Below are 56,575 nucleotides of genomic sequence, written 5' to 3' on the forward strand. Positions count from 1 at the left end.
ACGGGCCGGTATCCATCAGCTTCGCCGGCGCCACGATCGAAGCCTCGGCGACCGAGATCGTCCTCTCTTATGGAGCAGACAAGGGCGATGCGAAGACCCGCTCCTTCTCCTGGAGTCGGGTCAGGCGCGCGCTCGGCCTTGCCGATTTCCTCTTCGCCGCCGAGGCGGACGAGCGTTCGGAGGGCGGGCTCGCGGCGTTGCGCACGGCGCTCGACGCCGTCTTTGCACTGTCCGCCTTCGACGAGGACGGGCTGAAGCGCGCGGTTCAGGAGCCGGCACGCTTCATGCGAGCCTGGCGCCGGCGGCATCTGCCCTTGCTCGCCTTCGCCGACCTGATCCGCCAGCGCGAAGCCTTCCTCAACGCCTCCGGTCGGCGCGAGCGTCAGCGCGAGTTTGATTCGGAGGACCTCGTCTCGCTCTGGAGCTTCGCCCTGCTGCATGGCGAGACCTGGAGCTTTGCCCGCTTCGCCGAGCGTTTCAGCGCTCTTGTCCGCGAGGAGCGCTCGAGCGTCGGCCGCCGCGACTTCATGGCGCCCGCCTCGATCGACTCGCTGATGGCGCGTCAGCCCTCGGAGAATCCGGAGGAGGCATTGATCGCCTGGCTCGATCAGCAGGCGCTGATCGGTGAGCTCGAATTGGATGAGCCCGAGGAAGACGACGAGCCCGAGGACGAGGAAGATGAGGACGGCGTCGTGCGCGAGCGCGTCTACGCCGCGCTGATGCGTCTGCCGGTCGAGCCGAAATTCCTCAACAAGGAGGAGCGCGAATCGATCGGCCGGGCGCTCGCCATCTTGCCGCTCGCCCACGAGCAGCCGCTGACGCTGGTTCGCTCGCGCGCCGTCGCGCCCTGGGAGAACCGCCTCGTCGAGGCGAGCCGCCGCATCGCCGGCTCCAATCGTGGTCAGGTCGACCAGAGCCCGGAAGCGTTCGACTATGCCGGCATCGCCGCGGGGCTTGCGGCGCTGGGCAAGCGGCTCGACGAATTGCTGCTGATCGCCAATGCGCTCGAGGCGATCGAGGGGCCGCAAAGCGACGCGGCGACGGCCGAAGGCCAGAAGCTGCTGCGGCGCTGGCGCCATGATCGCGCCAGCTTCCGGATCGACGATGCGAAACTGGCGCTGACCTTCGCAAGGCATGGGGGAGCACTGAGAACGGTCGCAGCAGCCCTGCACCGGATCAACAGGCAACAGAAGCGCTTCGGTGAAACGACGGACCTGGTCGCCCAGGCCGCCAACGACGAGGCGCGGTTCACCGACGTCTTCTCGCAGCGCTATCAAGGGCGATCGAAACGGCCATGACAGACTTCCTCAACCAGGGTCCGCTAGAGGACGATCCGCGCGTCGGCCGCGCCACGGCCCGCCTGGTTCTGGCGGCGCTTGCGAGCGCCGAGCCGGAAGAGGCGGTCGCCGCGAGCATCAGCCGCGCCGACCTTTGGGCCCATGCCCGCCGCGTTCGTGGCGAGCCGGTCAACTTCGCCGCCGAGCGCGCCATCCGCACCGATCCGGAGGCGGCACGGCTCTATCGCCGCTTGCTCTCCTTCCAGGCCGTGGCGCGTAGCGAACTCGCCGCCGCGGCCTATGACAGCAGCGCGACCCACCGCCGCATCGGCTCCTTCGAGCTCGACGTGATCGAGGAGGACGATGCGCCGCCGGCCCTGGTCATCCAGTGCCTGTCGGACACCGACCCGGCCCCGACCATGATCGAGGTCGTCTCGGTCGAGGGCGTGGTCCGCCTGCCGCTTCCGGCGCCGGTCGACAAGCACATCGTCATCGACCTGCCGCGCCAGGATGCCGAGCGCGACCTGCTGCGATTGATGCTCGCCAACCCGCTCGCGGGCGTTTATCTGCTGTAACGTCAGGAGCGTTGCCACAAACCGGCGCTTTTGCCTGGCGCTGGGGACGGCAGGGCCTGCGGGAGAGATGATGGCGGGAGATCAGAACGTCAGGCGCTCCGGTGTCTTCGTCGTCGTGCCGACGACCGACCAGCCGATCATCCTGAAGAAGCTCGCCTGGTCGGCACGCGTGCCGGTCTCGCGGGTCGTGCTGGCGACCGAGAGCTCCGAGGTCTGCGAGCCCTGGAGCACACAGTACAGCAACCTGCTGCGCCCCGGCGAGCCTCTGCGCCAGATCCTCGGCCTGCCCGAGGGCGGCAGCTATCGCCTTGCCGCCTCCGGCGCGATCGACCAGGGCAAGAGCTGGATGGTGCCGACGCTTGCGGCCCATTGCGCGCTCGCCCATGGCGAGGCGGTGACGCATAAGGCCGCCGAGGCCAAGCTCGTGATCTGGGGCACCGGCGCGATCGACCTCTCAGTCGCCGATACGGCGAACGAGGCGCGCGTCACCCAGCAGGAATACCATCTCACCACCAAGATCGACCGCTGCCGCCACCTCTTCGCCGATGCCGAGCATGGCGCTACGCCGGTGCTGGCGCTGGTGCCGCGTGGCGACGAGGCCGAGCGCGCCGTCGCGATCCTCGGCAAGATTCTCGGTGGCCAGCCGCACCATATCGTGGTTGTCTCTTCCCTCGCCGACATCGCCGCGCCTATCGATCTCTTTCTGCGCAGCGGCTCCTTCGAACCGCAGGCCGCGGCGTCCGCGCCGGAGCGGCCGGCCGCACCAGGATCGTCTTCGATGGCCCTGAGACCGTTCGAGCCCAAGACCGCCGAGCAACCCGCTGAGCCGCAGCCCGGGCTGCAGCAGGGGCAGACCGTGGTGCAGCCGCGCCCCACCGGAGACGAGCCCTCGATCGCCGATGTGCTGAAGAGCCCGCAGGCGCCCCGGCCGCGTCGCTCGGTGCTCGGCGACAAGCCGGCATCGACCTCCTCCTCGTCCCGCCTGCCGCTGATCGCCGCTTCGGCGGTCGTGCTGCTCGCCGGCGCCGCCGGAGCGGGCTGGTATCTGACACGCAGCACCGCGACAGACCCCTACCAGGCTCCGCCTACATTGACCCAGCCTGGGGCCAACGAGGCGACGCAGCCTGCTGCCGGTCAACAGGGTAATCGTCAGCAGAATGCGACTGCGCCCTCGCTGGGGAACCCTGCTTCTCAGGGCGGTCCTGCGGTGTTCGCCGGCGCGGCTCTGGCCAAGCTGGTGACCTTGTCGGCGCCAGCCGGCAGCACCTGCGAGGCCCAAATCTACGAAATCCGTCCGCGCTACAGCGAGGCTGCGGTCGATGTCGGCGAGATGGCGAGCGTCCTGATCGACGGCCAGGATATCTGCGGGCTGGCGCTCGATCCGGTCGCTCCGACCAAGGCGAAGTTCCAGAACGGGACCGGCCCTGCCGTGGTCGCCTCCAAATCGACGGCGACCCGTGTGGTCTTCAATCCGACAGCGATCCGGGGCGGTATCACCGCCTTCCCGGTGATCCAGGTCGAAGAGCCCAAGGCGCTCTCGATCCAGATCCAGCGGCGCTGAGCCAACTCAGCCGTCATGCTCGGGCTTGACCCGAGCATCTCAGGCCGGATGAGGCGCTGATCAGCGCCTTCTCGTCACAAGATTCTCGGCCCTACGCTGCGTCTCGGCCGAGAGTGGCGGCCGTTCTCACAGCCCCGCCCGCGTCAGCCCGCGCCACAGGCCCCAGGGCGGCGGGTCGCTGGTCGGCGAGAGCTGGCGGATCGCGGCGAGTCGGCCGGCGATCAAGGCGATCGCGATCGAGGGCAGCGCCATCAGCATGTGATGCGAGGTCGCTGCGGCGATGAAGGTCATCGGCTGGCCCATCACCGGCAGCAGGCCGAGCGCATTGCCCCAGGAAATGCTCCAGTGCAGCGCGAAGATCGTGGCGATGCCGACGAGGATGATCGCCATGCCCTTGTTCGCGCCTTCCTGAGCCGAGCCCATGGCGCGCTCGCGCATCAGGCTGACAGCCAGGCAGAGCAGGCCGAAGACGGTGATGACTTGCGCCGCCAAAAGCGCCAGCCCCGCCGGCAGGCCGAAGCGCACCATCAGGAAGGTGGCGATGAAGTCGTTCTGCACCACCGGCAGGCGGACGAGGTCGCTGACGGTGAAGCGGCTCACCGTCTCGTCCTGCTCCTCGCCCTTGCGCTCGGTGATCGGGGTGACCCGCGCGCCCGGCAACATGGCGCAGAGCGAGACCGGCGAGGGCGGCAATTCGTCGAGCGCCCGGCGGACCTCGACCGGCGTCTTGTCGAGCCCGAGATCGAGCCTGGCCAGCGTGCACGGCATCTCGGCGAGCGCGACCTTGGACTGCAGCAACTGGAAGCCGAGATCGCGATGGATCACGTCGGGGCTGCGGTCCTGCGCCGCCGTCGCGGCGCGCTTGGTGGTGTGGTCGAGATCGTACCAGGTCAGCAAGCGCTCGGCCGGCACGCGCAGGGGGCCGCCGCGCGCCTTCTCCAGCACGTCGATGGCCGCGAGGCGCTCCTTGGGCAGGTTCCACTGGCCCGAGATCGCGTAGGTGACGAGGCCCGGGAATACATAGATCAGCGCCGCATTGATGCCGAGCAGGATGACGAGGACGAGCGCCAGCACGCCGCCACGCGGCCAGCCGAGACGGCGGGCCTTGCGCTGGGGCGCATCGGCGCGGCGCAGGAAGACGCGCATGATCTCGACCAGGCGCTTCAGCGTGCTCGGCAAGAGGAAGGCGAAGGCGAGCACCACGGTGGTGACGATGATGATCAGCGCTGGCGAATAATCGCTCTTCAGGAAGGGTACCGCGGTCAGGAACAGGATGAAGACCAGCACCGTCGCGAGGCTGACCGTCAGCCAGGAGATGTAGTGGCGTTGGTTGTAGAAATAGTCGATCCGCGAGAAGCCGAGGAAGATATGCGCCAGCACCAGCACGAGCGCGATCTTGCCGAGCTCGACCGGCTGGAAGCCGGCGACGCCGGTCTCGGTGCCGAGCACGCCCCAGGCGACGAAGGCGGCGAGGATCAGGATCGCCGGCACCGCCCGCAGCAATTGGTCCTTGAAGCCGACGCCCATGAAGAAGGAGCGCGGCAGCGCCGCGATCGAGCGCTGCGGCTGGAAGGCGATCACCACCGCGACGACCGGGATCAGGTCGAAGAACAGCAGCTTGTTCTTCTCGGCATGGATGGTGAAGTCGGTCTTCTCGGCGTCGATGCCGAGCGCGAGCAGGGTCAGGCTTCCCAGGCAGCAGAGCATGACGAGGCCGAGCCAGGTCACGCGCAGCGGCGTGGTGAAGCGCGGCCCGACCATGATCGCGATGCAGGCAATCGCATAGGCGATAATCGTGGCGTGCAGCGCACCCTCATAGGAGATCGAGGCGCCGCCGAGCCGCGACAGCTCGGGCGCCAGTGCGAGCATGGTGGTCGCGCCGATGAAGGCGGTTGCGCCGAGCGCGCCGACCAGCCGCACCAGAATGGCGCTGCGCCGGAACAGAGTAGCGTGATGCATGGCCGAGAGCACGCCGAACACGGCGACGCCGAGCGTCAGCAGCAGGCGCACCACACGCTCGACGCCGTTGAGCGAGGCGAGCGGGTTGCCGATCTCGGCGCCCGACATCGGCTGGCGCGGCGGCGTCACCACCGGCCGCACGCTCTCGGTGGTGGCTGCGGCGCGCAGGATCTCGGCATCGTCGGGCGCGAAGCGGTGCGTCTTGCTCAGCGGCGTCAGCCGCAGGGGCAGGCGCCCGTTCGCTTCCTGGCCGATCTCGACGGCATAGCGGGTGCGGCCGATGATCATGTGGCTGAGCCGTGCCGGGCCCTCCGGATCGAGCTCCCAGGCGATGTCGGTGAAATCGGTGACGCGCTGATTGCCGCGCGCGAACAGCACGGGCGGGCGCGGTGCGTCGACGGCATCGCCCGGCGCCAGGAAATAGCTGCCGCCACGCGCCACGATGGTCAGCGCCTTGAAGGGCAGGGCGCCGGCGCCGACATGCGCCTCCTCGCGCACCGAGCAGGTCAATCGACCGCCGAGCGAGACGATGCGGTCCTCGCCGCGCTCGTCGGTGGCGATCAGACCGGTGACGATCTCGCGGATGCGGTCGGCGCCGCTGCGCGGCTGGCAGATGGGGAGCGTGTTGCCGTCGAGCTTCAGCGTCGAGATCGGGCCGGTGCTGTCGACGGTGAGCTTGCGGGCGCCGGGGCGTCCGGCTTCGGTCAGGGTCAAAGCGAGCCGCCCCGGGCGGGCTTCGTCGACTGCGATCGCCAGCGCGCCGGCGGCGATGCGGTCGCCGGCTTGAAAACGCCAGCGTGCCGAGAAGCTGCCGGCGCCGTTGAGATAATCGAGCCAGAGCCGGCGCGTATTGGCGACGTTGCGGATGGTGACGCGCCCGTCCTGCTGTCGGGTCAAGGCGACATGGCGTGCCTCGGCCGCGTCGAAGCGCTGCGGCTGCAGCAGTTCGCGCCGACCGATCGTCACGGTCTCCCCGCGCGCGAGCGCGAGGTCGAGCCGCTCCAGGCTGACCACTGGCCGCGCGCTCTCGATCAGATGGGTGGTGTTGTGCCACCAGAAGCCGAGTACGGCGAGGCAGAGCGCAAGCAGCACGAGGCCGGTCAGCGCGCCGCCGGCCCCGCCGATGCGGATGCGCGGCAGGCGGAAGGGCCGCAAGGTCAGCCAGCGCCCCATCAGCTGGCGCAGCGCGATGGTCTCGCTCACTTCTTGTCTCCGAGCGCCGCGACCTTGCCAAGCAGCCCGGCCATCAGCCGGCCGCAGGCGCGCCCTCCGGTCTCGCGCGTATGCGAGACCAGGCAGGTGAAGGCGACGCGCTTATGGCCCGCGACATTGTCCATCCAGCCGGCGAACCAGGCCGAGTTCATGCCCTCGATCGTGTCGGCCGTGCCGGTCTTGCCGAAGATGCGCCGGCGCACATCCGGGGGCAGCGAGGCCATCACGCCGGCGGCGGTGCCACCCGGCGAGTTGACCACGCCGTAGAGGCCACGCTGGGCGTCGTCGAGGAACGGTTCGGCCTGGCGCGGGTCCATGCCGGGGATCACCGGCTTGCCCTCGTTCGGCAGCGGCGTCTCGGCGACGTCCGAGACCGGCTTCAGCACGCGCGGCAGGATGACCTTGCGGGCGCCGACCGAGCCATAGATCGAGGCCATGGCGATCGGCGTGGCGCGCACGCCCTGGCCATAGGAGTTGGTGGCGAGGTCGATGCGCCTGGCATTGCGCTTGTCCTCGACCGCGAGGTCGAGCGCCTCGCCGGTCAGGCGCTGCGCGCCCGGCACGATGCCACGGGTCAGGTCGATGCCGGGCTGGGCAAGGCTGCCCGGCTGGGTGATCGGGTAGAGATGCTCGGTCAGCTCGGCCAGGATCGTGCCGGTGCGGCTGGGTATGGTGGTGGCACGGCCGCCGACCTTGCGCCCGTCCATGGTCAGCGCCATGCCGGCGAACCACAGGTTCGACGACTTGATCAACGCCTCGCAGAAGCCGATCTGGGCGCCGCGACCAGCATCGGGGCAGCCACTCTGCGCCGGTGAGAGGATGCCGACATTGAAGCCGGCGCCGCCATAGTTGGCGATCGCGACGCCATCGACATTGAGGCCGCCGCCGCCGGGGATGCCGAAGACCTGCGCCTGCTGGGCCGGCGGCATGCGGCCCATGATCATGTCGGCGAAGCGAGGCTGCTCGCGCACCGCCAGGATGCTGGCGAGGCCGGTGACCAGCTTGAAGGTCGAGCCCGGCATGGTGTGGACATCGCCGGCACGCCAGCCATGGCCGGCGAGCGGCGAGTCGCTGTCGCGCCCGGTCGAGAGCGCCTGGATATCCCAGCTGTGCATGCCGGGCACGAAGTCGGGCCAGCTCGCGAGGCCGAGCAGCGAGCCCGGTTGGTCGCCGGCATCCATCAGCAGCACGACGGCGCGGCCGTCGCCCTGGTCCGGCGGCTCCTGTTCGGGGGCGAGGTTGACCGGCAGCGGGCCCGGCTTGCGCGGGCGCTTGCCGCGGCCGAGCCGCTCGCCCATGTGCTCGTAGACGGCCTCCTGCACCAGCTTCTGCAGGCGCGGCTCGATCGTCAGCGTCAGGTTCTCGCGGGTGCGGGCCCGGCCGAGCGCGGCCGAGAGCGAGCCGACATCGCCGGCGCCGTAGCCGATCATCGCGGTCAGGCCGAGCTCGTCGACGATCGGCAGCGGCACGCCGTTGTTGTCGAGCGCCGGCGTGCCGTCGGCAAAGAACAGGGCGCGAGCCGCGCCGGTGCGCCGCTGCGTGACCGCGCCGCGCCAGCCGAGCTCGCAGACCAGCTTGGTCTTGGCCCGCTCACAATCGGCCTCGATATGCGAGGAGCGCCAGAGCTTGACCTTGCCATCCTCGCTCTGGACGCCGGGTCCGCCGAGGATTTCGCGGGCGCGCGGTGGCACGGCGCGGACCGGCTGCCCCTCGAAGCCGATCTCGACGTCGCGCCGGCGCGCGCCGGTGATCGAGAAGCGCCAGCCATGCGGCAGGCCCTGCTGGGCCTCCTCGGCGCAGGTCGCGAACTCGTCGCTGTCCGAGCAGATGCGCTCGGCGGCGATGGCAAGGCCGGCGATGCGCACGGTCTGCTCGTCGCGCTTGGGATCGAGGTTGACCCGCTCATTGCCGACGACGATGCGCGCCGGCTCCAGGATCATGTCGACGGTGACGCGGCGGTTGCCGGGAGGCAGCCGCGTCGACAGCACGAGCCGGTCGTCCGGTGCCCTTAAGGGACCGAACAGGGCCCAGTCGGAAAGCTGGTTGGCGCGGCGCTTGGCGAAATCGGAGAAGTCGCGCGGCGGCGGCACCGCATTCGGCATCACATTGAGCGGCGCGGCAAGATCGGTGGTCTGGGCGACGCGCGCGGTCCAGGTCGAGGGGCGGCAGCCGGCCGGCACCACCGGCAGCGTCAGCGGCGTGCCGTCGGCGCAGCGCCGGTCGGGCGCACGGTCGTCACGGGCGGCGGCGATCAGGAAGGAGTTGTTCCAGGCCAGCATCTCCGAGCGGATCTGCGCGCCGGCCGGCAGGTTGCAGAGCCGGTCGAGCAGCGTGCGCGAGAATTCCTTGGTGCCCTGCGGCGTCGGCACGGTCAGCGAGGCGTCATAGAGCGCCTCGCAGGGCTGCGAACGGATGTTCGGCCCGGTCGGATCGAGCCAGATCAATCCGGTCGCGACGCCCTGCTGGAACAGGTCCTCGTTCGAGCGGCTGGTCTCGGTGAAATCGGGCTGCTTGATCCAGGCACGGCTGGCGGCGAGCTCGCCGATCAGCCCGCCCGAGAGCCAGAGGAAGCCGGCGATGGTGACGGTGCCGACCGCGACCGCGGTGACGCTGCGCTTCAGGCCGCGAAAGAGCGGATGGCTCATGGCGCCGCCTCCCTGAGCTCGACCACCAGCGGCCCGAGCACGAAGGGGCCGTTCGGCGGGATGATGCAGGTCCCGGCTGCCTGCGGCTTGCGCCCGCCGAGGAGCCAGATGTCGCCGGCCGATTGCACCGCGACGCCGCCGGGCGCAGCCGCGATGAAGCCGACCGGGTTGTGATCATAGAGGTCGTCGAGGCGCTCGACCAAGCCGGAGCCGAACTGGACGCGCACCGCTTCGCCGAGCCAGTCGAAGGTGCCATAGCCGCGCGAGGACTGATCCGGCCCGAAGGCGATCGCGGTCTGCTCGCGCGGCAGGCCGATATAGCCGAACTCGCCATCCTCCAGCATCAGCAACGAGCGCCGGCGACCGTCGAAGCTCATGCTCTCGGCGCGGAACTCGCCGCCGGCGCGGCTGTAGCGCAATTCGCGCCGGTCATAGCGGCGGGCGTCGCGCCCCTGTACGACGATGCTGTCGCGCTGCGCCAGCATGGCTGAGGACATCAATCGCCCGCCATGGCTGCGCTCGACCCAGTAGCGCGCCATGCGCCGGCCGCCAAAATTCTCGGGGATCGCGAGCCCGACCACGGCGAGATGCGGACCTTTCGGCGGCTGCGCCTGCAGGCGGCTCGGCCTGCGATCGAGCGTGACGTCGACCAACCCCAGCGAGACCCGGCCGACCTGCGGGCGTACACCCAATATCTCGAAGCGGGCATCGACATTGCCGCCCGGCAGCGCCAGGGTCTCGACCTGGATTGCCTGGGCGCGTGCCTCGGGCGTCTGCGGCAGGGCGGTGAGCAGCGGCAGGCCGCCGGCATCACGGGCTGAGGCATCGACCGGGTAGCGCCCGAGGAAGAAGATCGTGCCGCCCGGCAGGTCGGGGTGCACCGCCGGCGTCAGCATCTCGCTGCGCGAGAAGGCGAAGCGCGCCTGGCCGGAATAGAGCCCGCCCGGCGTGTTGACGCCGATGATCGGCTGGCCGATCGCGGTCTGCGCATCCTGCCGGATCACCACCTCGCCATGCGGCAGCCGGTTGTCGGCGGGAGGAGCGTAGACGCCATGGCCGAGATAGACCGCGACCGGCGCGGTCGCGTGCAGGCTCTGCTCGACATGGACGGTGACGCCGATATCGGGATCGATCACGTCGCGGAAGCGCTGCTCGATCCGGTCGGCGAGAAAGCGGCCGAGCTCCTGGGCTCCCGGCAGCGCCTCGGCGGTCAGCACCACCAATGAGGTGAAGGGCACGTCGATCGGCTGCGGGCCGCTGCCGCCATCGGTCAGCGCGATGCTGCGATGGCGATCGATCAGGTCTTCCAGCGAGGCCTTGCCGTCCTTGGTCGGCTGCCCGCCCGCCATCAGGCTGAAGACCGGCTTGCGCCAGAGGTTCTCGATGCCGGGCATGGCCTCGCCCGGCTCGCCGGCGACGGCGCGCAGGCTGGTGAGCCGCCGCGGATCGTGCATCACCAGGTCCATGAGATCGGGCAGGGCCATGGCGTCAGCTCACTCGGGCGGAAAAGTCGGGAAGAGAATACGGTCGCGACGAGGCGGGCCGAGCCCGCCTTTGTGAACGCCAGAGCCGATTCCGCGTGCGGGCCATGACGATCCTGCGATCCTAGTAGATGCGCGAGACGCGGTCGTGCTCGATCCGCCAGCAGGCTTCCCAGCCCTCATTGGCGGCGACGACCGTGACCTTGCGGCTCGATGGCGAGAGCACTTCGCTGATGATCTCGCAGACGCCGAAGCCGTCGAGCCCTTCCCGGTGCGCCTCGACGATCGAATCGCCTTCGAGCAGCACCATCGGATCCTGCCCACCGAGCAGCGGGCGCAGGCGCGACAGCGCCTTGCCCTGTGGGTCGAGACCCGGGATCGTTCGCACGAACTGGAAGCGGCGGCCGAGATTGGCGCGCCCGCCAAGGCTTGGCGCTGCCTCGTCATGCTCGGCATGGACGCGCGCACCCGAGGCGATGTCGTAGCCGAGATAGTGGATGCGCTCGGCGGCGAATTCGGTGCGCAGGCCGGTGGCGCCGAGATCGCGCATCTGCACTGCCATCGCGGCGATGCCGAGCGGGTTCTTGTGCTGCACGGTGCTGCCGGCCATGTCGCCCTCGATGCCGAGGATGGCGGCGCCTGCGATCACCGCCTTCTTCATCGCCGCCGGCGAGAACGGCCGCTCGAACGGGAAGGCGGCCCGGCTGGCCTCGGCTTCGGCCGCGATCGCCTCGAAGATCGGCGGCCAGAGCGCGGCGCGCCCGGTCGGCACCATGATCACGGTTGGACGGCGCACCGGGTTCGGGCCGGCGGCACGGGCTAGGCGCGGCAGCATGCCGCCGAGCACGGCGCCGATCTCGGTCAGGCGCTGCGAGGCCTCGCCGGCACCTTTCTCCAGCGCAGCGCGCGAGAGCTTAAGCACCAGGCGGCGGGTGCCGGCCTTGTCGGGACTGTCAAGCACAAGTCGCAGGCCCGGCCTCGATGCCGCCTCCGCCAGCTTTGGCTCGTTCTGTGCGACGTAGAGGCCGGCCGGTCCGCCATCCGGCCTCAGCTCGGCGAGGATAAGGTCGAACGTCTCATCGGCCGCGTCGGCATCCCAACGGTAGCGTGTCCCGGAGGTCTGGGCCTTTTCGCTGAGACGATTGGTGAGACGCGCCTTGGCCTGTTTCACCGCATTGCGCAGCCAGCTGCGCGCCGCCAGCGCGGCGGCATCCTCGCGCTGGATGGCACGAGCGAGCGAGGCTTCGGCGAAGGCGGGCTGCCAGTGGGCGTCCTGCCCCTCCATCGCCCGGTCGATCAGCATCGCGGCGATGCCGGTCAGCGCCTCGTCGATCAGGTCGCCGCCGACGGGCAGGCCGAAGGTCGCGAGCGTCGAATGGTTCAGCCGGTCGCCGTCACGGCGGAGATTTGCGAGTGCGACGTCGCTGGTGCCGCCGCCGATGTCGAGCGTGATGAGCAGCGCCTCACCTTGGTCCGGCACGGCGGCGCGCACTTCCGGCAGGCTGGCGACATAACGTGCCGCTGCAACGGCTTCGGGCACGGTGACGGCAGCGTCGGGGAAGCTGGTCGTGCCGGGAAAGAGGCGTTCCAGCCGCTGAGAGAACAGTTCGAGCGCGGCGCGGTAGCGCGAGGCGATCTCGTCGCCGATGCCACTTGGGCAGGAGACCAGGATGCGCGGCACCACCGGTGGTGGCGCATGGTCCTCGACCCGCAGGCGATCCTCGCCGAGGCGCAGCACATAGAGATCGACCAGCTCGTCGAGTACGTCGGCGACCAGCGGTGCGATCTCGACGGTGTTGGTGGCGACGACCCTGTCGGTGGCGGCATCGTAGCGGTGCACTTGCTCGTTCAACGTCAGCGAGACCGCGCCGGAGGTCAGCGCGTGCTTCAACGAATCGATCCGCTTGCCGCCCTCGGGCAGTCCGGGCTGCGGAGGTGGGGCCGGGGCGGAGACATCGTAACGCCGTGCGAAAGCCTTGAGCCGGCGCGCCACGCTGACGCGATCGGTGCCGATCAAAGCAAGGTCCGGCAGGCTGTGCGGGGCGTGGTCGGCGCGCAGGTTGTTGCCGGAATCGAGCCCGACATGGCTCGGGATCAGCGGCGCGGCGCCGGCATCCTGCAGGGCGGCCTCGCCGTGGCGCGGGTCGACATGGGCGGCGAGCCAGGTTCCCAGCGCCAGGGGCCGGATTTCGGTGGCGCGGCCGGCGGCGCGTGGCGCGCCCGACCAGATCGAGGTGGCGGAGGCACCGAGGTCGATGCAGATCGGCAGGCGGTGGACACGGCGGCTGTAGCGCAGCGGCAGGCTCGCCTGTGCGAACGCCTTGCCGCCCTCGTCGCCGGACTTGATCGCCAGCGAGATGGTGATCTCGCCACGCAGCACATTGGCGCCGCTGGTGCGCACGGCGCGCGACAGGGTCGAGGTCAGGTTCTGCATCGGCACGACAGCGCGGCCGCGCCGGCCGAAATCGCCTTCGCGCACGATCTCGAGCGGAAAGGGCGTCGGCGGCTCGGCGATCTCGCTCTCGCCCATGCGGCTGGTGACCTCGACCGTCAGCGGTGCGGTCCGGGTCAGCGGCCAGCGGCGCAGGTCGATCACCAGCCCGTCGCAGCGCACGATCGAGGTCTCGTCGTCCGGGTCGACCTCGGCGTTGAGCCCGCTGGTGATGTCGAGTTGTGCGGTGCCACCGAGTGGACAGGTGAAGTGCTGTCCCGCGATGGTCAGCGCGACTTCGCCCCGGTTCTGGCTGCGGATCGGTACCGATCGCGCTTCGAGTGCGGTCGACCAGGGTTTGGCCGGGCCGTCCGGATCGTGGCCGGCGCCATCCTGGCCGACCCAGCCACCGAGCTTGGCGGTGAGCCTCGCCTGCAGGGGGGCCCTCGGATTAGCCTGGATCGTCTCGTCGACGAAATCGAGCACGGCGTCCCGCGTCAGCGTCACATCGAGCCGCACCTCCTGACCGGCCAGCGCCGGCGCGTCGGCGAGCCAGATCAGGTGGCGGCTGGTCGCGGTGCCGGTATCCGGAAAGCGCCGCAGCGAGACCGAATGATCCATCGGCGCGGCGACGCCGAGCGAGAGATGCTGCGCCTTGATGCCGAAGCAACTCGCCTCGATCGTCAGGCCGCGCCGGCCTTCGAGCACGATATCCCGGGGTATATCGATGGCGATCTGGCCGATCGCGAGCAGCTTGCCGCCTTGCAGGGAATCCAGGTCGATCTCGACCGGCTCGATCCGCCACTCCGGCTGTGAGGCACCGGCGAGCGCCGCGACCTTGAGGAGGCGCCGCGGCGAGGCGCGGGTGCCGCTCGCCGTCTCGACGATGGTGGAGAAGGCGATTTCCAGGCTGGCGTCGCTATCGGCATCGGCCTGGGCCCGGTGGTTCGCCACGGCGCGCATCACCGCGTCGCGGCGTAAGGCGAGCACCAGGCGCTCGCCGGCCCGGATCGCGGCCTTGTCGAGCAGGCTATTGCCTTGCAGCCAGCCGATATCGATGCCGCTGGCGAGGCTGGGCGCATGCGAGACCAGCGAGACCGTCACCGCCTTGACCATGTCCTCCGGCGCCTCGAAGGCGAGGAGGTCGATCAATTCGCCGCTGCGGTCGAGCGCGATGGTCGCGGCAAAGCTCCCCAGCCGGGTCTCGAGGTTGTAGCAGGGCAAGCTGGTCATGCGTCCTGCCTCGAAGCGGTGGCCGCGGCGTCGCCTGCAAGCGAAACGCCCCAGTGATGATCGAGATCGGTCAAGGCGGCGGCCGCGGCGAGATAGCGTGGCAGCATGTCGCCTGCACCGGCCCTGAGCCGGCGATAGGCCGCGCCGAAGCCGGTATCCTGGGGATCGGCGAGCGCGCGGGCAGCGAAGGGTATCTCTGCGAAGGCGGCGTCGGCTTCGCGCAGCACCATCTGCGCCAACAGCAGCCGGCTATAACTTTCGAGTGTCGCGCGCAGGGCCTGGCCGCGACCCGTCGCTTCGCCTGCGGGGCCGAGCAAGGCATCGATCTGTGCCGAGAGGCCGGCCAGAGCCGGAGCGAGGCTCTCGACATGCGCCAGAGAGCCGGCGAAATGGCGGCTCGTCGCCGTGAGACGCTCGGCGCCGCGCACGGGATCGCCGCCGCGATGGGCTCGTGCGGCGAGGTCCGGATACCCGGCCACCTGTTCCCAGCCCCGAATGAGATCGGCGGCCGCGAGTGCCTGTTCCACCTCGCGTCGCAAGCCGGCGAAATGGCCATGCAGCAGGACGATCTCGCCCGGCGTCAATTCGCCGAGCCGCCGGGCCAGTTCGTCGGTGATCGCTGCCGGCTGGCTCGCCCGCTGCGCTGCCTCGGCGAGTTCGCTGCGCATGCGTGCAACCGCTTCGAGGCCTGGTGCGGGCTGCCGTTGCGGCTGCCGCCGCAGGTCGAGCAGCAAGGCGTCGAGCGGCGAGAGCCGGCGCTGACCGCTGCGCGTGGCGGCATCCGCTACGGCCTGCTCGACTTCGGTTGCGAGGCCGGTGTCGAGCCAGCTCTGATGAGCGCTCGCGGCGACATCGTGCAGCAGGCGCATCGCCCGCCGATCGTGGCCGGCCAGCGCCATCGCCTCGCGGGCGAGCACTTGTGGGAGATTGGGGTCCTCATACCAGGCGAGCAAACGCTCCAGCCTGGCTTCGTCCTGAGGCGAACCGGCTAGAGGCAGGGCGAGGCGCACGGCGCAAGCACGCCGCGCGAGCTGCGGCTGCGTCATCGCGCGCAGCAGCATGGCGATCTGCTCGTCGAGCGAGCGGTCGCCGAGCTCGTCCGTCCTTGCCGGATCAATGCCTGCAGTCGCCGCGAGCGCGTCGAGCAGGCTTGCCGGCGCGGCGTCCTTGGCCCGCGCATCGAGCCGCGCGAGCGGCCCGGCAGGCGCTTGCGTCGCGCGTCCGGATATCTCGTCGAGCGCAGTGCCGAGGCGTGCCGGTCGCAGCGCGCTGGTGGCGCGCCACAACCCATCGGCAAGCCGGCCTGCGGCGAGAGCAAGATCATCATGCAGCGGCACGATGGCGCCGGCCTCTGCGACGACCAGGGCGTTGCCGCCGCTTGTGCCGAGCGTCAGCCCGGTCGCGGTCGAGGCGGCATAGCCCTGGCGGTGCGAGGTGACGGCGAAGGCCCCGTCCTGCCAGCGCAGCGTCATCGGCGCACCGCTGATCGCCTCGCCTTCGCCAGTCCAGGTCAGCTGGCGGCGCGGTGCGGCGAAGACGATGATCTCGTCACCCTCAATCCAATCGGGCAGAGCGATACCGGCGCTGCCGTCGGGCTGGGCCTGCGGGCGCAGCAGGCGAAAGCCACGGCGCAGCGCGGCAAGACGGCCGAGGCCGGTCGCATCGAGGTCGCGCTGGTCGGTGAGCGAGGCGGCGAGCAGGTCGAGCTCGGCTTCGATGGCAAGCCGGAGTTCCTGGTCGATCTGGCCCAGAGCCTGCCTGGCCTCGCGCATCGCCGCGGGGAGATGCGCAACCAGAAGCCCTTCGGGCGCAGCCTGCGCATCGTCGCCGCTGAAGGAGAGCGTCAATCCTTCCGCCGAGCCGCTACGGATCGCGGCCATCCGGGTCAGGGCGGCCCGCTCGTCCTCGGGGTTGAGGAAGGGGCCGACCAGCAGGCGAAAGCCTTCGGCCTCCGAGCCACTGGCTTGGTTGAAGCCCGAGGCCAGGACTGCGGTCTGTGCCTGTTCGCCGGCCGGCTCATCCTGCAGTGCGAGCATACCGTCAGCGTCGCGGTGCGCCTGCACGAGCGAAAGGCCGAGCGAGCGCCGGTCGGCTTCGGAGAGCGAGAGCTTTTCGTCGAGCTGGACGGGGATCGTGGTCAGCCGGCCATCCAGGTTGAGCGTCACGGCATGGAGGGCCCGGCTTCCCGCCGGCAGCCTGCCGTAGAGCGGCGCGGTTCCCGCATCGGCGGCGGCGAGCAGGCTGATGCGTCCCCCGGCCTCCTCGGCTGCCAGGAAACGGATCGGAGCGCTTTGTCGCCAGATCGCGGCGACATGGCGCGACCCGTCCCAGATGATGGCGACAGGCGCCATTGAGGAAGTCACGAAAACAGGCTCCGGGAAAGACGAATGAGGCGTGATGACGCGAGGCGACCTTGCGCGATGGTCCGGCGTCTTGCAAGACATGCTCCGGTCCCCACTTTCGTTGTGCGGGCCTGATCTTGCGGCCGGCTGGCCGCGACTTTCGAGACCTGCCGGACCGGCTTGCCGGGAACGGCGGCACGGGCACTGAAACGGAGCGAGATGCGATGACGGCGGAATCGGTTTGCTTTGCCGCCTTGCCGGCCGCCTTGCCGGTCACATTCGCCCAGGCCAGTGCCGGCGAGGATGTCGCGACCCGCACGCTGGCGCTGTCGGATTCCTTGGACGGGTCGCCGCGCATGATTGCGGCGAGCTTTCTCGCACCCCGTCTGCTGCCGCGCCTGTTCCGTGAGCCGGCTCAGGCCGCTTCGGCGGCGCAGGCGGCGCTGACGGATGCCGAGCGGCTGATCGTCCTGTTGCCTGCCGGCCGCTATGACGATGGCGTCTGGGCCCCGATCATCGAGCGCATCCTGCTCGGCCTCGACGCAGCTGCGGCGCGTCCGCGTGAGATCGCTTTCGCCTGGAGCGGGCTCGAGCCCTTCCTGGCTCCGTTCGGCCGCCGTGCGCAGGATGTCTGGAGCGATCCGCGCCTCGTCCCGGCGCTGCTCGGCGTGCTGGAACGCTCCGCTCGTTCGCTCACCACTGTGCTCGATGCCGCCAGCGGCATCCGTCGCGGCCTGATCCGATTCGAGACTGCCCGCGAAGGGGCAGGGCCGGCGCAGGCAACGCTCGCGCTGGCCTGACCGCATAGGCAGGCGACTACTTCCAGACCAGGGCGTTGGCGAGGTCGCGCCGGCCGCATTCCAGCGACATGGCGTTGACGGCGGCGCGGTAGCCCTGCAGCGAGTAGACGACATGAGCCGGGCGCCCCTCGGGCGTGGTGCCGCTGATCTCCAGAGTCGTGCCCCTGTTATAGCCGGCGACCGCGTCCATATCGAGGATCGGCTGGCCGTTCGAGCCTTGCTTCATCGGGCGGATGAAGTTGCCGGCAGCGGTCGGGGTGGCATGGAGCCGGCGCATCGCGCTGCCTTCGTTGATCACCGCCTCGAAGGGCGCCCCGGGCTTGTAATAGCGCTTGTCCTCGATCAGGTGCTGGAGATCGGCATTCCCGCCGCTGCTGGCCTGCAGCAGGATGAAGGGCGCCTGTTCGCGCCAATAGCGCGGTGTTGCCTCCTGCGCTGCGGTATAGGCAAAGCAGGTGCGCTGGCCGGTGCGCGGATCCTCGGAGACACTGGCGTACCAGTCCTGGAAGCGGCGCAGCAGCCTGCCGGGCGCTTCGGGCACGAGCATGTCCTTGGTGTCGACCGCACGGGCCCGCAGCTGGAAGTCCTGCGCGACGGGGCCGGCGCTGCCGACCCGGATCGTGTATTCGCCGGCGCCGAGCTTGTAGCGCCGCAGGTTCGGGCGGCTCGGATTGGCGATGTGGATGGTCTTCATCGGGGTGTTGTTGCGGCCGAGCACGTCGACAGGCACGGTCGGGTGCGGCCCACGGACGCTGCCGGTCGGAATATCGACCTCGACATAGGATTCCTGCACGACCAGGAAGGGGTATTGCTGCAAGGCCCGGCCACCTTCGATACGGGCATTGATCCGCATCGGTGTCTGGTCGAGCCGCGGCGTCTGAGCCGTCGGGCCGAGCGCGGCCCATTGCTGCATCGTCGGCAACTCGTCGAGCGTGACCAGCCCGTCCTCGGAGACCGGAGTCGTATTCCGGCGGTTGACACTGACCGAGATCCGATAGCCCAGCGGGCGCGGGTCGACGGTGACCATGCCATCCCAGCGCTTGTCCTCGGCGCCGGCGGGGTCGTGAGCGATCACGAGCGTGACATGGCGTTCGGCCCGGATCTTGGTTTCCCTCTCCTCGGCGTTCTGCTTGCTCAGCGCGCGCCGCAGCTTGTCGGAGAAGAATTCCTGCCAGCCGGGGCTGACGGGCAAGCCGCTCAGCATCCTGACCGAGAGCGTGACGGGGTTGGAGGTGTCGACCGAGGCCGCCCAGACGCCGGCGGCGACCCGGTTGAAGAGCTCGTCGGTCGAGCTGTACTCCTCACCGATGAAATCCTGCGAGACGGTGAACGGGTCGAGGCTCGGCGAGCAACTCTCATAGCCGTTCCAGCCATGCGCCGACAGGTTGAAGCGCGCCGCGGCGCCGACCTTCTGACCCGACGCCCGGACTTCGATCTGGATCTTGGCGAGCTGTTCCTTGCTGTTGCCCGCCATCGGGCTGTCGAGCACCCCGGTGTCGACGATGCCCTTGATCGGGTCGATGTCGAGCCAGGGCGCCATCGAGACGCCAGGGATGTTCGAGAACGCAGCCCGGATCTGCTGCATGATGTTGTTGCCCTGGTCGGTCGTGAAGGCGTCGCGGGTCGCAGGGCGCGAGGCGATGCCGATGGCGACCGGCAGCTTGAGCTGCGGGCATTGCTGCTGGATGCGCTGCCAGAGGAGCTGGGCGGCGGAGCCGAACGGGTTGTACGGGTCGAACCCGGCCATCATCTGCGTCTGCGCGGTAGCCGCTACCGGCGATGCCGCCGTAAGGCAGGCAACCGTCAGGCAAAGGGCTCGTTTGGTCAGCGCTCGCGCAATCATCTCGGTTCGATACTCATGGGGTCCTCCCTCGCGGGCGAGGGAGGACCGGTTCTCGTTTCGCCCGCGGCTCAGATGCCGGAGGCCTCGTTGGTCGCCAGATTGACCTCGACCTGGTCGGTGCCGGCAGCCTTGCCTTCACGGGTCACGCTGCGCTCGACGACGCGGATGCGCTGACCCTGGCTGTTGTTGTAGGTGCGGACGGTACGGGCGCGGACGGTGACAGCCTGGCCGCTCGAATTGCGGAAGCTCTGGACGTTCGAGCCACCCGAGCGCGCGGCGATGTAAGCCGCCTCGCGAGCGCGCTCCTTCTCGATCGCGTCGGCGATGACGAGGCCGGCAACGCCGCCGATCAAGGCGCCGATCAGGGCACCGCGGCCGCCGCCGACTGCGCCGCCGATCAGGGCGCCGGCGCCGGCGCCCAATGCGCCACCCGCAGCGACACGCTCTTGCGACCCGGTGCAGCCGCCGAGTGCGAGGGCACCCGCGACGAGGATGGTTCCGGCCTTCATGGTCTTGGCATGCATCACGTCACCCCAGTAAAGGTTGTTTCCAAAAGCCATGGCGCCTGCAATCTGGCAGCTCTTGCATCCGGTAGAGCCAGTTTCGCAAAACCCGGGCAAGACCATACGGCGCCACACCCGGCATCTCTTCCATATTGGCCATTTCTGGGCAAGAGCCAGTGCAGTTTGTGACGATTTCGACAATCTTTAAAATGTTCGCAGGCCGGAACCTGCCCTGAAAGCCAAGAAAAACCGGGACTGACGGGCTGCCGCATAGCCGCTGCTCCGGTGTGTCGGCGATCGGCGGCACGATATCTTTAAAAACCCGAGGTTCATCTTTAATGCTTTTCCGGCAGCTGTGGTTAATTCGCCGCGGGTCCGCTGCGTCCTCACTGCGATGAGCGACGCTCCGTCACGCGCATCGGCATCCCGTCACGTGGGCGCAGCGTGATGCGTTGGGTCGGCATTGGCGCCTCCTCGTTCGCATAGTCGAAGCGCAGGTGCCGGAGCAGCATGGCGAGCACGATCACCGCTTCCACCATGGCGAATTGCTGGCCAATGCAGATTCGAGGGCCAGCGCCGAACGGCAGATAGGCATAGCGCGGGATGGTCTCACGGGCCCCGGGCAGGAAACGCTCGGGCCGGAAACGGTCGGGCGCCTGCCATAGCGTCTCGTGCCGATGCAGAAGATAGGGCGAGACCACGACCAGAGCACCCTTCGGGATCACGCAATGTCCGGCCGCGACATCGTCGGCCAGGGCCGTTCGCGACAGGGACGGGACGGGTGGATAGAGGCGCATCGCCTCCTCGATCACCGCGCGGGTGAGGGCAAGGCCCTCGCCGGACAGGGCCGCCGTTGCGAGATCCTCACCGGCTGCATCGATCTCGGCCTCGAGCGCATCGCGTACGTCCGGTGCGAGCGAAACGAGATAGAGCGACCAGGTCAGGGCGTTTGCGGTCGTCTCGTGGCCGGCGCCGATGAAGGTGACGATGTTGGCGCCGACCTCGGCCTCGCTGAGCCCTGTGCCTGTCTCGGGGTCGCGCGCGGCGAGAAGCGCGTCGAGCAGGTCGGGCTTTTCTGGCCGCCATGCTCCACCGGCATGCAGCGCCTGCCGCTCGGCGATGATCGCCTTGACCTGCGCTTCGAAGAACGAGATCGCCGGCCGTGCCATCCAGCGACCGATCCGCGGCAGCCAGGCCGGCGCACCGAGCACGTCGAGCGGATCGATCCGCCCTTGCGTCTCGAAATAGCGGGTCAGGGCCTTGCTGAAAGCGTCGGCGTCACCGGCGATCGCGTTCGAGAACATCGTCTCGGCCAGGATGTCGTAGGTCACGCGCGTCATGTCGGTCGAGACATCGATGATGCGGCCAGGGCGCCGGCGCAGCATGCGGGCGACGGTCCGCTCGGCCGGCGCGACCATGCGTTCGGCCAGCGCCGCGACGGAGCGCGGCGTGAACAGCGGCGCCAATGTCCGCCGCGCCCGTTTCCAGGCTTCGCCCTCGGCGGTCAGCAAGCCTTCGCCGAGCCCGGGCGCCAGGATGGTGCGCTGGAGATCGTCCTTGCGGTAGTTGGCTGCGTTCTCGACGAGCACATGCCGGACGACGTCGGGATCGGAGACGACGACGCCGTAGCCGAACAGGCCCTCACCGGCGACGATCGGCTCGCGGAAATGCCGAGTGCGCCAGATCGTCAACGGGTTGCGGCGCAAGCGCAGCAGCAGTTCGAGACGGCCGAACTCGCGTTCTTCCGGCACCGGAGCCGGTGGGCGCCGCCGGCGGGCTTGCGCCGCAGGCATGGCGGCATCCGCTGTGATCATGGCTCTCTCCTCGCGGAGCCGAAATCGGCCAGGACGGACCAGCCCGATCGGATACGGCTCTGAGAGTCACAGTCTCTTGCCGGTTTTAGGCATTCCAAAGGCGCAAGTCGCGTGCCAGCCCGTCCTGTGATTGTTGCATTGCAGAGAATAATCCGCGCAATCTTGTGCAGTGCACAATAAGTGCTATTTTAGGCGTCCAAGGAGCCATTGAGATGCCCGAATACAAGAATCCCCCTCCGCGCATCCTGCGCCCCCGCGTCGAACTGCCGACTCTCGAAGAGGCGGTGACGGCGGCGCAGTGCATGAGCGATTCGCCGGAGCAGCAGGCCGAGCTCGCTGCCCAGCTGATGGGCGTGCCCGTTGCCGAGGTCGTCCCCTTCATCCGCAAGGCCGCGCACCGCACCACAGTGATGACGCCGAACCGCTCCGTCGTCGTGGTCCGCCGGCCGACCCGGACCTTCTCGCCGCGCCTCGCCGAGGCGATGCGCCGCTGAGCAGCACAGTCGCTGCTGTCCAATTTCCGAGAACGCCGGGAGCCAGGAATGGCTTCCGGCGTTTTGCTTTGCAGAGTGCGGAATAGTCCGGTCTGACCGGGAATGCTCAGTTGCTAGCGCCGATCTTGTCGAGGATCGGGCAGTCCGGCCGCTGATCGCCATGGCAGTTGCTCGCGAGATGGCGCAGCGTCGCCGCCATCGCCTGCAGTGCCGCCGCCTTCTCCTCGAGTTCTGCAACATGCTTGAGTGCGAGCCGCTTGACGTCGGCGCTTGCCCGCGAACGGTCGCGCCAGAGCGTCAGCAGCGACCCGGTCTCATCGACCGAGAAGCCGAGGCTGCGGGCACGGCGCACGAAGCGCAGCGTATGGACGTTCGGCTCGGCATAGACCCGGTAGCCCGATTGCGAGCGCGTCGGCGGTTCGATCAGCCCGATCTGCTCGTAATAGCGAATCATCTTGGCGCTGACACCTGAAGCCTCTGCGGCTTGTCCGATATTCATCCGATCCTCCCAAAGGCAGTGGCCGGAGCTGCGTCTGGCGCCGCCGCAGTGATGTCCTGCCGCACCGCGAACCGGCGCAGCCTGAGTGCGTTGGCGAGCACGCTGACGCTGGAAAAAGCCATGGCGAAGCTGGCGAAGACCGGCGACATCAGCACGCCCCAGATCGGATAGAGCAGGCCGGCGGCGACCGGGATCAGCAGGACATTGTAGCCGAAGGCCCAGCCGAGATTCTGGCGGATATTGGTCATCGTCGCCTTGGACAGGCCGATCGCCTCCGGCACGTGGGTGAGATCGCCGGAGATCAGCACGATATCGGCGCTCTCGATCGCAATGTCGGTGCCGGCGCCCATGGCAATACCGATATCGGCCTGGGCCAGCGCCGGCGCGTCGTTGATGCCGTCGCCGACGAAGGCGACTTTGCCGCCACCTTGGCCGCCGCCCGCCTGTAGCCGCTTGACGATCGCCGCCTTGTCGGTCGGCAGCACCTCGGCCTCGACCGCGTCGATGCCGAGCCGGGCCGCGATCGCCTCGGCGGTGGCACGGTTGTCACCGGTCACCATGACGATGCGCAGGCCGAGCGCCTTGAGTGCGGAAATCGCCGCCGGCGTGCCCGGTTTCAGCTGGTCGGCGACGGCGACGAGGCCGGCGAGCCTGCCGTCGATCGCGACGTAAAGTGGGCTCTCGCCGCTGCGGGCCGAGGCTGCGGCCTGCTCGGCGAAGGCTGACGCGGCGATGCCGCGCTCGGCCATCAACCTGGCCGATCCGACCAGGATGTCGCGGCCCTCGACCCGGGCCGAGATGCCGAGGCCGGGCTCGGCCGCGAAATCGGCGGCCGGAGCGAGCGTAAACCCGCGCCGCTTCGCTTCCGCGACGATCGCCTCGGCGGAGGGGTGCTCCGAAGCGCTCTCGGCAGAGGCTGCCAGGCGCAAGGCCTCGCCCTCGGCGAAACCCTCGGCGGCGATGAAACGCGTCACCTCGGGCCGGCCCTTGGTCAACGTGCCGGTCTTGTCGAAGGCGATGGTGGCGACCTCGCTCAGGCCCTGCAAGGCTGCGCCCTGGCGGAACAGGATGCCGAGCTCGGCGGCACGGCCAGTGCCGACCATGATCGAGGTCGGGGTGGCCAGGCCCATGGCGCAGGGGCAGGCGACGATCAGCACCGCGACGGCGTTGACCAGCGCATAGGTCAAAGCGGGAGAGGGGCCAAACGCCAGCCATGCCGCGAAGGTCAGCAGCGCGACGGCGATCACCGCCGGCACGAACCAGTTGGTGACGCGGTCGACCAGCGCCTGGATCGGTAGCTTGGCGCCCTGCGCCTGCTCGACCATGCGCAGGATCTGGGCGAGCAGCGTATCGGCGCCGACCTTCTCCGCCCGGAAGCGCAGCGCGCCGTTGCGATTGATGGTGCCGCCGATCACGCTGGCGCCGACGCTCTTATGGGCGGGGGCGGGTTCGCCGGTCACCATGGCTTCGTCGACATAGGAGGCGCCTTCGACGACCTCGCCGTCGACCGGGATTTTCTCGCCCGGCCGGACCAGCACGAGGTCACCGACCCGGACATGCTCGATCGCGATCTCGCTCTCGACGCCGTCGCGCAGCACGCGGGCCGAGCGCGCCTGCAATTGCACCAGCCGCTTGATCGCCTCGCTGGTGCGGCCCTTGGCCCGGGCTTCGAACCAGCGCCCGAGCAGGATCAGGGTGACAATCACCGCCCCGGTCTCGAAATAGGTATAGTCCGTACCATCAGGCAGCCAGTCGGGCGCGAAGGTCGCGACCACCGAATAGGCATAGGCCGCGCCGGCGCCGAGCATGACCAGCGCGTTCATGTCGGGCGCAGCCCGCAGCAGCGCCGGCCAGCCCTTCAGGAAGAAGCGCAGGCCCGGACCGAACAGCACGATGGTGGTGAGGCCGAAGGCGATGAGCTTCAGCACGAAGGCGTCGACGCGGGCGTAGAGCCAGTGATGGAAGGCTTCGCTCAGATGCGGCCCCATCTCGAGCACCAGCAGCGGCAGCGTCCCCAGTGCCGCGACGACGACGGAACGCGCGAGCGCGGTCTGCTCCGCCTGACGGCGCGCGGCGGCGGCATCGCTGTCGTCGCTGCGTCCGTCGTCGAGGGGCTTGGCCTCGTAGCCGGCGACAGTGACGGCCGCGACGAGCGCCGGCGTGATGCTGTCATCGGCGACCCGGACGGTCGCCCGCTCGGTCGCGAGATTGACCTCGGCCTTGAGCACGCCCGGCACTGCGCGCAGCGCCTTCTCGACCCGGCCGACGCAGGACGCGCAGGTCATTCCGGAGATCGTCAGCGTGATATCGATCGCGCCCGGCTCATAGCCGGCCTTGCGGATCGCCTCGGCCACCGCTTCAATACTGCCGCCGGCCAGCGTCACCCGCGCCTTGCCGGTCGCCAGATTGACTTGGGCCTCGCTGACACCCGGTACGGCCGAGATCGCCTTTTCCACTCGTCCGACGCAGGACGCGCAAGTCATCCCCTCGACGGGAATATCGATCGTGATGGGCTCGGCTGCGGGCGCTTCATGCTTCGCATGCATCGTCATGACGCATCACCTTCCTTCTCTCATTGGAAGATGGCTACACCTTCCCATCATGGGAAGGTCAAGCGGTTACTTTTCTGGATTGTCGCGACGGCTCGGCCGGCTTCCTGCCGGGCAGAAACCGGGTGTCGCGAGCCGACGACGGCGCGCTTCATCGCGCTCGATCGATCTGGAGAAGGAAGCGGCACATGGCGATGGCGACGCGAACGGCCGACACGGCGGGGCCGCAGACGATGGAAGCCGCTGTGGCGGCCCTCGATTGGCAGCGGATCGAGACTGAACTCGACGAGCATGGCGTCGGCCTGACCGGGCCGTTGTTCGCTGCCGAAACCTGCGCCGCGCTGCGTGCGCTCTATGCCGAGCCCCAGCATTTCCGCAGCCGCATCGTCATGTCGCGTCACGGGTTCGGTCGTGGCGAATACCAGTACTTTTCCTACCCGCTGCCTGATGCGGTCGCGGTGCTGCGGCCGCTGATCTACGCCCGGCTCGCGCCGATCGCCAATCGCTGGAATGCCGCGCTCGGCATCGACCAGCGCTATCCCGAAGCGCTCGACGCGTTCCTGGCGCTTTGCCATGCGCAAGGGCAGGAGAGACCGACGCCGCTGCTGCTGAAATACGGCGCCGGCGATTACAACTGCCTGCACCAGGACCTCTATGGCGACCTGTTCTTCCCGTTCCAGATGGTGATCCTGCTCTCCGAGCCGGACCGGGATTTCACTGGCGGCGAGTTCACTTTGGTCGAGCAGCGCCCGCGCATGCAGTCCCGGCCCGAGGTCATACCGCTGCGACAGGGCGAGGCTGCCATCTTCGCCGTGCAGCACCGCCCGGTGCAGGGCACGCGCGGGACCTATCGCGTCAATCTGCGTCATGGCGTCAGCCGGGTGCGCTCGGGCGAGCGCTATACGACCGGGCTGATCTTCCACGATGCGCGTTGAAATAGCCGTCAGAGTGCCTTGAACTTCAGGCTGCGAAGGATCGCGCCCAGTGCCGGCTCGTCGACGAGGTCGGCTGCATCGGCCTGGGTGAACCATTGGCAGCGGCGCTGCTCCTGCTCCGGCCAGGTCGGCAGCTGCTCCTTCACCGCGAGCAGATAGAGCCTGACCTTACACAGCACGAAGTCGCGGGTGCGCCGTTTCCAGTAGGTGTAGCGACCGACGGGCTTCTTGCCGACCTCACCAAGGAGACCAGCTTCCTCCATGGCTTCGCGCGCCGCGGCTTCATGGCCTTTCAGCCCGCGGATCGGCCAACCTTTCGGTACGATCCAGCGCTGCGTCTCCCGCGTCGTCACCAGCATGATCTCGACGATGCCATCCGGCCTATGCCGGTACGGTATGGCGCCGATCTGCACCTTCGGCTCCGCCGCCCGCTTGCCGGCCGCCGCCTTTGCCACTCTTGTCGACCTCCCCAAGCCCCTGCCCATGTCCTGCCCAAGCGGCAGCATATGGTGATTCGCTGGAAGGCTCGCCAGTGGATTGTATAGCCGGCAATTCTTTTTGGAGCGGCTGGCTTCAAGCAAGTGGGCCGCTCTGTCCGCGGAACGGTCCGCTGCGTTCACGAAATGGTGAGCCGGACCGATCCCGAAACGGCGCTTCGCCTCAGAGCTTCTTGCCGTCCTTGCCGAACTGCTTGAGGTAGGCGGTGAGGTCGGCGATCTCCTTCTCGTTCTTGATGCCGGCGAAGATCATCTTGGTGCCGGGGATCTTGGCCTTCGGGTCCTTGATGTATTCGGCGAAGACCGCCTCGTCCCAGGTGATGCCCGCGCCCTTGTTGGCGGCCGAATAGCTGTAGCCCTCGACCTCGCCGGTATGACGCCCGAACAGGCCGTTGAGCTGCGGGCCGACCAGATTTTTGGCGCCTTCGCCGAGCTGATGGCAGGCGCGGCACTTGTTCCAGGAACGCTCGCCGGCGGAGACGTCCTGCGCCTGGGCGCTGGTCGTGACGAAAACAGCGGCGAGGGCAAGCAGGGTGGCGCTGGCGGTCAGTCTCATGGGCAGCCTCATGGGTCTCGTCTCTTCTCAGCTTAGACTCCTTCTGAGATAGCGCAGCCTGTTCCGTTGGATAGGGGGGCAGTTCGTCGCGGTGCGTGGGTTGACTCAATCTAATCGGATCCGGCTCTACAGGCCCCCGATCCATTCGGCCACGTTGGCAGTGAAGGCATCCGGGCGGGAGATCGGGAAGAAGTGCCCGCCTGAATCGAGCAGCGTCTTGCGCGCTCCCGGCATGGCGGCGGCGAGTTCCTCTTGCAGGAAGGCAGGCACGATGAGGTCGTCACGGGCGCCGAGGATCAGGGTCGGCAAGGCGATCTCCCCGGCCCAGCCCGAGCCATCGAAGGCGTGCAGCGCGTCGATGCGTTCGCGCACGACCTGCTTCGCCTCGGGCGTGGCGGGCGCGGCGGCGACGGCTGCCTCGTAGACGCTCCAATGCGCTTGGAGCCAGGTGGGTGGGTAGGCCATCAGCGCGGCGGTCGCGGCGTAGGCACGCGGATGCTGGTCGAGGATGGCGAGCCGGGTCTCGAACAGCGCGGTCATATAGCGGTTCTGCTTTAGCCAGCCGCCGCTGACGATCAACCCGTCGAGACGTTCCGGCGCCTGGCGTGCCAGCGACAGGCCAATGCAGCCGCCGGTCGAATGGCCGAGGACCGTGGCGCGCTCGACGCCGGCGGCGTCGAGAACGGCGAGGCAGTCCTGGGCCAGCTGGTCGATCGTGCAGGGCGCATTGCCCCGATCGCTGGCACCGATGCCGCGCTGGTCGAAGCGCAGCACCTTGAAAGAACGGGCGAGCGTCGCGGCATTGTCGTCCCAGAAGGCCGCGCTGCCGGCGAGACCACTGACCAGCAGCAGCGGCCGGCCTTGCCCTTGCGACAGCGCGCGCAGCATGGCGCCGTCCCGCAAGGGAACCTGGAATTCGCCGTCGACTTCGACCCTGTCGGCCATGCCTGTCGTTGTTCCGTTTGAAGGGTCGTGCTGGTGCCGTCGCGCTTGTGTCATGGCTGCGTTTCCTCTGGCGCGGTAGGGCTGGTTAGCTGTCTGGGAGGGAGGGCACGATCGCTCGGCACCGATGCTGCCGGCGCACTGATCCGGATCACACGGATGGTGTGCCGCTGCGGCCCGGATGCGGAGCCCAACGGGACGGTCTCGCTGGCGGCTTGCCCTGCCATACCGACCTCCCTTGCGTTTCCCTGGTCAACGATCATGCTGGGAGAAGCGCTGTGTCCAGCCGCCTTTCCTCATGGCGGCATTGGCTTAGACGCAGAGCGGAGTGTCTGAAAAGGGCGTCGTTATGCGCTGAGCGCAGGGCGATGTCAGCTACAGGCAGTTGACCCAGAGTACGCGGGTGACGCCGTCGTGCTGATTTGCGAAGCGATGCGGGCGCGAGGACAGGAAGCGGAAGCTGTCGCCTTCGCGCATGACCCAGCTCTCGTTCTCGACATTGAGCAGCATGGTGCCGCTCAGCACGAGGCCGGCTTCCTCGCCATTATGGATGTAGTGCTCGTCGCCAGTGCTGGCGCCGGGCTCCATCTCGACGATGAAGAGGTTGAGCTTCGCGCCCTCGGCCTGCGGCGTGAGCAACTGCTTGCGGATGCCGGAGCGCCAGAGCTGCAATTCGCCGCGATCGGTCTGGCGCACGATTGTGGCGGTTGGGTCGGCGCGCCGTGTGTCGGCGGGGAAGAGCTCGGAGATCGCGACGCCGAGCGCATCGGCGACGGCAGCGAGCACGCGCAATGTAGGCGAGGACAGGCCGCGCTCGATCTGGCTGAGGAAGCCGATCGAGAGCCCGGTGCGGCTCGCAAGCTCCTCCAGCGACAGCTGGCGTGCACGCCGGAGCTGGCGCAGGCGCGCGCCGATCTCGCGGTCGACATGCAGATGCGGCAGGTCGGCGGCAGGCAGGCTCATCGCGAATCCTTCATCGCTTATTTCATGTGCATGAAAATCGCTTGCCGGCAAGATCGTCCTATGCTCGTATCTTCATGCTCATGAAAATACGAGCCGGTGCCTGAACCGGGCGCACGGACAAATAAGGGGATACTGTCATGGAACGCCGGACCTTCCTGACCCTGCTGGCCGGAGGCGCCATTGCCGCTTCCGTATCGCCGGCTGCCGCACAGTCCGTCCTCAAGGTCGGCTCGACGCCGACTGGCATGCCGTTCACCTTCCTCGACACCAAGACCAACACGATCGAAGGGGTGATGGTCGACCTGGTCAAGGCGATCGCCGCGGCTTCGGACTTGAAGGTCGAGGTCGAAGGCATGCAGTTCTCGACGCTGGTCGCCTCGCTCACCGCGAGCAAGATCGATCTGATCTCGGCGGCGATGTACATCACCCCGGCGCGCAAGGAGGTGATCGATTTCTCCGACCCGATCTACACCTATGGCGAGGGGCTGCTGGTCCCCGCCGCGGACAAGAAGGATTATGTCGAGCTCGCCGACATGAAGGGCTACACGGTCGGTGCCCAGATCGGCACCGCCTATGTCGACGCGTTGCAGAAGACCGGCCTGTTCCCCGAGGTGAAGCTCTACAAGACGTCGCCGGACATCCTCGCCGACGTCAACGCCGGCCGCGTCCAGGCCGCCTTCGCCGATGCGCCGATCATGGCCTACACGCTGAAGCAGGGGCAGTTCCCGAACGTCCGGCTGGTCAAGTCCTACAAGCCCATCATCACCGGCTCGGTCGGCATCGGCGTGCGCAAGAGCGACGGCGAACTGCTGAAGAAGGTCAATGCCGGCCTCGCCAAGGTCAAGTCCGACGGCACGCTCGACAAGATCCTCGCCAAATGGGGCCTGGAATAAGCGCCTTGGAGACCTGTCGACCTATGCCCCGGCCGGGTCCTGCGCGATCCGGCTGACGGGGTTGAGGCCGATCCATCGCCGCGACCTTCCCGTGACGCCGAGCTCCGATGCAAGCTTTTTTGCGTGATGCCGCCCAATTCCTGCCTCTGCTGCTGCAGGGGCTGAAGTTCACGATCCTGGTGACGCTCGGCTCGCTGGCTTTGTCGACCGCGCTTGGCCTCGTCTGGGCACTCATGCGCGTCTCCGGCATCGGCTGGCTCGTGCTGATCGCCAAGGTCGTGGTCAATACGCTGCGCGGTATCCCGATCCTCGTGCAGCTCTTCTACATTTATTTCGTGCTGCCGGAGTTCGGCATCTCGCTGACCGCGCTGCAGGCGGCGATCCTGGGCCTCGGCATCGCCTATTCGGCCTATCAGTCCGAGAACTTCCGCGCCGGCATCGAGGCGGTTGACCACGGCCAGATCGAGGCGGCCCAGTCGATCGGCATGGGCTGGGGCATGATGATGCGCCGGGTGATCCTGCCCCAGGCGGTCAAGATCGTGCTGCCGCCCTACGGCAACATCATGATCATGATGCTGAAGGATTCCTCGCAGGCCTCGACGATCACCGTGGCCGAGCTGACCCTGCAAGGCTCGCTGCTCGCCTCGTCGACCTTCAAGAACATGACGGTCTACACGCTGGTGGCGCTGCTCTATCTCTCGATGAGCCTGCCGCTGATCGCCTTCGTCGGCTGGCTGGAACGCCGCTTCGGCAAGGGAGCCAAGCGATGATCGAGCTCTCCGCCGTCACCAAGAGCTTCGGCGCCCATCAGGTGCTGAAGGGCATCACCGGAAGTGTCCAGCGCGGCGAGGTCGTCTGCCTGATCGGCCCGTCCGGCTCCGGCAAGTCGACAATCCTGCGCTGCATCAACGGGCTCGAAGCCTATGATGGCGGCTCGATCCTGATCGACGGTGCCAGGGTCGACCGCGCCGACCGCTCGATCGTCGGCATCCGCACCGCCATGGCGATGGTGTTCCAGCGCTTCAACCTGTTCCCGCACCGGACCGCGCTCGAGAACGTCGTCGAGGGGCCGATCCATGTGAAGAAGGAGCCGCCGGCGCAGGCACTGGAGCGCGGCCGCGACCTGCTCGCCCGCGTCGGCCTCGCCGACAAGTTCGGCGCCTATCCGGCCCAGCTTTCGGGCGGCCAGATGCAGCGTGTCGCCATCGCCCGTGCCCTCGCCATGCAGCCCAAGGCGATCCTGTTCGACGAGCCGACCTCGGCGCTCGATCCGGAACTGGTCGGCGAGGTCCTCGGCGTGATGAAGAGCCTCGCCGAGGAGGGCATGACCATGCTGGTCGTGACCCACGAAATGGGCTTCGCCCGCGAGGTCGCCGATCGCGTGCTCTTCCTCGACGGCGGCGTCATCGTCGAAGAGGGCGCCGCCCGCGAAGTGCTGAGCGCGCCGCGCAATCCGCGCACGCAGGACTTTTTGCGCCGCGTGCTCAAGCCGATCTGAGGAAGTCGACATGGCCGAACCCTTCCCGCTGCAGCCCTCGCTCTGGCATGCGACTGCGCCGGCCGCAGCCCAGACGCCGCCGCTCGCGGGCGATGTCCGCGCCGATGTCTGCATCGTCGGCGCCGGCTATGCCGGCCTGTCGACAGCGCTGCATCTCGCCGATGCCGGCGTCGCGGTCGTCGTTCTGGAATCTCACGAGCCGGGTTGGGGCGCGTCGGGCCGCAATGGCGGCCAGGTCATTCCTGGCATCAAATACGATCCCAGCGAGATCGTCTCCAAATACGGGCCCGAGGCGGGCGAGGCTCTGGTCTCCTTCGTCGGCTCCACCGCCAATCTCGTCTTCGGACTGATCGAGAAGCACGGCATGGATGTGCCGTATCGCCGCGCCGGCTGGATCCAGGGCGCGCATACGCCGGCCATGGTCGAGACCGTGAAGCGCCGCGCCGAGCAATGGGCTGCGCGCGGCGTATCCGCTCGCTTTCTCGACGCCGATGCCGTCGGTCGTCTGATCGGCACTGATCGCTATCTCGGCGGCTGGCTCGATCCGCGCGGCGGTGGTGTTCAGCCGCTCGCCTATGCCCGCGGCCTCGCCCGGGCGGCGCAGAAGGCGGGCGCTGTGATCCACGGTCAGAGCCCGGTGACGGACTTGCGCCGCGATGGCGGCGATTGGGTGGTGCGGACCGCACAGGGCGCCAGTGTGACCGCGCCGCGCGTGGTGATCGCGACCAACGGCTACACCGGCGATCTGATCCCGAAACTGCGCCAGACCGTGATCCGGCCGAACTCCTTCATCGTCGCGACCGAGCCGCTCTCCGACAATCTCGCCGGCACGATCCTTCCCGAGGGCCAGGTGACCTCCGACACCCGCCAGTTGTTGCTCTATTTCCGCAAGGACCACGAAAACCGCCTGCTGATGGGTGGGCGCGGTCCTTTCCGGGAACCGCGCGATGCCGCCGACTGGGCCCATCTCGAGCGCGTCGTCGGCAAGATGTATCCGCAAGCCAAGGGGCTGCGCTTCGACTATCGCTGGTGCGGCCGCGTCGCGCTGACCCGCGATTTCCTGCCGCATCTGCATGAGCCGGAGCCAGGCCTGCTCGTCGACATCGGCTGCATGGGCCGTGGCATCGGCTTGCAGACGGCGATGGGCAAGGCGATGGCCGAATACCTGCACAGTGGTGACAGGACACGCCTGCCCTTCCCGGTCGTGCCGATCACGCCGCTGCCGCTGCACGCGCTGAACGAGCTCTATGTCTCGGCGATCATCGCCTGGTACCGGCTGACCGATGGCGGCATGAAGGACCGCGCCGCTTGACCAGCGTCCGTTCCTGACGCTGAGGGAAGGCATGTGATCATGGGCACTGGCCGAAAGTACGTCGACCGGCCGCTCGGCAACCTCACCGCCGACGATCTCAGCCACATGATCATGGCCGGCAACGCCAGGGCGGCCTGAGTGTCCGTTTGCGAATTCGTGATGGCGGTCTGCGACTGGCGTTCTTCTGCGCTTCGGTGCTCACGTACTTGGAGTACGCTGCGCTCCGATGCTCGAAAAACACCAGTCTCGCCACGCCCTGACGAATTCTCGAACGGACACTGACATGGCGCGCGAGACCATCATCATCGATACCGATCCTGGCCAGGACGACGCCGTCGCCCTGCTGCTCGCCTTCGCCAGCCCGGAACTCGATCTCAAGGCGATCACTACCGTTGCCGGCAATGTCCCGCTCGCCCTGACCACTGCGAACGCGCTGCGCATTCGCGAGCTCGCCGGCCGTGAGGACGTGCCCGTCCATGCCGGTGCCGACAGGCCGCTGCTCTTCCCGCTCTCGACCGCCGAATTCGTTTGCGGGCCCGACGGCCTTGCCGGTGCCGATCTGCCGCCGCCGCGTGGCACGGCTAGCGCAACCCATGCGGTCGACGCACTCATCGCTATCCTGCGCGCCGCACCGGACGACGGCGTAACGCTCTGCCCGCTCGGGCCGCTGACCAATCTTGCCCTGGCCTTCCGGCTGGCGCCGGATGTGCTGCCCAAGGTTAGGCGCATCGTGCTGATGGGCGGCGCATTGGCGCTCGGCAACATCACGCCGGCGGCCGAGTTCAACGTTCATGTCGACCCGCACGCCGCCGCGATCGTCTTCGGCTGCGGCCGGCCGATCGTGATGTTCGGCCTCGGCGTCACCCATCAGGCGATCGCCTCGCACGAGCAGGTCGCGCGCCTTCTTTCCTTCGGCAATGCGGCGGGTAGGGCCGTGCATGGCATGCTGACGCGCCCGCGCCCCCGCGGACTCGGCACTGCCGGGCATCCGATGCACGACCCTTGCGTGATCGCCTTCCTGCTCTGGCCGGAACTCTTTTCGGGGCGCGACTGTTTTGTCGAGGTCGAGACCGGGGACGGCCCCTTGCGGGGCCGCACCACCATCGACTGGAACGGCCGGCTCAAGCGGCAGGCCAATGCCCATGTCGTCGCGAGCGTCGAGGCGGAGGCGCTGTTCCAGCGGCTGTTCGACCGGCTCGCGACCTTGCCCTAGAGCCGGATCCGATCAGGTTGGTCCAACCTGATTGGTGAATCCGTCTATAACGGGCTCTAGCGGAGGAAGCGATGGCCCATTTCGTCGAGGAGCTGCAGCGCGAGGCCGAGCGCGCGATTCTGGCGATGCAGACGGCCGCGCTCGCCGCCCGCCAGCTCCATGCCCGCGCCGAACTGATGCGCCATATGCTGACCACCGCGCGCAAGGTCGCCGGCAGGCCGAAAGCCGAGGCGGTCGAGACCGTCGCGCGCGAATGGATGGACGCCTGGAACCTCGGCTGGCAGGACTGGCCGCATATCGCCCGCGAGATGGAGGGCTTCACCGCCGCTTTCCATGATTATGCGAATGAGCCCGGTGATGGGAATGACGCCTCGCTGCGCAAGGCCTGCGACGCGCTCGACGCGATCCTTGCCCGCGAGAACACCTCGATCAGCGATCGGATGGCCTTCCGCTCGCAATGCGCCCATCGCTGGTGGGAGCTGGTCGTGCCGGTGCCGTCGGACCTGCCTGACGCGAAGCCGCGCCCCTCGGTGCCGCCTCTCAATGGCGAGGCGCCGTTCTGGCAATCCGGCTGCGCTGAATGCTGCAGCTGAGGGCCGGGCGATGATGTCGACCCAGCTGACGCTCCGCCCCGCTACTCTGTCGGATGCCGATGCCTGCCAGCGGCTTTCGGCCGCCATCGGTTGGCCGCATCGCCGCGAGGATTGGGAGTTCACGCTCGCGCTTGGCCAGGGCTTCGTCGTCTCAAGTGAGGAGGACGTCGTCGGCATCGGGCTCTGGTGGGGTTTTGGCACGATCCACGCCACGCTCGGTACGATCATCGTCGCGCCCGATCGGCAGGGGCAGGGCATCGGCAAGCTGCTGACGGAGCGGCTGATCGCGGCAACTGAGGGACGAACTCTCGGGCTTGTCGCTACGCCGCAGGGCGAGCCGCTCTACGCCCGGTACGGGTTCATCGCCATCGACGAAGTTCGCCAGCACCAGGGCGATTGGCCGGAGCTGGCAGCGCCCGTCCTTGCCGCAACCGAGAGCATGCGCCCAGCTGTCGCCGCCGACCTGCCATTGCTGGCGCAGCTCGATGGCGAGGCGACGGGGCTGCCGCGCGCGTCCGTCCTCGAAGCCTTGCTGGCCCGCGGCCACGCGATCCTGATCGAGCGCGATGGGGCTCCGGCCGGCTTCGGCTTCCTGCGCCGCCACGGGCATGGCTGGTTGATCGGCCCGGTTGCGGCTGTCGACGATGCCGCCGCCTGCAATCTGATCGCTGCTCTGCTTGCCGCCCGCCGCGGCGATTTCATCCGCATCGACGTGCCGGCCCGCACCGGCCTCGGCGCCTGGCTGAGCGAACGCGGCTTGCCGCTCGTCGCCTCCAGCGTGGTGATGGAGCGCGGTGCTGCGCCAGCCGCACCCGGGCCGATGCATCGTTTTGCGCTGGTCAACCAGGCCATGGGCTGAACCCCCTAGCGAATGGCGGGGTTGCCGAACCGGCGCTGGCGGTTCCGCGCCGGGTCGCGCAAGATCGTTCCTGAAACGATTTAACCTCGTATCCGACGGGAGGAACGATGCTCGACGATCTCAAGGGGCTGCGCGCCCTGGTCACCGGCTCCAGCACCGGCATCGGCGCCGCCGTGGCCAAGGCCTATGCGGCGCACGGCATGCGGGTCGTGGTGCACTACAAGTCGAGCGAGGCCGAGGCGAATGCCGTCGCCGCCGGGATCAGGGCCGCCGGCGGTGAGGCGCATGTGCTGCAGGCCGATGTCGCCGAGAGCGCGCAGGCGGTCGACCTCGTCAACAAGGCCGCCGACACGCTCGGCGGGCTCGACGTGCTCGTCAATAATGCCGGCGCGCTGGTGAAGCGCACGCCGATCGCCGAGATCGAGGACGAATTCTTCGACGCCGTGGTCGATCTCAATGTCCGCTCGGTGGTGATGGCAAGCAAGGCGGCGCTGCCCTATCTCAAGACGTCCGGCAGCAGGGCGAGCGTGATCAATCTGAGCTCGATCGCCGCGCGCAATGGCGGCGGTCCGGGTTCTTCGCTGTATGCCAGCTCCAAGGCCTTCGTGCTCAACCTGACCCGCGGCATGGCCAAGGAGTTCGTGCCCTTCGGCATCCGCGTCAACGGCGTCTCTCCCGGCGTGATCATGACGCCGTTCCATGAGCGCTATTCGACGGCCGAGCAGATCGAGACGATGCGCAAGACCGTGCCAATGGAACGCGTCGGCACGCCGCAGGACAATATCGGCGTCTTCCTCTTCCTCGCCAGCCCGGCGATGAGCGGCTACATCACCGGCCAGACCATCGAGGTCAATGGCGGCCAGTACATGGTCTGACCGCCACTGTGGCTTCGGCGTCCTTGACGCAACGGGCGGCGCACCAGCATGGTCTGGGCGCCGTGCCGCAGCTGGGTAGCCCGTGATGCCGATCCGCCGCAAAGACTTGCCGACGCCGGCTGCCCGGCGCGCCTTCGCGGTCGTGTTTGCGACGATGTTCGTCGCCGGTTGCGCCGGCGACGTGAAGGGCGTGCTGACGCCGGTCGCGTCGACCGTGCCGGGCACCAGCAAGGTCACCATGCTGGTGGCGACCACGCGGGCAGCCGATCCGGATGCCGGCGTGCTGTTTTCCGGCGAGCGCGGCAAGCCGGCCTTTGTCGAGATGACGATCTCGCTGCCGCCCGATGCGGGCCGCAAGGTCGGCGAGGTACAGTGGCCGAGCCGACTGCCGGGCAATCCCGAGACCGATTTCGTCACGCTCAAGGTCGACAAGCTCGATGCCCGCACCGGCCTGGCGCGGTTGCACGAGCGCGTCTCGCGGGTGCCCAAGCGGCGCGTCATGGTCTTCGTCCACGGCTTCAACAACCGCTTCGAGGACGCGGTCTATCGCTTCGCCCAGATTGTCCACGATTCCGACGCGAATGTCGTGCCGGTGCTGTTCACCTGGCCCTCGCGCGGCTCGCTCTTCGCCTATGGCTATGACCGCGAGAGCGCGACCTATTCGCGCAACGCGCTGGAGAGCCTGTTGCAGGGGCTGGCGCGCGATCCGGCCGTCGGCGAGGTCTCGCTTCTCGCCCACTCGATGGGTAACTGGGTTGCGCTCGAGGCCTTGACCCAGATGGCGGTGCGCAATCGTGGCATCCCGCCAAAGATCGCCAATGTCATGCTCGCCTCGCCCGATGTCGACGCGGATGTCTTCCGCACCCAGATCGCGGAAATGACGGGCCGGCGTCCGAAATTCACGCTCTTCGTCTCGCAGGATGATCGCGCGCTGGCGATCTCGCGCCGGGTCTGGGGCGGCAAGGACCGCCTCGGTGCCGTCGACCCTGATGTCGAGCCCTATAAGAGCGAGTTCGAGACGGACAAGATCACGGTCCTCAATCTCACCAAGCTCCGCACCGGCGACAAGCTCAATCACGGCAAGTTCGCCGAGAGCCCGGAGGTGGTGAAGCTGATCGGCACGCGCCTCGTCGACGGCCAGCCGATCACCGATTCACGCGTCGGCCTCGGCGAGCGCCTGATCGAGGTGACCGGCAGCGCTGCAGCCGCGGTCGGCACTGCCGCCGGCATTGTGGTCACGGCCCCGATCGCGGTGGTCGACCCGCAGGTACGCCGCCACCTTGGCGACCGGGTCGAGCATCTCGGCAACAACATTCAAGACACCGGAGCCGCGGTCGGCGATACCGTGACCACTCCCTTCCAGAATCCCAGCGCCCCGCGCTGAGCGGAAGCGTTAGCGGCTGAAGCGGATCGGCACCGAGAGCGAGAGCGCTCCGCCGCCACCGACACCCGCCGGCGGCGCCGGGACCGGGCTGGCGCGGCGGATCATCGCTGCCGCTTCGGCGTCCAGCACGGAATCGCCCGACGAGCCGACGACGCGCGAGGACAGCACATTGCCGCTGCGGTCGATCGCGAAGGCGACCTGGACGGTGCCGGGGCTCGCGCCGCCTGGGAAGCGCTTGTAGCGGTTGAGATGGGCGATCAATGAGCCGCGCCAGGAGGCGGTCGAGACCGTCGGCTGGCTGGCCGTGCCCTGCGCCGCGCTGGTCGGCGCCGAGGCACGCTGTTCGGACGGCTTCGGCGCCACCGCTTCCCTCGCCCGCTGCTCGACCGGCTTGCGCTCGACGACCTTGGGCTTGGGCTTGGGCTTTTCCTTTTTCTCGACGATCTTTGGCGGCGGCGGCTTCTTCTCCACCGGCTTCAACTCGGGCGGAGGTGGCAGCAGCACGGCGTCGAGCTTCGGAATCTGCGGCAACTCGGGCAGCTTGACCTCTGGCTGCTCGACCGGGACCGACTCGGGAACGGGTTCGGGCTCGGGCTCCGGCAGTGGTGTCTCCTTGACCGGCTCGGACGGCGGCGGTTCCGGCTCGGCCCGCTCGGGCGCGACCGGCAGATTCTCCGGCGGCGCTTCGGGCGCGACCGAGAGGGCGGCGAGCTCGATCATCACCGCCGGCTCGGGAGCGCCCGCGGCGGCTTCCGTCGGGCGCCAGTGCACGCCGACCCAGGCGAGGCCGCCATGGAGGCCGGCGACGGTGAGTGCCGCCGCGCCCCAGCGCAGCGCGGTGAGCCAGCGGCGATGCGGCGCGGTCGTGATCACGGCTTGACCGCTCCCTGAGCCGCGCCCTGGCCGGTGTTCTCTAATCCGACCAATGCGATCTTGAGATAGCCCGCCTGGCGCAGCTTGTTCATGACCTCCATCAGCTCGCGATAGGCTACGGCCCCATCGGCGCGCAGGAAGACGCGCTGCTCGCGATCATTGCTGGTCTGGCGGTCGAGCACGGCCTGCAGCTGCTCGCGCGGCACCGTGTCGTTGCCGAGCGCGAGCGAGAGGTCCTGCTTGACGGTCAGGAAGACCGGCTTGTCGGGCCGCGGCTGTGTTTGCGCGTTCGAAACCGGCAGGTCGACCGCGACGTCGACCGTCGAGAGCGGCGCCGCGACCATGAAGATGATCAGCAGCACCAGGATCACGTCGATGAACGGCGTGACATTGATCTCGCTGACTTCGCCGAGATCGCCGTCCTGCGGTTCCTTGAGCGAAACGGCCATCGCTCACTCCGCCGGAACACGCGGCATCGCCGCCGGCTGGGCCGGGACCGCATGCAGGTTGGCGCGGACTTGCAACGTAGCTTGGCGGCGCGCCCGTTCGATATCGCGCGAGAGATGGCGCAGCACTTCGCCCGAAGCGTCCGAAAGCGTGGCGCGGTAGCCGGCGATGGCGCGGGCGAAGACATTGTAAATGATCACGGCGGGGATCGCAGCGACGAGGCCGATCGCGGTCGCCAGCAGAGCCTCGGCGATGCCGGGCGCGACGACGGCGAGATTGGTGGTCTTCGACTGGCTGATGCCGATGAACGAATTCATGATGCCCCAGACCGTGCCGAACAGGCCGACGAAGGGCGCCGTCGAGCCGATGGTGGCGAGCAGGCCGGTGCCGCGCGCCATCGAACGGCCGGCGCGGGCCTCGATCCGTGACAGCGCGATGGCAGCACGCTCCTTGATGCCGTCCTCGCCGAGGTCGCTGGAGCGCTCGCGCTCGCTCTGGGCGGCGCCGACCAGTTCGGCCACGGTGCCGCGTGCCCGCCCTTTGCGCCCGGTGATCGCCTGCGCCGCCTCGTCGAGGTTCGCTGCTTCCACCAGTCGGCGCACGGCCCGCTGCGCGCGCGTCTTGGCCGCGGCGAGCTCGAGCGCCTTGGCGAGCCAGATCGTCCAGGTCACCAGCGAGGCGAAGGCGAGGCCGAGCATCACCGCCTTCACGACGATGTCGGCGGCCATGAACATGCCCCAGGGCGACAGGTCGTGCGGCAGCGTCGCCTGCGCCGTCACGGGTGTTGGTGCCGGGTTTAGAGCCGGGGCCGGGGTGGCTGCGGGGACAGCGATCGGCGCCGGGGCGGCCGGAGCGACCTGGCCCGTGGGAGCTGGAGCTGCCGGCGCGGCGGCGCCTGGCGCCGGGAGAGTTCCGCCATGGGCGCCGGAGGGGCTGGCCTGGGAGGCGGGAGGAGTTTCGGCCGGCGCGGTCTGGGCGAGGCCGATAGAGCTTGTCATCGGGGCGGCGGCGAGGCTCGCCGCGAACAGGATTGTACCGATCAAACGCTGCATCGACTCTGGTCCACGGTCTTGCGACGCTCCTCACTGGCGGGAGCGCTTTCAGGGCGAGGCCGGCCTCAATGGAAGCGTCCTCGGGTGATCGCGGAGCACCGACCCGGAAAGGGACAGCATGGAAGGCGACCGTCCCCAGCAGTTAAACCAGAGCGAATTGGTTAGCAAATACAATAATTTACACGTATTCTAAAGTAACGTGTCCGCTGCTTTTCTGTCCGGAACAGTTCACGTATTCCGGGGGCTTCGCCCGATCGCAGGGTTGCTTCACCTTCGCGCGAGCACCGCGCCGGGATTGAGGATGCCGAGCGGATCGAAGGCCAGCTTGACCGCTCTCATCAGCTCCAGCGCCCCCGGCTGGGCTGACTGCAACAGCGCATTGGTGAGGCTACGGCCGATGCCGTGCTCGGCAGTGATGCTGCCGCCGAAATCGCCGATGATCGCGAAGATGCGCTCGTTGACGGTGGTGGCGAGTTCGCCGAGCTGATCCCGCGGGGTTTGTTGCGGGAACAGCAGGACGACATGGATATTGCCGTCGCCGACATGGCCGACGAAGAACGTTCTCGCCTCCGAGAAGCGCTCGGCGGCGATCGCCTCGACCGCCGCGATGAAGGCCGGGACATCGGCGACCGCGACGCTGGTATCGTGCGAAACGGTCGGGCCGGCACGGCGGTTCGCTTCTGCGACGGCGAAGCGCAGATGCCAGATCGCCTTGGCCTGCGCCTCGCTTTGCGCGATCGCGGCGTCCTGCAATAGGCTCTGCTCCAGCGCCGTCGCGAGTGTCTTGGTCAGCAATTCGCCAACCCGCCCGGCCGGGTCGCTATCGCCGAGCTCGATGAAGACATACCAGCTGTGGCGCCGTTCGAGGGGAAAGGCGGTGCCGGGTACGAGATCGAGAGCGAGGCCCATCTCGCCATCGCACATCAGTTCGAAGCTGGAGATGCGTTCGCCGGCCGACTGCTTCAGCAAGGATAGCAGCTTCAGCGCGGCCGATGGGCTGTCGAGACCACACAGTGCCGTAGCGCTGACACGCTGCCTTGGAAACAGCCGGAAGGTCGCTGCCGTCACCACCGCCAGCGTGCCTTCCGAGCCGATGACAAGCTCCTTCAGCGCGTAACCGGCATTGTCCTTGCGCAGTGGCTTCAGGCCTTGGATCACGGCGCCGTCGGCACGGACATACTCCAGGCCGAGCACGAGATCGCGCACCGTGCCGTAGCGGATGACGTTGATGCCGCCGGCATTGGTCGAGACCACCCCGCCGATCTGGCACGAGCCCTCGCTGCCGAGGCAGAGCGGAAAGAGCCGGTCTTGCGCAGCCGCCGCTTGCTGGACATCAGCGAGGATGCAGCCGGCCTCGGCGGTCAGCGTGTCGCCCTTGGTGTCGATCGCTCTGATCCGGTTGAGGCGTGCCAGCGAGAGCACGACCGCTTTGCCTGAGCCATCCGGCGTCGCGCCTCCCGACAAGCCGGTATTGCCGCCTTGCGGCACGATCGGCGTGCGGGTCGCCGTTGCCCAGCGCAGGATGGCCGAGACCTCTTCGACGCTGCGGGGGCGGAGCAGGGCGAGTGCCGCGCCCCGGTGCTTGCCGCGCCAGTCGGTGAGCTGCGGCGCCATCGCCTGCGGATCGGTGACGATGGCGGCCGGATCGAGCGTCGCGCGCAGGCCGTCGAGCGGGTTCATCGGCTCAGACCGTGCCGGCATCGACGATGAAGTTCTGGCCGGTGCACATGCGCGAGACGTCGGAGCAGAGGAAGAGTACCATCTGGGCGATGTCCTCCGGCAGGATCTCGCCCTTCAGCGCCTGTGCGGCCTGGTTGGCCGCGCCCTTCTCCGGCGTCCACCAATTGGTACGCTGGCGCTCGGTCATCACCCAGCCCGGCGTGACGCAATTGACCCTGATGCCATCGGGCCCGAGCCCCCGCGCCAGCGAGCGGGTGAAGCCGATCACCGCCGATTTCGCCGTGGTGTAGGCGATCATGTGCGGCGAGCCCTTCATCCACGAGGTCGAGGACAGGTTGACCAACGCCCCGCCGCCGAGGCCGCGCATGTCCGGCGCCAGCGCCTGCGCCACGAACATCATCGGCCGGAGGTTCACGGCGAGCCGGTCGTCCCAGTACTCCGGCGTCACCGCCTCGAATTCGTGCCGCTCGTCATGGCCGGCATTGTTGACGCCGATGGCGAAAGGGTCGTGGAGGGCACGGGCCGCGGCGATCGCGGCTTGCGTCGCCGGGATGTCGCGCAGGTCGACTTCATGGAACGAGACCGTGCCGCCGGCCGCCGAAAGCTTGGCCGCGAGCTGCTCGCCGCGCATGGCATCGATGTCGAGGAAGGCGACCCTGGCGCCTTGCCGCGCCAAGGCCTCGACGACGGCGCGGCCGATGCCGTCGGCTCCGCCGGTGACGAGGGCCGCCTTGCCGGCAAGATCGGGATAGCTGGCTTCGACCCTCAACCGCCGAACTCCGCGGCGGGCAGGCCGGGCACGTCGACCGGCAAGGTGAAGAGCCCGCCCGAGAACGGCGCTTCGGCCAGAACTCGCGAGGGCAGGCGGATGCGCGCCGAAGTGATGAACAGCGTCTTGAGGTCCGGCCCGCCGAAGGCGAGGCTGGTCGGGCGCGGCACCGGCAGCCAGACCTCCCGATCCAGCCTGCCGTCCGGCGCATAGCGGTGCAGGCACCAGCCATCCCAGATCGCGCACCAGACGAAGCCCTCGGCGTCGACGGCGAGCCCATCCGGTCGGCCGGAGACCTCGGCGAAGACGCGGCGATTGGCGAGCGTCCCGGCCTTGGCCTCGAACTCATAGGCGTAGATGCGGCTATGGGCGGAATCGACGAAGTAAAAGGTCCGGCCGTCCGGGCTCCAGTCGAGCCCATTGGCGACGGTCAGCCCGCTCTCCTGCCGTTGCCAGGAGAGATCGGGTGCGATCGCGTAGAGCGCGCCGGAGGCGCGGCTGGCGTCGAGCCGCATCGTCCCGGCCCAGAGTCGGCCCTGCCGGTCGCATTTGCCGTCGTTGAAGCGGTTGTCGGGAATGTCGGCCTCAGGGTCGGCGAGCGCCGTCAGCCGCCCGCTGGCGAAATCGAAGGCCTCCAGCCCTTCCTGCGTCAGCACCACCAGCCCGCCGCCACGGCGGCCGAGCACGGCGCTGACCAGGCGCGGCAGCGTCACCTCCTCGTTGTTGCCGGTCGCCGGGTCGAAACGGTTGACCGAGGGCGCGAGAATATCGACCCAGTAGAGCCGCTGCTCGCCGGCCGACCAATAGGGCCCCTCGGCGAGATGCGCGCCCCAGGGCAGGACGCATTGGACATTGGGATCGACTGGCCGAGCCGAGCGCGGCGCTGGGCTGATGTTCATCTGTGTCGCGCCGACATTGCCGGAGATCTGCCTGGCAGCTGCCATCAGGTCGCGGCCGGTGGTGTGCAACCGCTCCCGCGTCAGGCGCGAGGACGGGCCGAACACGCCGATCGCCGCAACGGCGCGGCCGGTATGGTCGAAGATCGGCGCCGCCACCGAGGCGACGCCGGCGACATGCTCCTCCTGCGAGACGGCGTAGCCGCGCGCCCGTGTCAGAGCGAGGTCGGCGGCGAGGGCTTCCTCCTCGATGATCGTCGTCTCGGTGAAGCGTTCGAGCTTGAGCCGATCGACGAGCGCCCGCTGCTCATGCGGCTGGACGAAGGCGAGCAAAGCCTTGCCGCCGGCGGTGCAATGCAGCGGCGCGCGCCGGCCGATCTCGATGCGAAAGCCATAAGGGCCGCCGCGGCTGCGCTGGTCGATATAGAGCAGCTCGCCATTGTCGATGGCGCAGAGCGCGGCGGTCTCGCGCGTCTCCTCGGCGAGCCGGTCGAGTGCCGGCGCGCCGGCGCCGCGCAGGTCGAAGGATTCCCAGACGCGGTGGGCGAGCTCGAACAGGCGGTGGCCGAGCCTGTAGGTGTTGTCGCTCTCCTCGTGCCGGATCAGGCGGAAGGTGAGGAGCGTGTTGAGCATGCGCGCCAGCGTGCCCTTGGGCAGGCCGGTCGCGGCCTGCAGGTCGCGAAAGCGCGGCGGCGCCGATGCCTCGCCGATCACGTCGAGCAAATAGAGGCCCTTGGCGAGGGCAGCCGCGCCGGTCGGGACGTCGCGCTCGCCCGGCGTCAGGACGCGCGCTTCACCCGCGTCTGCACTGCCTCGCCGATCATGCGCTCGAAGGTCCATTGCGGCTCAAATCCCAGTTCGGTCCGGATCCTGGCGTTCGACGTCTCGTAGAAGACGCCGGCGCCGGGCAGGTCGATGGTCTTCAATGGCAGCCCCGTCAACTCCGCCATCCTTGGTAGGGCGGCGGCGAAGTCGACCGGTTCGGTCGCGCCGAGATTATAGGTGCGCCCGGCGGCGCGCTCGTCCGACAGCGCCAGCAGGATGCCGGCGACCATGTCGCGCGTGTCGGTGATGTGCATGCGGAAGGGCCGGCCGGCCTCGTTGCGCGACAGCACCAAGGCCTCGCGCCCGTCGTCGATGGCCCGCAGGGCCGCGACGGCGGCAGCATTGCCGAAGCCGTCCTGCTGCCGGATCTTCGGCTGCAGGAAGAAGCGCGGGCCGGAGAAGAAGCTGCCGGGATCGAGCAGTTCGCTCGCATCCTGCGTATGCGAGAAGCGCAAGATCGTCGCCGGGGTGCCGCTCGTCCGCTCGAAGAAGCGCACGATCTCTTCGCCGAGCAGCTTGCTCAAACCATAGGGCGAGCGCGGCTTCAGCGGATGATCCTCGTCGATCGGCTGATAGTCCGGCACGTTCTCGGGATAGACCTCGCCGGAGGAGGCGAAGACGAGGCGCTTCGGCTTCACCGCCGCGGCCTCCTCCAGCAGCACGCGCGTGCCCTCGACATTGGCGGAGAACAGCCTGTCGCGGTCGGCCGGCAGCCAGGACATGAAGGCGCCGAGATGCAGGATCACCTCCGCACCCTGCACGGCCTTCCTTGCGGAGGCTCGGTCGTCGAAGCCGCCGAGCACCTCGCGATAAGCGGGATGACCAATGCCGCTGGCGCGCAGGTCGAAGCCGGTGACGGGATGCCCCGCGTCGAGCAGTTGCCGGGCGACGCGCGAGCCGACGCGCCCGGCGCTGCCGGTGACCAGGATGGTGCTCATCGGATCGCCTCGCCGCTGGCGGCATCGAAGACGTGCAGTCGGGCCGGGTCGAAGGACAGCGTCAGCGTCGCCTCGCGCGGTCGTGGCTCCTGATTGATCAGGCGGGCGATCAGCGAGGTCCGCCGCGCCTCGTCCTCGCCGCCGGAGCCCGCCTCGCGACGGTGTTCCTCGGGCAGGTCGACATAGACATATTGCTCGCTGCCGAGGCTCTCGATCAGCCTCGGCGTCACTGTGAAGGGGACCTGCCCTGCCCCGGCTGTGATGTGCTCGGGCCTGAGGCCGACGACGATGTCCTTGCCGGCGAGCGCAGCGGCATTCGCGACGGGCAGCGCCACATCATGGCCGAAAAGCTTTGCCGTGGCTCCATCGCTCGCAGCCTCGGCCTTTGCCTTGAGGAAGTTCATGCCCGGCGAGCCGATGAAGCCGGCGACGAAGAGATTGGCCGGCTCGCGGAACATCACATCGGGCGGTGCGATCTGCTGGATCACGCCATCCTTCATGATGACGATGCGGTCGGCCATCGTCATCGCCTCGGTCTGGTCGTGGGTGACGTAGATCGTGGTGACGCGCAGCCTCTTGTGCAGGGCGCTGATCTCGGCGCGGGTATGGACGCGCAATTTGGCGTCGAGATTGGAGAGCGGCTCGTCCATCAGGAAGGCCTGCGGCTCGCGCACGATCGCCCGGCCGAGCGCGACGCGCTGGCGCTGGCCGCCGGAGAGGGCGCGGGGCCGGCGTTCGAGCAGATGGTCGATGCCGAGAATCTTGGCGGCGTCAGCGACACGCCGCTCGATCTCGGCGGCGTCGGTGCCGCGCATCTTCAGGCCGAAGCCCATGTTCCTGGCGACCGTCAGATGCGGGTAGAGCGCGTAGTTCTGGAAGACCATGGCGATGTCGCGGTCGCCCGGCGCGAGGTCGGTGACATCTCGCTCGCCTATCGAGATCGTGCCGGAGGAAGCTTCCTCCAGCCCGGCGAGGATCTTGAGCATGGTCGACTTGCCGCAGCCGGACGGGCCGACGAGGACGACGAACTCGCCATCGGCGATGTCGAGCGAGAACGCCTTGAGGACGGTGAGCCCGCCATAGGATTTGGTGACGCTGTCGATGCGGATTCCAGCCATGCAGGTTCTCTTACTTCTCGGCCCCGGCCGTCAGGCCGCCGACGAGATAGCGTTCGAGGACAAGGTAGATCGCGAGGATCGGCAGGGCGACGAGGATGGAGGCGGCGGAGATGTCGCTCCAGTTCGAGATGTACTCGCCCTTCATCGTGGTGATGCCGAGATTGGCGGTCCAGTTGCCCTGGGCGTTGGTCAGGAAGGTGCGGGCATAGGCATAGTCCGACCAGGACAGCACGAAGCCGTAGAGCGCCGTCGCCGCCAGCCCTGGCGCCGAGACCGGCAGGATCACCCGGACCAGCGCGCCGAGCGGCGAGCAGCCGTCGACCATCGCCGCCTGCTCGAGCTCGCGCGGGATCGTGTCGAAATAGCCCTTCAGCATCCAGGTCGTGAACGGGATGATCAGCGTGGCGTGCGCCAGGATGATCGACCACAGGCTGCCGATCAGCTCGAGATTGCGGAAGATGCCGAAGAGCGGGATCACCAGCAGCGTCGCCGGCAGCATCTTGGCGGTCAGGATGAACAGCCCGAGCGACTGGCCGCCGCGCACCCGAAAGCGCGACAGGCTGTAGCCGGCGAGCACCGAGACCACCATCGAGATCGCGACCGCACCGATCGCCGCCAAGGCCGAGTTGCCAAGCCAGAGCAGGATCGGCCGCTCGGCCATGATCTGGCCGAACACGCCCCAGCGCGGCTCAGCTGGCCAGAAGCTCGGCGGCAATTGCCGGAGTTGGCTCGGCTCGGAGAGCGCGGTGACGACGAGCCAGTAGATCGGGAAGACCAGGATGGCGCAGGTCAGGGCGACGCCGGCATAGAGCAGGGCGTGACGTGTGGTTTTCCGTCTCATCGCCGCCTCCTCAGATATTGTCCGGCGCGCGGGCGATCATCAGCCGGCTCGCGATCACGCAGACGATCAGGGTGATGACGCCGATGGCGGAGGCGTAGCCCATCTTGAAGAAGCCGAAGGCCTGCTCGTAGGTCATGATCGAGAGCGACTGCGTCGCCTTCAGCGGGCCGCCGCCGGTCAAGACGTAGATGATCGAGAAGTCGCGGAAGACCCAGAGCATCACCAGCACGAGCGTGACGCCGATCACCGGCATCAGCGAGGGGATGGTGATGTGGATGAGCCGCTGCCAGGCGCGGGCGCCATCGACCTTGGCGGCGTTGTAGAAATCCTCCGGGATCGACTGCAAACCGGCCAGCATCATGATCGAGACGAAGGGATAGCCCTTCCAGACCATCACCGTGCAGACCACGGCGAAGGCTGCGTCAGGCGAGGAGAACCAGTTGATCGTCTGGTCGACCAGGCCGAGCTTGATGAAGAGCCAGTTCATCAGGCCGAAGGAGGAATCGAACAGCCAGGCGAAGATGACGACGGCGATCACCTCCGGGATTGCCCAGGGCAGGGCGACGAGCAGGCGCGCCAGCGCCTGGCCCTTGAAGCGGTTGTTGACCAGCAGCGCGGTGCTAAGCCCGAGCAGGAAGCAGAAGAACGAGACGATAGTGACGAGCTTGAACGTCACCCAGCAGGCGTACCAGAACTCCTCGGAGGCGAAGAGCCGCTCGTAATTGGCGGTGGTGAACGGCCGGCGCGGCTGGTCGAGCCGGGCGATGTTGACGTTCTGGAAGGAGAGATCGACCGAGACGAAGAGCGGATAGACGATGATCAGCGCGATCAGCAGCACCGCCGGCGCCAGCAGCAGATAGCCGAGCCAGTGCCGCCGGCTCGGGCGGGCGAGGTCGAGGAAGGCTGATCGGGGCATGGGTCGGGCTTCCAATTAGGGCGCGCGTTCCGCGACAGACCCCCTCTCCCCTTGCGGGAGAGGGCTGGGGTGAGGGGTCGCGCGAGCTTTCCGGTCAGCCTCGCTGCGCTAGCCGGCAGACGCGCTGCGACCCCTCATCCGTCTCGGCTTCGCCGAGCCACCTTCTCCCGCAAGGGGAGAAGGAAAGGCCTCACTGCTTCTGCAGCGCCTCGGCCTTGCTCTGCATCGTCGCCGCGACCGTCTTCGGGTCGAGGTCCTGGATGATCATGCGCTGGGATTCCTCCATGACCATCTTGGCGAACTCGTTGAACTGCAGCTCCAGCCCCTTCGGGATGCGGTCGACCTTGGCGTCAGCAGCCGCCTTGGTCGCCTGCACCAGCAGGTCGAAATGCGGCGTGTCCTTGCTCGCGGCGGAGGTGTCGGCGCGCGGCGAGGGCGGTGGCGAGGCGCCCAGCGTCGCGTAGCTCGACTGGAACTTGTCCGAGGTCGCGAGCGCGATGAAATCCCAGACCAGCTTCTTGTTGTCCTTGGGCGCATCGGCGGCGATGCCGAGCACGTTGGAGGAGCCGCCGACTGGCGGCTTGAACGGCACCATGCCGAGCTTGATCTGGTCCTTGGCCTTGCCCTTCTGGATGATCGGCCAGAGCCAGGGCCCGTCCATCTTCAGCGCGATCTTGCCGTCGGCGAACATCTGGCGGACCTCGCCGGCCGGAAGGTCGCGCGGCGTCAGGCTAGTCTTGACGATGGTCTTCCAGCGCGACAGGCCCTCGATCATCTCGGGCGTATTGATCGTCACCTTGCCGGCATCATTGGTCCAGCGCCCGCCGGCATCGAGCGTGTAGTTCATCATCTCGCTCATATACTGGCCGCCGCCGCCCTTGGTCTCATGGCCGGTACCGAACTGGTCGACGATGCCGTCGCCGTTGATGTCCTTGGTCAGCTTCTGCGCCGCCGCGAGGAACTCGGCATAGGTCTTGGGAACCTCGAGACCTTCCTTCTTCAGCAGCTCTTCGTTGTAAGCGAAGATGTAGCCGAAATAGAGCATCATCGTGCAGACGGTCTGCTTGTTCCAGGTGCAGGTGTCCTGCCCGGCCCAGCCCTTGAGGTCGAATTTCGCCTCCTTGATGTAGGCGTCGAGCGGTTCCAGCCAGCCATTATCGGCGAATTTCTGGAACTCGAACGAGGCGAGGTGGACGATGTCCGGCGGCTTGCCGCCGGCGAACAGCGTCGTCATCGTGTCGGCATAGGCGCCGCGCTCGACCTTGGTCCATTCGATCTTGACGCCGGGATGGGTCGCCTCGAACTCCTTGATCACCGAGCCCCACCAGTCGCCGACGCCGCGCTCGTCCTTCTGCCAGGACACGAACTTCAGCACCTTGCCCTGCGCCAAAGCGGCGCCGGGGAGAAAGCCGGCGGCGAGCGCGAGCGCAGCCGCGGACAGTGCAAGTCCAAGCCTCTTCCTCGTCATGGTCTCCTCCTCCCTTGGTTGTTGTTGCTACAGCCGCTTCAGCAGCTTGAGCGTTTCCTTTGATGGCTCGACCCCGAGGCCGGGCCCGCTCGGCAAACGGTAGAAGCCGGCGCTGCAGTCCATGTCGCCGGTGAGCAACCGCCGGTTGGGCTCGAAGATCGAATGCTGGAACTCGTGGCATTCCACCGCCGCGAGCGCAGATGACGCATGCAGGCTCGCCGCCAGGAACAGGCCGACGCCGATGGTGGCGTGCGGGATCACCCTGAGATGATGCGCCTGGGCATAGAGCCCGATGCGCATGAACTCGGTCACGCCCTTATGGCCCATCTCCGGCTGCACGATCGCGCAGGCCCGGCGCGCGACCCGCGGCACGAGATCATAGACAGTGCGCCATTCCTCGCCGGCCGCGACCGGCGTCGAGACCTTCGAGGCGACATGGGCGAGTCCGTCGAGATCCTCCGGCTTCACCGGCGCCTCGGCGAACCAGAGGCCATGCGGCTCCATCGCCCGGATCGCCGCGACGGCTTCCTCGCCGGTATGGACCCAGTGCATGTCGCAGGCGATGCGCGCCTGCGGACCGAGCCGCTCGCGCAGGGTTCTGATCTCGGCGACATTGCCGTCATCGGCGACCGGCGCGGCGAACTTGAAGCTGTCGAAGCCCTTCGCCTGCCACTCGGCTGCGAACTCGGCCCGCTCCGCCCGCGTCGGCTTGGGCAGGCCGGAGATGTAAGCCGGCAAGCGTTCATGCTTCTGGCCGCCGAGCAGCTTGACCAAAGGCAGGCTGGAGAGCTTGCCGCAGATATCCCAGAGCGCGATGTCGATCGCGGCGAGCGCGTCGAGATAAAAGCCGCCGGTATAACCCCGCACCCGCATCAGATCGTAGAGATCGTCATGGATGACGCTGACGTCGCGCGGGTCGCGGCCTACGACGAAGGGGCCGAGCAGGTCGTCGATGATCGCCATCGCAGCGCCCGGCGCGACGATGCCATAGGTCTCGCCCCAGCCGACCGCTCCATCAGCGGTCTCGATCCGGACCACCACGGTGCGATCGACGGTCGGATAGACGGTTCGGTTGCCCTTGCGGACGATGTAGCCGTGATCGTTGATGCGCTCGCCCTCGCGCAGCGCGCCGAGATAAGGCGTCTCGCGCGGGATGGTGATCGAGAAGACCTCGACGCGGGCGACGCGCTCGGCCATCACGCTTCTCCAGCGAGCGCCGGCTCGCGCGCATCGACCGTCATCAGATCGGCGCAGGCCTCCAGCCAGGCGTCGATCTCGGCGATGTCCCGGGCGTCCATCGGCGGCACCTTTGCCCGCACGACCTGGTTGGTCAGCACGCCGCGCCGCGTCAGCACATGCTTGGTGAAGGCCATGCGGAAATTGAACTGGATCACCAGCAGCGGCAGCGTGCGCATATAGAGATCGCGCGCGCGGGCGATGTCGCCGCTGTGATAGGCCCGGTCCATCGCGACATGGACATCGGCGAGTTCGACCGCCGGCATCGCGCCACAGGCACCGCGATTGTACTCGTCGATGAGGTAGCGCGCTCCGCCGCCGCCGATAACACCCTTCAGATGCGCCGGCTTGCCGGCTGCGATCGCCGAGATGGCGAGGCCGGAGGGTAGCGTCTCCTCCTTGACATAGGTGATCGCCGGATTGTCGCGGACGCTCGCCAGGATCGCCTCGGGCTTGAGGTCGGAGCCGCGCGGCGCCGGCGCATTCTGCAGCACGATTTCGATGCCCGGCGCTGCCGCAGCGATCTCGCGATAGAAGGCCGAGACCGCTTCGGTCGTGGTGCCGACGCTTTTCGGCGTCTGGATCATCACATGGCCGATGCCGTTGGCGAGGGCCTCGCGGCAATGCGAGATCGCCTCGAGGGCGGTCGGCGCGCTCGCTCCGGCGACGATCGGCAGCCGCCCGCCGATGCGGTCGACCACGACCTTGAGCAGCGCCGTCCGCTCTGCCGCGGTGAGCTCGTCGACCTCGCTGGCGAAGCCGGGGAACACCACGCCGTCCACGCCGCAGGCGAGGGCGAAGTCGACGATCCCAGCCATCGCCTCGGGATCGATCGCGCCAGCCTCCGTGAATGGGGTCGGCAACACCGGGAGCATGCCCTGCAGCACTGCGTTCCTCCTAAAGATCCATATTATGGATCATTTGTTTTCTAATATGGACCGTACTTCTCGCGCTGCGGATCGTCAAGCGCACATGAAAAAAGCCGCCGGGCAGATGCCCAGCGGCTGTCGTGGCTTCGCAGTCGCGGTGAGGGGTGGTCAGTGCTTGTGAGCCTCGGCCGGAGCGCGGGCACCGACCGACTGCACGGAGAATTCGACCGGGACCGGCCCGGCCTTCTCGAAGGTCAGCGTGCCCTTGATGGTCTCACCTTCCTTGAGCTGGCGCTTCAGATCCATGAACATGATGTGGTAGCCGCCGGGCTTCAGTTCGAGCTTGGCGCCGGGCTTGAGCTCGACGCCATCGGGCAGGCCGCGCATGGTCATCACGCCGTTGTTGACCGCCATCTCGTGGATTTCGACCTTGCCGGCGATGTCGCTGCTGCCGCCGAGAAGGCGGTCGGGCGTGGCGCCGGTGTTGGTGACAGCGACATAGCCGCCGGCGACCTTGGCGCCGGCCGGGGTCGCGCGCGTCCAGGGCTGTTCGATCTTGAGCGGGCCGGCAGTGTAGTCCTGCGCAATGGCGGCGCCGCAGGTCAGCGCGAGGCCTGCGACAGTGAAAGCAAAACGAGAAATGATCATGGTGAGGCTCCTTGCGTGATCAAAGGGAAAGGCGGGTCTTGGCGAGTTCGGCATTGCGCCTTGCGGCGTCGATCAGGGGCTTGCGCCGCGAGAGCACGTCGCTGGTCAGCTTGGCGCCGGCGTGCTCGGGCGTTCCGGCGTCGAATGGTGGTTGCGGATCATATTCCAGCACGAGCTGGATCAATCGAGCCGTCTCCTCGTCGCGCAGCTTGGCGGCGACCGTCAGGCCGAAATCGATCCCGGCGGTGACGCCGCCGCCGGTGATGCGGTTGCGGTCAGTGACGACGCGGCTGTGCTCGACGCTTGCGCCCATCGCTGCCAAGAGGTCGCGAATGTACCAACGGCCGGTTGCGCGATAGCCCTTGAGCAGCCCGGCGGCGCCGAGCACCAGCGACCCCGTGCAGACCGCCGTGACATAGCGGGCCCGGGCGCCGCGATCGGCGAGAAAAGCGAGTGTTTCAGCATCTTCCATTAGGGCGACGCTACCTTTCAGCCCGCCGGGGATGAACAGGACGTCGAGCTCTGCCGGGCAGTCGGCATAGCTGGTGCTCGGCGTGACCGGCAGGCCGAGATCATTTGCGACCGGCTGCAGGTCCTTCCAGACGAGATGCAGCTCCGCCCGCAGCAGCGAGAACACGGTCAGCGGACCGACCAGGTCGAGCATGACCATATCGGGATGCACCAGCATCGCGATCCGCAGCGTGCTCGTTCCGGCGGGCTGGGCCAGCGCGGTTTGTGGAAGCCCGGCGAGCAATCCAGATAGCGCGCCGGCTGCCGCCAATCCTGTCCAGTCGCGCCTTGTGATCTCGCTCGTCATGGCCTGATCTCCACGGTCTCCTTGAGGCGGATCATCTCGAAATCCGAGACCAGGATCTCGAGCTCGACGGTCCAGCGTCCGGCGACGGGAAGCGTCAGATCGCCGATTTGCCAGCTGCCGTCTGCTTGCTTGGTGGCCTGCCGCTCGATCGGCTCGATGCCGGCTTCCGGCCGTGACAAGGCAAGCCGCAATTCCTTCGCCGCAAGCGGGCCGAACTCGCCGTCGAGCAGCGAGACGGTGATCGTCACGGGGCCCGCCCGGCCTGGTGTCAGGCTGATGTCGGCCATCGCCTTGTTGGTGTGGATATGGACGCTGGCCGGCTGCGCCATTGCAGCGGCGATGGCGCGCGGCGGTGGCGTGAAGCGCCAGAGCGCGGCGACAGCGAGGATGGCGACGATGATCGCGATCTCGGCTGCGATGATCCGGACGAGCAGCCGACGGGCGCTCGCGCGCCCGGATACAACCGCTTCGGTCAGCCGGTAGCGGTTGAAGGCCCCGAGCCCGATCAGCGCCGTGACCAGCGTGAGCTTGCCGGTGAGCACGAGGCCGTAAGGCGTGGTCAGCAGGGCTTGGGGATGTTGAACTTGCACAATGGCGAGCGCGGCGCCGCTGAGCAGGATGACGAGCAGCAGCACCGGAATGCGCCGCGAGAAACGCTGCAGCGCCTGCGCCCCATCGGGCGGTCGCAGGGCGAAGGCAAGCGGCAGCAGCGCGCCGGCCCAGCCGGCCATGCCAACCGCGTGCAGGAACACGGCCGGGCGCGTCAGGAATTGCGGTTCGGCGGCGCTGGCGTGGCCGCTGGCGGCGAGCGCCGCGCCGGTGCCGAGCCAGGCGAGGATCGCGAGCATGCGTCCGCTCCGGTTGGGCTGGGCGAGCGCGATCAACGCTACGAGCAAAGCCAGAGCAGCGATGAGCACGGTACGGCCGAAACTGCTCGTGGTCGCCGCTTGCCAGACGGCCGCTTGCAGGGCGCCGGAGAGTGGAAGCGCCAGCGCATCGAGCCCCTGCGCTGCGAGCGCAACCGGCACGGACAGAAGCCCGAGCGCGAGGAAGCCTGCGATCGGCCGTCGCGCAGTGGCAGGCAAAGGCGCGACCCAGACGATGAAGGCGGCGCCGCCAATGCCGAAGGCAAGGCCGAGATACAGTCCAAGCTTGCCGAGCCAGAGCGCGATGCGAACGGCTGGGTCGGTTTGGACTATCGGGGCCGGCTGTGCCGCACTCGGCGCACCCACCGAGAACAGCACCGAGCCGCCGACCGGATGGCCGTCCTCGGAGACGACGCGCCAGCTCAGAACATGCGTGCCATTGGCGAGATCGGACGGCGCCGCGATCGTGAGTGTCCGGTCCGAGAGGGTGAAGCGTGTCAGCGGGCGGCTCGTCCCGTCCGGGCCGATCAGATTCAGCACCAGCGGCGAGACCGGTTCGCTGAAGCTCAGGCTGAATTCGCCGGGCGCGCTGGAGACGACCGCGCCGTCGGCCGGAACGGTCTTGGTCAGCGCGGCATGCGCCAGCGCCTGCCCCGCCGTTGTGAGCGAGGCGATGGCGAGGCCGAGCAGGATGAGGATAAGGCGAAACTGCCGGGTCATGGCGGGAAGGCGGCCGGGCGCGAATACCCGGCCGCGCTCGCTCACTTCTTCGGCAGGAGCTTCACGCCCGGCGCCGGGAACTTGTAATCGTCAGCCGACTTGCCGGCGGCCGGGATCTCGATCCAGCGCTCGACCGCGCCGCCCTCGCATTCCTGCACGATTGGCACGTAGAGCGTCGTTTCGGGCTTGAGGTCGGAGGTGAGATAGGCGCGCAGGACGAACTCGTCATAATGTTCGTCGAGCAGCTTGCCGCCGCTCCAGCTGACCTCGGTCACACCCTCGGCCGTCGGCGTGCCGTAATAGTCGTAAGCCTTCTCGTATTTGCCCTTGGTCGTTTCCAGCGTCCAGCCGGGCTTGGGCATCGGCTTGACCGCGATCACCCCCTCGGGGATGCGGACGCGGACCTTGGTGGTGGCCGCGCCCTTGCAGCCATGCGGCACGCGCAGCACCGCCTTGTAGGTCGAGCCGACAGCGGCCTGCTGGGTCTCCAGCGTGACATGGGCGAAGGCCGGACCGGCGGCGAAAGCCGCGACGAGGGCGGCGAGCGAAAGAGACTTCATCGTCAGGAATCCTTACGGAAGGGGCGCCAGCACGGCCGGCGGAGCCGCGCTGGGCGGCGTGGATTCGGAAGGAGCACGCGAGCCGGCAGCTTGCCGTCGCGAGCGAATGGAATGGGAAAGGCCGCTATCGGCCGTCAGGATGATGCCAAGTCCGCGCTCTGCGCAGGAACACTCGGCTCAGAGGCCGGCGGGCGGTGCGCGCGGATTGGCCGGAGAACGGCCGGCGACGAAGCCGGACGGCAGGTCGAGCCGGTGCTGGAAGGCGACGAGATCGACAGTGCGATGCACGACCGGAAGGAACGAGACGGGTGCAGCCGGGGCGCCCGTGCCTGAGAAGGCGCAGCCGAGCATGCAGCAGCTCATCAGCTCATGCGCCGCAGCGCCATCGCCCTGGCTCATCGGCATGTCGCCGCCGGCGCAGAGCGTCATCGCCAGCGAGCGGTCGAGGCTGAAGCCCGCCGCATTGGCGCCGGAGGTAAGGCCCGCGAAGATCGCCTGCAGCACGACGAGATAGGCCGCGGCCAGCGCGACCCAGCGTCTCATTCCTGCTTTGCGGCGTCCTGCGGACAAAAGGAGTCCTCCTGCCGCTTCGATAGCATGGCTGCGAGCAGGGTCAATTTGCGTCGATGTCTCAGTGGTTGTGGTGCTCGCACCGGGCGTGATCGGCCAGTGCCTCGATGATCGCGCAATCGCAGGCTGCGACGCCGCCCGAGCAAACCGTTGCAATCCGGGCCAGTTCCGCCTCCAGCGAGCGCAGCCGCGCGATCTTGTCGCGCACTTCCTTGAGATGGCCTGCCGAGATCGCATGTGCCTCGTCGCAGGCCATGCCGGGTGTGTCCGAAAGCCGCAGTAGGGTGCGGATGCTCTCGACCGCGAAGCCGAGATCGCGCGCATGCTTGATGAAGGCGAGCCGCTCGACATGGGCGCGGCCATAGCGGCGCTGGTTGCCCTCGGAGCGCTCCGGCTCCGGCAGCAGGCCGACCTGCTCGTAATACCGAATGGTCTCGACCTTGACCCCGGTCCGCTCGGCCAGCGCCCCGATCGGCACCACGTGTTCGAGGACTTTCACCGGGCGCATGATTTTTCCTACTTGAAGCTATAGTGACTATAGGTTGTAGGTAGGTGGTCATGCAACGCTGTCAAGCGGGGATGGGTCATGACTACGGCCATGACAACCGGTCCCGGGACGGCAGAGCAGCGGCTGCGCCATCACGCCGGCCGGTTCTGTCCGAGAGGAGGCTTTCCATGTCCGGCATGGAGATCGCGAGCTATCTGATGGCCGTCGTCTACGTCGTCAG

The 56,575-nt window shown here is 68.2% G+C and carries 49 protein-coding genes (2 of these 49 only partly in view); 16 read left to right on the forward strand and 33 right to left on the reverse strand.

Annotation, left to right across the window (positions count from 1 at the left end):
• The 3 genes from B6S44_RS29375 to B6S44_RS15935 form a co-directional block, all read left to right on the forward strand.
• Nucleotides 1–1,298 carry the 3' portion of a hypothetical protein gene (locus B6S44_RS29375; protein WP_164985847.1) on the forward strand. Its footprint begins 265 nt before the window's first position, so 1,298 of the gene's 1,563 nt are visible here — the last part of the coding sequence; the start codon falls outside the window, past its left edge; it ends in the stop codon at nucleotides 1,296–1,298.
• Nucleotides 1,295–1,852 (forward strand): hypothetical protein, encoded by a 558-nt coding sequence (locus B6S44_RS15930; RefSeq protein WP_129157878.1) that lies wholly within the window; start codon nucleotides 1,295–1,297, stop codon nucleotides 1,850–1,852. Before B6S44_RS29375 ends, B6S44_RS15930 begins: the two co-directional genes overlap by 4 nt.
• A gap of 67 nt (nucleotides 1,853–1,919) precedes the next feature.
• Nucleotides 1,920–3,413 (forward strand): hypothetical protein, encoded by a 1,494-nt coding sequence (locus tag B6S44_RS15935; RefSeq protein ID WP_164985848.1) that lies wholly within the window; start codon nucleotides 1,920–1,922, stop codon nucleotides 3,411–3,413.
• 126 nt (nucleotides 3,414–3,539) lie between these two features.
• Here B6S44_RS15935 and B6S44_RS15940 read toward each other — a convergent pair whose 3' ends face one another.
• The 5 genes from B6S44_RS15940 to B6S44_RS15960 form a co-directional block, all read right to left on the reverse strand.
• Nucleotides 3,540–6,575: an MATE family efflux transporter gene (locus B6S44_RS15940; protein ID WP_129157880.1), complete on the reverse strand. Its 3,036-nt coding sequence runs from the start codon at nucleotides 6,573–6,575 to the stop codon at nucleotides 3,540–3,542.
• Nucleotides 6,572–9,229, reverse strand: a complete 2,658-nt coding sequence (locus B6S44_RS15945; RefSeq protein WP_129157881.1) for a penicillin-binding transpeptidase domain-containing protein — start codon at nucleotides 9,227–9,229, stop codon at nucleotides 6,572–6,574. Before B6S44_RS15945 ends, B6S44_RS15940 begins: the two co-directional genes overlap by 4 nt.
• Nucleotides 9,226–10,713: a hypothetical protein gene (locus B6S44_RS15950; protein ID WP_129157882.1), complete on the reverse strand. Its 1,488-nt coding sequence runs from the start codon at nucleotides 10,711–10,713 to the stop codon at nucleotides 9,226–9,228. The genes B6S44_RS15945 and B6S44_RS15950 overlap by 4 nt, the downstream gene beginning before the upstream one ends.
• 121 nt (nucleotides 10,714–10,834) lie before the next feature.
• Complete coding sequence (locus B6S44_RS15955) at nucleotides 10,835–14,374, reverse strand: acetate and sugar kinases/Hsc70/actin family protein (protein WP_129157883.1); 3,540 nt, start codon at nucleotides 14,372–14,374, stop codon at nucleotides 10,835–10,837.
• Nucleotides 14,371–16,725 carry a hypothetical protein gene (locus tag B6S44_RS15960; RefSeq protein WP_129157884.1) on the reverse strand — a complete coding sequence of 785 codons (2,355 nt, stop codon included), beginning with the start codon at nucleotides 16,723–16,725 and terminating at the stop codon, nucleotides 14,371–14,373. The genes B6S44_RS15955 and B6S44_RS15960 overlap by 4 nt, the downstream gene beginning before the upstream one ends.
• Before the next feature lie 215 nt (nucleotides 16,726–16,940).
• Here B6S44_RS15960 and B6S44_RS15965 point away from each other — a divergent pair, with 215 nt between their 5' ends.
• On the forward strand, nucleotides 16,941–17,516 hold the full coding sequence (locus B6S44_RS15965; RefSeq protein ID WP_129157885.1) for a hypothetical protein: 576 nt from the start codon (nucleotides 16,941–16,943) through the stop codon (nucleotides 17,514–17,516).
• Between the two features lie 16 nt (nucleotides 17,517–17,532).
• Here the strand turns inward: B6S44_RS15965 and B6S44_RS15970 are convergent, their stop codons facing one another.
• The 3 genes from B6S44_RS15970 to B6S44_RS15980 form a co-directional block, all read right to left on the reverse strand.
• Complete coding sequence (locus tag B6S44_RS15970) at nucleotides 17,533–19,266, reverse strand: hypothetical protein (RefSeq protein ID WP_129157886.1); 1,734 nt, start codon at nucleotides 19,264–19,266, stop codon at nucleotides 17,533–17,535.
• A 161-nt stretch (nucleotides 19,267–19,427) separates the two neighbouring features.
• Nucleotides 19,428–19,919, reverse strand: a complete 492-nt coding sequence (locus B6S44_RS15975; protein WP_206735173.1) for a glycine zipper domain-containing protein — start codon at nucleotides 19,917–19,919, stop codon at nucleotides 19,428–19,430.
• 329 nt (nucleotides 19,920–20,248) lie between these two features.
• Nucleotides 20,249–21,676 carry a cytochrome P450 gene (locus tag B6S44_RS15980; RefSeq protein WP_129157887.1) on the reverse strand — a complete coding sequence of 476 codons (1,428 nt, stop codon included), beginning with the start codon at nucleotides 21,674–21,676 and terminating at the stop codon, nucleotides 20,249–20,251.
• A gap of 212 nt (nucleotides 21,677–21,888) precedes the next feature.
• Here B6S44_RS15980 and B6S44_RS15985 point away from each other — a divergent pair, with 212 nt between their 5' ends.
• Nucleotides 21,889–22,170, forward strand: a complete 282-nt coding sequence (locus B6S44_RS15985) for a hypothetical protein (RefSeq protein WP_129157888.1) — start codon at nucleotides 21,889–21,891, stop codon at nucleotides 22,168–22,170.
• Nucleotides 22,171–22,276: 106 nt separating this feature from the next.
• On the opposite strand, the gene cueR is transcribed toward B6S44_RS15985, so the two are convergent.
• A complete protein-coding gene (cueR, locus tag B6S44_RS15990) occupies nucleotides 22,277–22,669 on the reverse strand; it encodes a Cu(I)-responsive transcriptional regulator (protein WP_129157889.1) in 393 nt (130 codons plus the stop codon).
• A complete protein-coding gene (locus tag B6S44_RS15995; RefSeq protein ID WP_248309619.1) occupies nucleotides 22,666–25,221 on the reverse strand; it encodes a heavy metal translocating P-type ATPase in 2,556 nt (851 codons plus the stop codon). The genes cueR and B6S44_RS15995 overlap by 4 nt, the downstream gene beginning before the upstream one ends.
• 185 nt (nucleotides 25,222–25,406) lie before the next feature.
• Between B6S44_RS15995 and B6S44_RS16000 the strand changes: the two genes are divergently transcribed.
• Nucleotides 25,407–26,153: a 2OG-Fe(II) oxygenase gene (locus tag B6S44_RS16000; RefSeq protein WP_129157890.1), complete on the forward strand. Its 747-nt coding sequence runs from the start codon at nucleotides 25,407–25,409 to the stop codon at nucleotides 26,151–26,153.
• 8 nt (nucleotides 26,154–26,161) lie between these two features.
• On the opposite strand, the gene B6S44_RS16005 is transcribed toward B6S44_RS16000, so the two are convergent.
• From B6S44_RS16005 to B6S44_RS16020, 4 genes are all read right to left on the reverse strand, one after another.
• Nucleotides 26,162–26,608: an NUDIX hydrolase gene (locus B6S44_RS16005; protein ID WP_248309620.1), complete on the reverse strand. Its 447-nt coding sequence runs from the start codon at nucleotides 26,606–26,608 to the stop codon at nucleotides 26,162–26,164.
• Nucleotides 26,609–26,813: 205 nt separating this feature from the next.
• Nucleotides 26,814–27,206, reverse strand: a complete 393-nt coding sequence (locus B6S44_RS16010) for a c-type cytochrome (RefSeq protein WP_129157891.1) — start codon at nucleotides 27,204–27,206, stop codon at nucleotides 26,814–26,816.
• A 126-nt stretch (nucleotides 27,207–27,332) separates the two neighbouring features.
• On the reverse strand, nucleotides 27,333–28,151 hold the full coding sequence (locus B6S44_RS16015) for an alpha/beta fold hydrolase (protein WP_129157892.1): 819 nt from the start codon (nucleotides 28,149–28,151) through the stop codon (nucleotides 27,333–27,335).
• A 372-nt stretch (nucleotides 28,152–28,523) separates the two neighbouring features.
• Entirely contained in the window at nucleotides 28,524–29,111 is a 588-nt protein-coding gene (locus B6S44_RS16020; protein ID WP_129157893.1) for a helix-turn-helix domain-containing protein, read from the reverse strand.
• Nucleotides 29,112–29,248: 137 nt separating this feature from the next.
• Here B6S44_RS16020 and B6S44_RS16025 point away from each other — a divergent pair, with 137 nt between their 5' ends.
• From B6S44_RS16025 to B6S44_RS16060, 9 genes are all read left to right on the forward strand, one after another.
• On the forward strand, nucleotides 29,249–30,004 hold the full coding sequence (locus B6S44_RS16025; RefSeq protein WP_129157894.1) for an ABC transporter substrate-binding protein: 756 nt from the start codon (nucleotides 29,249–29,251) through the stop codon (nucleotides 30,002–30,004).
• A 107-nt stretch (nucleotides 30,005–30,111) separates the two neighbouring features.
• On the forward strand, nucleotides 30,112–30,774 hold the full coding sequence (locus tag B6S44_RS16030) for an amino acid ABC transporter permease (RefSeq protein ID WP_129157895.1): 663 nt from the start codon (nucleotides 30,112–30,114) through the stop codon (nucleotides 30,772–30,774).
• A complete protein-coding gene (locus tag B6S44_RS16035; protein WP_129157896.1) occupies nucleotides 30,771–31,502 on the forward strand; it encodes an amino acid ABC transporter ATP-binding protein in 732 nt (243 codons plus the stop codon). Before B6S44_RS16030 ends, B6S44_RS16035 begins: the two co-directional genes overlap by 4 nt.
• A 10-nt stretch (nucleotides 31,503–31,512) precedes the next feature.
• The gene (locus tag B6S44_RS16040) at nucleotides 31,513–32,814 is read left to right on the forward strand and encodes an NAD(P)/FAD-dependent oxidoreductase (RefSeq protein ID WP_129157897.1); all 1,302 of its coding nucleotides are present in this window, start codon (nucleotides 31,513–31,515) and stop codon (nucleotides 32,812–32,814) included.
• 283 nt (nucleotides 32,815–33,097) lie between these two features.
• A complete protein-coding gene (locus B6S44_RS16045) occupies nucleotides 33,098–34,027 on the forward strand; it encodes a nucleoside hydrolase (RefSeq protein ID WP_129157898.1) in 930 nt (309 codons plus the stop codon).
• 71 nt (nucleotides 34,028–34,098) lie between these two features.
• Nucleotides 34,099–34,620, forward strand: a complete 522-nt coding sequence (locus B6S44_RS29380; protein ID WP_164985849.1) for a hypothetical protein — start codon at nucleotides 34,099–34,101, stop codon at nucleotides 34,618–34,620.
• A gap of 10 nt (nucleotides 34,621–34,630) precedes the next feature.
• On the forward strand, nucleotides 34,631–35,479 hold the full coding sequence (locus B6S44_RS16050) for a GNAT family N-acetyltransferase (RefSeq protein WP_164985850.1): 849 nt from the start codon (nucleotides 34,631–34,633) through the stop codon (nucleotides 35,477–35,479).
• A 107-nt stretch (nucleotides 35,480–35,586) separates the two neighbouring features.
• Entirely contained in the window at nucleotides 35,587–36,354 is a 768-nt protein-coding gene (locus B6S44_RS16055; protein ID WP_129157900.1) for an SDR family NAD(P)-dependent oxidoreductase, read from the forward strand.
• A gap of 85 nt (nucleotides 36,355–36,439) precedes the next feature.
• Nucleotides 36,440–37,738 (forward strand): alpha/beta hydrolase, encoded by a 1,299-nt coding sequence (locus B6S44_RS16060; RefSeq protein WP_129157901.1) that lies wholly within the window; start codon nucleotides 36,440–36,442, stop codon nucleotides 37,736–37,738.
• Nucleotides 37,739–37,747: 9 nt separating this feature from the next.
• Here the strand turns inward: B6S44_RS16060 and B6S44_RS16065 are convergent, their stop codons facing one another.
• From B6S44_RS16065 to B6S44_RS16155, 19 genes are all read right to left on the reverse strand, one after another.
• Complete coding sequence (locus B6S44_RS16065) at nucleotides 37,748–38,611, reverse strand: energy transducer TonB (RefSeq protein WP_129157902.1); 864 nt, start codon at nucleotides 38,609–38,611, stop codon at nucleotides 37,748–37,750.
• On the reverse strand, nucleotides 38,608–39,060 hold the full coding sequence (exbD, locus tag B6S44_RS16070; protein ID WP_129157903.1) for a TonB system transport protein ExbD: 453 nt from the start codon (nucleotides 39,058–39,060) through the stop codon (nucleotides 38,608–38,610). Before exbD ends, B6S44_RS16065 begins: the two co-directional genes overlap by 4 nt.
• Nucleotides 39,061–39,063: 3 nt before the next feature.
• The gene (gene exbB / locus B6S44_RS16075) at nucleotides 39,064–40,110 is read right to left on the reverse strand and encodes a tonB-system energizer ExbB (RefSeq protein ID WP_129157904.1); all 1,047 of its coding nucleotides are present in this window, start codon (nucleotides 40,108–40,110) and stop codon (nucleotides 39,064–39,066) included.
• Nucleotides 40,111–40,377: 267 nt separating this feature from the next.
• Nucleotides 40,378–41,811, reverse strand: a complete 1,434-nt coding sequence (locus B6S44_RS16080) for an FAD-binding oxidoreductase (RefSeq protein ID WP_129157905.1) — start codon at nucleotides 41,809–41,811, stop codon at nucleotides 40,378–40,380.
• A complete protein-coding gene (locus B6S44_RS16085; RefSeq protein WP_129157906.1) occupies nucleotides 41,795–42,559 on the reverse strand; it encodes an SDR family NAD(P)-dependent oxidoreductase in 765 nt (254 codons plus the stop codon). The genes B6S44_RS16080 and B6S44_RS16085 overlap by 17 nt, the downstream gene beginning before the upstream one ends.
• The gene (locus tag B6S44_RS16090) at nucleotides 42,556–44,295 is read right to left on the reverse strand and encodes an SMP-30/gluconolactonase/LRE family protein (RefSeq protein ID WP_129157907.1); all 1,740 of its coding nucleotides are present in this window, start codon (nucleotides 44,293–44,295) and stop codon (nucleotides 42,556–42,558) included. The genes B6S44_RS16085 and B6S44_RS16090 overlap by 4 nt, the downstream gene beginning before the upstream one ends.
• A complete protein-coding gene (locus B6S44_RS16095) occupies nucleotides 44,235–45,218 on the reverse strand; it encodes an NAD-dependent epimerase/dehydratase family protein (RefSeq protein WP_129157908.1) in 984 nt (327 codons plus the stop codon). The genes B6S44_RS16090 and B6S44_RS16095 overlap by 61 nt, the downstream gene beginning before the upstream one ends.
• Nucleotides 45,215–46,336: an ABC transporter ATP-binding protein gene (locus B6S44_RS16100; protein WP_129157909.1), complete on the reverse strand. Its 1,122-nt coding sequence runs from the start codon at nucleotides 46,334–46,336 to the stop codon at nucleotides 45,215–45,217. The genes B6S44_RS16095 and B6S44_RS16100 overlap by 4 nt, the downstream gene beginning before the upstream one ends.
• Nucleotides 46,337–46,346: 10 nt before the next feature.
• The gene (locus B6S44_RS16105) at nucleotides 46,347–47,177 is read right to left on the reverse strand and encodes a carbohydrate ABC transporter permease (RefSeq protein ID WP_129157910.1); all 831 of its coding nucleotides are present in this window, start codon (nucleotides 47,175–47,177) and stop codon (nucleotides 46,347–46,349) included.
• Between the two features lie 10 nt (nucleotides 47,178–47,187).
• Nucleotides 47,188–48,093 (reverse strand): carbohydrate ABC transporter permease, encoded by a 906-nt coding sequence (locus B6S44_RS16110; protein ID WP_129157911.1) that lies wholly within the window; start codon nucleotides 48,091–48,093, stop codon nucleotides 47,188–47,190.
• A 190-nt stretch (nucleotides 48,094–48,283) separates the two neighbouring features.
• Nucleotides 48,284–49,561: an ABC transporter substrate-binding protein gene (locus tag B6S44_RS16115; RefSeq protein WP_129157912.1), complete on the reverse strand. Its 1,278-nt coding sequence runs from the start codon at nucleotides 49,559–49,561 to the stop codon at nucleotides 48,284–48,286.
• A gap of 27 nt (nucleotides 49,562–49,588) precedes the next feature.
• Nucleotides 49,589–50,758, reverse strand: a complete 1,170-nt coding sequence (locus tag B6S44_RS16120) for a mandelate racemase/muconate lactonizing enzyme family protein (protein ID WP_129157913.1) — start codon at nucleotides 50,756–50,758, stop codon at nucleotides 49,589–49,591.
• Nucleotides 50,758–51,672, reverse strand: coding sequence for a dihydrodipicolinate synthase family protein (locus B6S44_RS16125; protein WP_129157933.1), 915 nt, complete (start codon nucleotides 51,670–51,672; stop codon nucleotides 50,758–50,760). Before B6S44_RS16125 ends, B6S44_RS16120 begins: the two co-directional genes overlap by 1 nt.
• 162 nt (nucleotides 51,673–51,834) lie before the next feature.
• Nucleotides 51,835–52,314, reverse strand: coding sequence for a copper chaperone PCu(A)C (locus tag B6S44_RS16130; protein WP_129157914.1), 480 nt, complete (start codon nucleotides 52,312–52,314; stop codon nucleotides 51,835–51,837).
• Nucleotides 52,315–52,333: 19 nt separating this feature from the next.
• A complete protein-coding gene (locus tag B6S44_RS16135; protein ID WP_129157915.1) occupies nucleotides 52,334–53,131 on the reverse strand; it encodes a DJ-1/PfpI family protein in 798 nt (265 codons plus the stop codon).
• Nucleotides 53,128–54,717: a copper resistance CopC/CopD family protein gene (locus B6S44_RS16140; protein ID WP_129157916.1), complete on the reverse strand. Its 1,590-nt coding sequence runs from the start codon at nucleotides 54,715–54,717 to the stop codon at nucleotides 53,128–53,130. The genes B6S44_RS16135 and B6S44_RS16140 overlap by 4 nt, the downstream gene beginning before the upstream one ends.
• Nucleotides 54,718–54,758: 41 nt before the next feature.
• Nucleotides 54,759–55,277: a YcnI family copper-binding membrane protein gene (locus B6S44_RS16145; RefSeq protein WP_129157917.1), complete on the reverse strand. Its 519-nt coding sequence runs from the start codon at nucleotides 55,275–55,277 to the stop codon at nucleotides 54,759–54,761.
• Between the two features lie 177 nt (nucleotides 55,278–55,454).
• Nucleotides 55,455–55,820: a hypothetical protein gene (locus tag B6S44_RS16150; RefSeq protein ID WP_129157918.1), complete on the reverse strand. Its 366-nt coding sequence runs from the start codon at nucleotides 55,818–55,820 to the stop codon at nucleotides 55,455–55,457.
• Between the two features lie 88 nt (nucleotides 55,821–55,908).
• Nucleotides 55,909–56,355, reverse strand: coding sequence for a MerR family transcriptional regulator (locus B6S44_RS16155; protein ID WP_248309621.1), 447 nt, complete (start codon nucleotides 56,353–56,355; stop codon nucleotides 55,909–55,911).
• A 167-nt stretch (nucleotides 56,356–56,522) separates the two neighbouring features.
• Here B6S44_RS16155 and B6S44_RS16160 point away from each other — a divergent pair, with 167 nt between their 5' ends.
• Nucleotides 56,523–56,575, forward strand: the start of a protein-coding gene (locus tag B6S44_RS16160) for a methyltransferase family protein (protein WP_164985851.1). Its footprint extends 577 nt past the window's final position; the window shows 53 of its 630 coding nt (coding positions 1–53); the start codon lies at nucleotides 56,523–56,525; its stop codon lies beyond the right edge, outside the window.

This window comes from Allobosea sp. Tri-44, assembly GCF_004123845.1.
In the GTDB taxonomy this organism is placed as follows: Bacteria; Pseudomonadota; Alphaproteobacteria; order Rhizobiales; family Beijerinckiaceae; genus Allobosea.

Coding starts and splice junctions, on each gene's coding strand:
- B6S44_RS15930 (WP_129157878.1), top strand. CDS start 1,295: ATGACAGACTTCCTCAACCAGGGTCCGCTAGAGGACGATCCGCGCGTC.
- B6S44_RS15935 (WP_164985848.1), top strand. CDS start 1,920: ATGATGGCGGGAGATCAGAACGTCAGGCGCTCCGGTGTCTTCGTCGTC.
- B6S44_RS15945 (WP_129157881.1), bottom strand. CDS start 9,229: ATGAGCCATCCGCTCTTTCGCGGCCTGAAGCGCAGCGTCACCGCGGTC.
- B6S44_RS15950 (WP_129157882.1), bottom strand. CDS start 10,713: ATGGCCCTGCCCGATCTCATGGACCTGGTGATGCACGATCCGCGGCGG.
- B6S44_RS15955 (WP_129157883.1), bottom strand. CDS start 14,374: ATGACCAGCTTGCCCTGCTACAACCTCGAGACCCGGCTGGGGAGCTTT.
- B6S44_RS15960 (WP_129157884.1), bottom strand. CDS start 16,725: ATGGCGCCTGTCGCCATCATCTGGGACGGGTCGCGCCATGTCGCCGCG.
- B6S44_RS15965 (WP_129157885.1), top strand. CDS start 16,941: ATGACGGCGGAATCGGTTTGCTTTGCCGCCTTGCCGGCCGCCTTGCCG.
- B6S44_RS15970 (WP_129157886.1), bottom strand. CDS start 19,266: ATGATGGCCGGGTTCGACCCGTACAACCCGTTCGGCTCCGCCGCCCAG.
- B6S44_RS15975 (WP_206735173.1), bottom strand. CDS start 19,919: ATGGCTTTTGGAAACAACCTTTACTGGGGTGACGTGATGCATGCCAAG.
- B6S44_RS15980 (WP_129157887.1), bottom strand. CDS start 21,676: ATGATCACAGCGGATGCCGCCATGCCTGCGGCGCAAGCCCGCCGGCGG.
- B6S44_RS15985 (WP_129157888.1), top strand. CDS start 21,889: ATGCCCGAATACAAGAATCCCCCTCCGCGCATCCTGCGCCCCCGCGTC.
- cueR (WP_129157889.1), bottom strand. CDS start 22,669: ATGAATATCGGACAAGCCGCAGAGGCTTCAGGTGTCAGCGCCAAGATG.
- B6S44_RS15995 (WP_248309619.1), bottom strand. CDS start 25,221: ATGACGATGCATGCGAAGCATGAAGCGCCCGCAGCCGAGCCCATCACG.
- B6S44_RS16000 (WP_129157890.1), top strand. CDS start 25,407: ATGGCGATGGCGACGCGAACGGCCGACACGGCGGGGCCGCAGACGATG.
- B6S44_RS16010 (WP_129157891.1), bottom strand. CDS start 27,206: ATGAGACTGACCGCCAGCGCCACCCTGCTTGCCCTCGCCGCTGTTTTC.
- B6S44_RS16015 (WP_129157892.1), bottom strand. CDS start 28,151: ATGGCCGACAGGGTCGAAGTCGACGGCGAATTCCAGGTTCCCTTGCGG.
- B6S44_RS16020 (WP_129157893.1), bottom strand. CDS start 29,111: ATGAGCCTGCCTGCCGCCGACCTGCCGCATCTGCATGTCGACCGCGAG.
- B6S44_RS16025 (WP_129157894.1), top strand. CDS start 29,249: ATGGAACGCCGGACCTTCCTGACCCTGCTGGCCGGAGGCGCCATTGCC.
- B6S44_RS16030 (WP_129157895.1), top strand. CDS start 30,112: ATGCAAGCTTTTTTGCGTGATGCCGCCCAATTCCTGCCTCTGCTGCTG.
- B6S44_RS16035 (WP_129157896.1), top strand. CDS start 30,771: ATGATCGAGCTCTCCGCCGTCACCAAGAGCTTCGGCGCCCATCAGGTG.
- B6S44_RS16040 (WP_129157897.1), top strand. CDS start 31,513: ATGGCCGAACCCTTCCCGCTGCAGCCCTCGCTCTGGCATGCGACTGCG.
- B6S44_RS16045 (WP_129157898.1), top strand. CDS start 33,098: ATGGCGCGCGAGACCATCATCATCGATACCGATCCTGGCCAGGACGAC.
- B6S44_RS29380 (WP_164985849.1), top strand. CDS start 34,099: ATGGCCCATTTCGTCGAGGAGCTGCAGCGCGAGGCCGAGCGCGCGATT.
- B6S44_RS16050 (WP_164985850.1), top strand. CDS start 34,631: ATGATGTCGACCCAGCTGACGCTCCGCCCCGCTACTCTGTCGGATGCC.
- B6S44_RS16055 (WP_129157900.1), top strand. CDS start 35,587: ATGCTCGACGATCTCAAGGGGCTGCGCGCCCTGGTCACCGGCTCCAGC.
- B6S44_RS16060 (WP_129157901.1), top strand. CDS start 36,440: ATGCCGATCCGCCGCAAAGACTTGCCGACGCCGGCTGCCCGGCGCGCC.
- exbD (WP_129157903.1), bottom strand. CDS start 39,060: ATGGCCGTTTCGCTCAAGGAACCGCAGGACGGCGATCTCGGCGAAGTC.
- exbB (WP_129157904.1), bottom strand. CDS start 40,110: ATGCAGCGTTTGATCGGTACAATCCTGTTCGCGGCGAGCCTCGCCGCC.
- B6S44_RS16080 (WP_129157905.1), bottom strand. CDS start 41,811: ATGCCGGCACGGTCTGAGCCGATGAACCCGCTCGACGGCCTGCGCGCG.
- B6S44_RS16090 (WP_129157907.1), bottom strand. CDS start 44,295: ATGGACCTTCGAGCGCATGATCGGCGAGGCAGTGCAGACGCGGGTGAA.
- B6S44_RS16095 (WP_129157908.1), bottom strand. CDS start 45,218: ATGAGCACCATCCTGGTCACCGGCAGCGCCGGGCGCGTCGGCTCGCGC.
- B6S44_RS16100 (WP_129157909.1), bottom strand. CDS start 46,336: ATGGCTGGAATCCGCATCGACAGCGTCACCAAATCCTATGGCGGGCTC.
- B6S44_RS16105 (WP_129157910.1), bottom strand. CDS start 47,177: ATGAGACGGAAAACCACACGTCACGCCCTGCTCTATGCCGGCGTCGCC.
- B6S44_RS16110 (WP_129157911.1), bottom strand. CDS start 48,093: ATGCCCCGATCAGCCTTCCTCGACCTCGCCCGCCCGAGCCGGCGGCAC.
- B6S44_RS16115 (WP_129157912.1), bottom strand. CDS start 49,561: ATGACGAGGAAGAGGCTTGGACTTGCACTGTCCGCGGCTGCGCTCGCG.
- B6S44_RS16120 (WP_129157913.1), bottom strand. CDS start 50,758: ATGGCCGAGCGCGTCGCCCGCGTCGAGGTCTTCTCGATCACCATCCCG.
- B6S44_RS16125 (WP_129157933.1), bottom strand. CDS start 51,672: ATGCTCCCGGTGTTGCCGACCCCATTCACGGAGGCTGGCGCGATCGAT.
- B6S44_RS16130 (WP_129157914.1), bottom strand. CDS start 52,314: ATGATCATTTCTCGTTTTGCTTTCACTGTCGCAGGCCTCGCGCTGACC.
- B6S44_RS16135 (WP_129157915.1), bottom strand. CDS start 53,131: ATGACGAGCGAGATCACAAGGCGCGACTGGACAGGATTGGCGGCAGCC.
- B6S44_RS16140 (WP_129157916.1), bottom strand. CDS start 54,717: ATGACCCGGCAGTTTCGCCTTATCCTCATCCTGCTCGGCCTCGCCATC.
- B6S44_RS16145 (WP_129157917.1), bottom strand. CDS start 55,277: ATGAAGTCTCTTTCGCTCGCCGCCCTCGTCGCGGCTTTCGCCGCCGGT.
- B6S44_RS16150 (WP_129157918.1), bottom strand. CDS start 55,820: ATGAGACGCTGGGTCGCGCTGGCCGCGGCCTATCTCGTCGTGCTGCAG.
- B6S44_RS16155 (WP_248309621.1), bottom strand. CDS start 56,355: ATGCGCCCGGTGAAAGTCCTCGAACACGTGGTGCCGATCGGGGCGCTG.